The sequence below is a fragment of the Paraburkholderia kirstenboschensis genome (assembly GCF_904848585.1).
Lineage (GTDB): Bacteria > Pseudomonadota > Gammaproteobacteria > Burkholderiales > Burkholderiaceae > Paraburkholderia > Paraburkholderia kirstenboschensis.
The window spans coordinates 458,791-514,993 of the sequence record NZ_CAJHCR010000005.1 but is presented as its reverse complement, the minus strand read 5'-3'; the positions used below and the strand labels follow the sequence as shown (position 1 = coordinate 514,993).

Below are 56,203 nucleotides of genomic sequence, written 5' to 3'. Positions count from 1 at the left end.
TTATTTCCGCTACGTGCTGCTGCCCCTGCTCGTGCCCGGCATGCTGGCCGCGGCGCTTCTGGTGCTGGTGCGCACCATCGGCATGTTCGAACTGACATTCTTCACGGCAGGGCCCGCGACGCAGACGCTCGTGGTCGCGTTGTACTACGCGGTGTTTTCAACCGGCGTGCGCGCGCCGCAATCCATCGACGCCATGGCGATGATCTACATGGCGATCACGCTGGTCTGGGTGTTGATCGCGCTGCAGTTCGTGAGCCCCACACAGATCGTCTCGCGCGTGAAGGAACAGAAGCGTTGAGCGGCGCAATGCGTCTCGCGAAGTGGGGCGCTCAGTAGCCGACGCGATAGACGCGGCCCGTCTGCGCGCCTTCCACGCTGCGTAAATACGCTTGTGCGGCGCGTTGCGCGCTGACCGGCTCGAAGCCGCGAAAGTACGGCCCGTAGGCGCCCATTGATTCGGTCAGCACAGTCGGACTCACTACATTGATGCGGATACCGCGTGGCAATTCGATCGCCGCGCCGCGCACAAAACCTTCGAGAGCGAGATTGACGGTCGTCGCATTCGCGCCCTCGCGAATCGGCTCGTCGCCGACGATGCCGCTCGTCAGCGTGAACGAGCCGCCGTCGTTCACGTAGTTCTGCGCCGCCAGCACGACGTTGATCTGTCCCATGAGTTTGTCGCGCAGGCCGACCCAGAACTGTTCGCTGCTCATTTGCTCGAGCGGGCCGAAATGCAGTTTGCCTGTCGCGGTGACGACGCCATCCACCTTGCCGAGTTCGCGAAAGAGCCGCTCGACGCTCGCTGGATCGGTGCTGTCCACTTGATACTGGCCGCGCGTAGCGCCTACTTCAATGACTTCGTGGCGAGCCTTCAGCGCCTCACTGACTGCCTGGCCCAGCGTGCCCGTGGCGCCGATCACGACGATCTTTTTCATTTGCCGCTCCATTGAGTTTGATGTGCAACGATTGTGCGCCGCGTCGGACAGCACAAAAAGCCGTAGCGGGGAGCAGGTCTTGCAACCGTCGGTTTCTAATCAACGACAGGCGATAAAAAACGCGCATGTATTTAAACAATGCGCGCTTTGATATCCACCGACAAATCGGCCTTCGTCCAGATTCAAACGAAAGTGCAAATCGACAGATTATTTCACGCGCTCTATTTCGATCACGCGTGTGGGTCGCAAATGATTAAGGGCGTAATGAATGCGGCCGCGATGATGGCGGTTTTCGCTGGGGCGCGAATAGTCGAACAGTTCATCGGTCGAATGGAGCGCCTGCGGTTCGAACATCCCTTTGTCGATTACCGTGTAGCCCGGTTCGAGCGCGAGCAGCAGGTGATTGCCGCCCACGCGGCTATCGAATCCGGCCATGCCGTCGAGCGCTTCCGGCACGCTGTTGTCGAGCGACGCGTTGCTGGTGGTGATTTCGTCGACTGCGATGGGACTCTGGCCCGCAATGCGCGCGGCTTCGTGGTTCTTGCCGTCGGTGTCGACCGTGCTGTCGTGTGAGCGGTCATTGTGCGATTCGGCGGTACGCGGCCCGCTCGGGCCAGTTGGCTTGCTGGCGTCTGCTGCCTTGTCGATATGGGTGTTCATATGCATTCTCCTTTCAAGAAGTCGGGTTCAGAACTGCAAGCTCCGTTCCCTCACCTAGGCGATTGCGTGCGCGCGCCTTTCGTTTTTTTTAATGAACGCGCATTTTCTACAGAGTATGATCATACTCCGGCGAGCGGAGCGTGCTCTTCATGAGCGCTTAATTGGGTTCTCGCGGGTTCTCGCGAGATTCACATCGCTGTTTATCAACCGGTGCAACGAGCGCGGGCTTACTCAAAACATTCTACGGGGCCGTCAGGGCGGGTGACACATGCACTTCGATGCTGCATTCACACATCGCGGCTATTTGTTAAATTGCGCACCGGCGCGTGCCGGCGACGGCAGTTGGCAACCTTACGTAGTCATTTCGCGGTCGAGCGACGGTGAACTCGTCGCCAACCGCTTTTTCCCGACCGATCTGTGCTTTCGCGACGAAGCCGCCGCAATCGCCCATGCGCGCGACTGGGCGGTGCGCTGGATCGACGCGAGCAGTCTGACCATCTGAGCGCACCTCGCGTTTGCCTTGCGCGCAACGCTGCGCGAGCCACCGCAAAACGCGGTAATCTCTCGGGACAATCACTCGATACCGTGCTCCTCGCGCGGCGCTGTCCTTCTATGCCTAATGTGCCTTCCCACAACTGGGGCCTTGAACAGATCGTCGCGGACCTGCGTGCGTCGCGTGAAGAGTTGCACCGTACGCGGCATCCGCTCGGCATTCGTGAACTGCCGTCGCGCGAAGCGGTGGTCAACATCGTCGCGGGGCTGCGCGCCGCGCTGTTTCCCACGCACTATGGCGCGCCGGATCTGACCGACGAAACCGTCGACTACTACGTCGGACACACTCTCGAAAGCACATTGCGTTTGCTCGCGGAACAGATCCGCCGCGCGCTGCGGTTTCTGCCGGAACACGCGCAAACGCCGGAGACGGAATTGCGCGAGCGTGCCTTCGAAGTTGCGCGCCAGTTCGGCACGCAGTTGCCGGGCATTCGCGCGCTGCTCGTCAGCGACATTCAGGCGGCGTTCACGGGCGACCCGGCCGCGCAGCACATCACCGAAATTCTGCTCTGCTATCCCGGCGTATGGGCGATGACGCATCACCGTCTTGCTCATGCGCTGCATCGTCTCGGCGTGCCGTTGCTCGCGCGCTTCATCAACGAGATCGCGCACTCGGCAACCGGCATCGACATTCACCCCGGCGCGACGATCGGTCCGAGCTTTTTCATCGACCACGGCACGGGCGTCGTGATCGGCGAAACGGCGATCATCGGCGAACACGTGCGCGTGTATCAGGCGGTGACGCTCGGCGCGAAGAGCTTCGCCGCGGATATCGACGGCGCGCTGATCAAGGGCAATGCGCGGCATCCAATCGTCGAGGACGACGTGGTGATCTACGCCGGCGCGACGATCCTTGGACGAGTGACGATTGGGCGCGGCTCGGTGATCGGCGGCAATGTGTGGCTCACGCATAGCGTGCCGCCGGGCAGCAGCGTGTCGCAAGGCAAGGTCCGCGAAGGCGAGCGGGGCGAAGAAGGGCGGCGTTGATGCGCGAGCGCGACGCATCGCGTGGCCGTGTCCACATGCCTCGTTGCGCGATTGCAGGCGTCGAGGCGACGGTGGCCCAAACCGCGCATGCGTTTCCTCGCCATTCGCATGACCGCTTTGGCGTCGGTGTGATTCTAAGCGGCGGGCATAAATCGGCGAGCGGTCGCGGGCCGGTCGAAGCGCGCGCCAACGACGCGATCATGGTGAATCCCGGCGAAGTGCACGACGGCAGTCCGCTCGACGAGCGTGGCCGCGCGTGGCGAATGCTCTATTTCGAGCCGTCGATGCTGGTGAGCGCGGCGGCCGAACTGAGCGGCGCGGCGGCGCGCGAGATAGAACTCACGCAGCCCGTGGTGCACGACCCGCTACTCAAACATCTTTTCGAACGATTATTCGCCGTGGCGGTAGAGGCGCCGTGTGCGCCCGACGCCTTGGCGCGTGAGCAGGCGTTGCTCGAACTGCTTGCGCATCTGCTTGACGTTCATGCAACCAGGCAGGCAACCCGGCAGGCAAGCAATCAAACGCACGCTTTATCGTCGCGTCCCGCGGGACCGATTGCGCGTGCGAAAGCGCGCATCGACGACGATCCGTCAGCGCCGCTCACACTCGCCGATCTCGCCGGCGAAGCCCGCATGAGCCGCTTCCAGTTGCTGCGAGCGTTCGCGCATGAAATTGGCTTGCCGCCGCACGCATATCGGATGCAGCGGCGCGTGGTGCTGGCGCGGCAATGGATAGCGCGCGGCGCGTCGCTCGCCGACGCGGCCGCCGCTGCGGGCTTTGCCGATCAGAGTCACATGACGAGGGCTTTTGTGCGCCTGCTTGGCGTCACGCCCGCGAACTACGCTGCGGCGATGCGTTGACGCGAACTCACGCTGCGCCAAAATCAACGCGGGATTCACAAGCGCAGGTGCTGCCACACATCTAGTCCGTGCATGCCGGGCAATCCGACATGCCGACCGACAAACCAGGCCGCCGCCCACGAAGCCGCGACCACGATCAGGTCGCAATGTCCGCTATTCCATAGATTCAACGAATGCCGCCCGGCGATCCACGGCACACCGAGCGGGTTGGGCCAGTCGGCGAGCAGATGCATCAGGCCGCCGCATGCGAAGCCGAACGCGGGCGCTGCGTAGATCGAATGCCCGAGTTCCCAGTACGAAACCGCGAGCAGCGCGATCCAGCCAACGCCCCAATGCGTCAACGTGCGATGCGCGATCCACAACCGGCGTGCGCGCGACCACCACGCGACTTCGAGCCAGTCAGGCGCCGTGCTTCCCGCTACGCCCGCGATAAAGCTCATTAGTACGCCGATATAAAACGCGCCGTCGTGACTGCCGCCGATGCGCGCGACAACCGCCGCCGCAATGACGCCCGCCGCGAAACCGGTTGCGTGATGTGCTTTGCTGGATGCCATCGGAATTCACGACGCAGCGCGCCGCATGAAGAAGAGGGCGGCTATGTTCGCGGATAGACGCGCAAAAAATAGCCGGGACGTCGATAAAAACGTGTCCCGGCATCGTATGTCAGGCATTAATCAAAGGTGCATTCAACGCGAACCACTCGCGTGCCAGTTGCAACGATCAGGTCGCACAGCGTGCAATATTGAAGCGCATTTCTGGTTCCGGCGGATCGTCGGGCGCGTTGGCCGGATGCATCACCTTGATCACCGAGCCCGCGTTCGACGGCGTCAGCGTGACGAAGTATGAATTGTTCGAGTCTGAGCCGACCGCGATCTCGGTCGCGCTGCCCACTCGCGACAGGCGAACTCTCGACAAGCGGCTTTCCAGGCAACTGGCAATGTACGCGGGAGCGCGTTGCGACGACACGTAGATCATGGGCTGCGACGCGTCGCGTGCGGCAGGGCCGTTGGAGGAACCGCAAGCCGCGAGGGTGGCGATCGCCACGGCGGCAGGAGCAAGCAGGAAAGTTCGTTTCATGGTGAGGTCGTCGGCGCCCCCGGTCATTTCGGGAATCTTGTGCGGGCGAAGCATAGCGCGGTCAATGCACCGAGCCATAGAGCGATCGACGCAATGCGATGCTTCGCGACAAAGCCGCCTTCACTCGCGTTGCGCTCTCGCCGAAACCACACGCAGCGAACACGCTCCATCGCGAAGAAAAATGCGGACGCCCGAGTATACCGAGCACGCGCTCGCGCCGTCACTTTCGTTACAAGCTGAAACGTTGCGTCCATGAAAAAACCCGCGACGTGATCGTGTCACGGGCGGGTCGGAGGCAGCGCGAATCGGTAGGCTCGCGCTGCAAGCACTGCGTGGAGATTTAGAAACGGTGACGCAATCCGACAGCCGCCGCAACCTGATTACCAGTGGACGACGGCGCGAGCGTATTGATCGCCGCCACGTTCGAGCCAAAGTTGCCGAGTTCGCCCGATGCATGCTGATACACGCCTTCGACGTAGACGTCGGTACGCTTGCTCAGCGAGTAGTCGCCTTGCAGCGAGACCGTATGCCATTTCGGATCGCCCGAGCCGTTCGAGCCCGACATCTTGCCGTCCGTGAACGTGTACGAAGCCGCGAGGCTCATTGCCGGCGTCAGCGCGTAGCGGCCGTTCACTTCGTAGTTGTCCAGGTGCAGGTTGGTGCCGGCAATGCCTGGCAGCGTCGCGCCGCCGACGTCGATGCCGGTGATGCCGTCCAGTTGCGTATGCGTGTACACGAAGCCCGCCGTTGCCGGACCGTATGTGTAGTTGATGCCCGCACCATAGGTGCGCTGCAGGTTGGCCGCGATCTGCGCAGTGCCGTCGCCTTGCGAGACGGCGCCGCTCAGATTGGAGCTGCCCGACTTGTTCAGTTGCAGATAAGCCGCCGCGACGCTCAGCGGGCCATTGTCATACGAAGCGCCCGCGCTCCATGCGCGATTGTTCGAGAACTGGCCAGCCGAATTGCTGAAGCCGTACAGGCCGCCGAACTTCAGGCCCGCATAATTCGCGCTCGTGTACTTGACCGCGTTCTTGATCGAGAACGAGTTGTCCAGGTTGTCGTTGTCGAACGGGTGGGCCGCGAGATTGTTGCCGTAGCCCGCGCCCGCTTCGGACAGCGGCGCGAGATAGTCGACCACGGAATCGTATTGACGGCCGAGCGTCAGCGTACCGTACTGGTCGCTCTTCAAGCCGACGAAAGCCTGGCGGTTGAAAATCGTGTTGCCTTCGGAGAACTGGCCGTTGTTCAGATTGAAGCCGCTCTCCAACGTGAAGATGGCGTGCAGACCGCCGCCCAGGTCTTCGCTGCCGCGCAAGCCGAAGTACGTGTTCGACACCGAACCGCTACCTTGCTGCCAGTTGCTGTGGCCGCCCTGATTGTTCGAATACACGAGGCCGGCGTCGAGCATGCCGTACAACGTGACGCTACTTTGTGCGTGTGCGTTGAGCGCGAATGCGCCCATGAGACCTGCTGCGATGAGGGTTCTTTTCATTTCATGACTCCAGGGACAATGCATCGAGAATCGCATTCGGTTGACGCCGTGGACTGCGCAGATAGCGTCGGCCACGTGACGATCCGCTGCGAAGTGTATTCCCGCTATTCGCTTATTCAATTGAGCGAATGTCGCAACAGTCATTTCCAGAATTCGTAATGAAGATATTCGAATGGCGTAAGTGCGCACAAATAAAGAGGAATTGGCAACGCGCGCGAATAGGGCGACGCATTCCATGTTATCCCGTTGTTGCCGGCGCGCTACGGCTTTCAAAGTGCCTTATTGCAGAACCTTTGCTGAGGCTGCCGGCGTAAGGTCGAATTGCCTGCGATTCACGCAATAAAGCATTTGTCGTCTGGGACTCTATTCGGTTCGTCGCCAGATCTGATATCTGTTTGCCTTCATCAAAGGGCGCGTCTTATCAAATTTTTTACGCTGCTTTCAGGCTGTTTTTTCGCCATTTTTATAATGGCTTTATAAGTTCCGTTTAAACGGCGAAATGCACTATTTCCACGCGCGAAATGACCGCCAGGACTTGTCCGTTCGTCAGAGCGCGGCGTTCGGCGCGCCGGAGGCGGGTAGAATTGCATGCTCGATATGTGTTTCAAGCCCAGCGATAGTGAGTGAACCTGTAATGACCGACCCAACCCTTCCCTCGTCCGACCAAGCTGCTGAACCCACGACGGAAGGCGCGTCCGCACCCGATACCACGCAGATCGAAAGCGAGCCCGAAACGCTGCACGAAGCGCGTCTTTGGCGCGACGACGGCTGGACCGCGCGCGTCATCAAGAACGAAGACGACGAAGGCTGGGCTGTCGAAATGATCAAGGACGGCGAAGCGGAGCCCGCGCTTGTCGGCCCATGGACAATGGGTCGCAACAAGAAAGACCCGAAGCCGCTCGACACGGGCGCGTTCAATACGCTCGTGAAAACCGCGTCTGAAGTGCTGCGCCGGCATGAGCAGCAGTTGCGCGCGCAACTTCACAAGGAAGTGCGTGTGTCGAGCGCGGACGGCAACAACGAGCTCGACATCACGCTAGATATCGTGCCGGATGAGGATGAACCGTACGCGCTGTTGACCGCGCTCGACACATTCGGCGAGCAACTCGCGCAAGTGCAGGTCGCGCCTAATTTCAAGCTTAGCAAGGCGAGCGCTTCAGCATGGGTCGAGAATGACTTCCGGCGTCCCGGCTGAGTCCAGCTCTTAACGTGGTTGTGGTCGGAGTGAATATTACCAACTGCTGTCAATATACTTTCACATTCGCTTCATAGAATCCTCGCGTCATAGCGGCGCGAGCGCGAACCATGCGGTTTGAATCCGAGTCGTGCCGGCTGTGAGTTACCCACGCCACCCACAACCAGGATTACGACAACATGGCTGAGCCGTTCGACCCTTCCCGCCGCAAGGCCTTGAAACTGTTCGCCGGCGTGCCGATGTTGCCATTAGGCGGTCTCGCCACGGCTTCCATGCTGAGCGCGTGCGGCGGCAGCGACGATCTCGCGACGCCGGTCAAGCCGGTTGCCAATTTCGTGTCCGCGGCTTTCAGCGCAATGGCGGCGCCGACGCTGGCGGATCCTGCCGCAATGGCGAAAACCACGGTCGGCTCCTCGCTGACGGTGCAGTTGAGCGACGGCAGCAGCCGCACGTTCAAGCTCTCATACCAGCCGTTCTTCATTACCGGCGACATGGTCCCGAACATCAAGGGCGGGTCGATTCTTGCCGGCGGCTACGTGGACATCAACAATCAGCCGATCATCGACAAATCGGTTGCCGGCAAGGAGCGTCAGTTCTACTCCGATTGCCCGGACGGCAGTTCGCTGATCCGTCTCGACAGTCCGACCGTGAAGGGAATCAAAGGCAACGCCGTGTTCGCAGTCGTGCAGTTCGAGTACGCGACACGCGACCAGAGCCTGGTGTCGATGTACGGTCAGTTGCCGTCGCCGATCGCCGTGCTGACGCTCGACCAGGACCCGGCCACCGGCAAGCTCACGCTCGTCGGCTATCACAACGTCGATACGTCGAAAGTGCATGGCTTGTGGATTACCTGCGGCGCGAGCCTGTCGCCTTGGAACACGCATCTGTCGAGCGAAGAGTATGAGCCGGACGCTGCGACCATCTCTTCCAATAGCCAGTTCAAGGGGTTCAGCCGCAACCTGTTCGGTAGCGAGACGACGGCGAATCCGTATCACTACGGCCATTTGCCGGAGGTCACCGTCAATCCGGACGGCACCGGTACGATCAGGAAGCATTACTGCCTTGGCCGCATTTCGCACGAACTGGTTCAGGTGATGCCGGACAAGCGCACCGTGCTGATGGGCGACGACGCCACCAACGGCGGCCTCTTCATGTTCGTCGCCGACCGCGAGGCCGACCTGTCGGCGGGCACGCTGTATGTCGCGAAGTGGACGCAGGTGTCGTCGAGCGGCGCGGGCGCGGCGATGCTTTCATGGATCAACCTGGGCCACGCAACCAGCGACGAAATCGAGTCGCTCGCGAACACGCTGACCGCGGCCGACATCATGGACGTCAAGACCGCCGATCCGCTCGACACGTCGTACACGAAGATCAACTTCAACGGCACGTTCAACTGGATCCGCGTAAAGCCGGGCATGACCAAAGCCGCGACTTTCCTCGAGACGCATCGCTACGCGGCGCTCGTCGGCGGGAGCATGGGCTTCACGAAACTCGAAGGCACGACGGTCAATATCAAGGACAAGGTGCTGTATTCGGCGATGTCGCGTGTCGAGAAATCGATGGTGCGGGGCAACGCCGCGTCGACGGACGTGGCGGTCGACAAAGCAATCAGCGCCGGCGCGGTCTACGCGCTCAATATGAAAGGCGGCCAGCTCGACCGCAGCGGCGGCGCGATCAACAGCAACTGGGTGCCGGTCGATATGGCGGCGCCCGCGGCGCTCGTTGGCGAAGATCTGTCAACCGCCGACGCGCTCGGCAACACGGCGAACGCCGAGCGTATAGCGAACCCGGACAACCTCAAGTTTTCGGAGAAGCTGCGAACGCTCTTCATTGGCGAAGACAGCAGCATGCACGTGAACAACTTCCTGTGGGCGTACAACGTCGACACGAAGACGCTGTCGCGCGTGCTGTCGTGTCCAGCGGGCGCGGAGTCGACGGGCCTGCACGCCGTCGACGAAATCAACGGCTGGACCTACGTGATGAGCAACTTCCAGCACGTGGGCGATTGGGAAAGTCCGTTGCACGACAAGGTCAAGGCCACGCTCGATCCGCTCGTGCGGGCCAACTATAAGGACCGCTTCGGCGCGACGGTCGGCTATCTGACGGCCGATCCGACGTCGATCAAGTTGTAACGTGGCGGCAGGCGGCGCGGATCGTGAAGCGCCGCCTTAACTCCGCTTGCAGAAGATCGCCGTGATGAGCGGCGCCACGCGGTGCACGATTGCCGTGCCGCCGGTTGCCGTCACCGCGGCCCGTACCTTCGATTCGCTTCCGAACACCACCACGCCGTACGCCGAGCGTGCCACCGGCTCGCCTTCTCCAACGCGGAACATGGGATCGTCCTTCTCATAGCCGACCACCGCGAATATGTGAAATCCAAATGCGGTCAGGTCCGCCCCTTGCGCGGGAGAAAATGCGTTGATCGAGTTGCTTTCGACGCGGGTCGGCTTCGGGTCGATTAGCTGGTTTCCGGCAAGATCGGCGATGAATTGATGGCCGCTTTCATTGCAGGCAAGCGGCGCGTCCAGAGCGGTCGCATGAGCGGCGAACGGCAGCCCGAGCGCCACGGCAACAAGTGCGGCTGTGCAGAAGACACGCGAAGCGGCAGGCGAAAGAAAGCGTTTCATAGCGTGAAAGGCGACGTAGTCGAGGTACTGCGATGTACTGCGGATCTACTGCGATGTGGTGCGCTGTAGTGTGTCCGCAACGGGCTGCGCGGACAAATACAGAGCGGCGCAAACTGCGAACACTGTTTGCATCGAAATGATTCTGCGGGACAGGCGCAACAGGACTCGCACTTTATCGCGATTCGGCAAATCCTGCTTCATGTACAGGCAGTCGGCAATCCGTTCACGAGGCCGATTAACCGCAAACAAACTGACGGGAAGAAAGCAATCTTTCTCGATCCCGTATATATTTCCGGGTTATGAATTCGCGACCCCAGACTCCAATTAATGTTCCGCCGCCCCGAACCTGGGACGCGCGGCTAGCCCGCCGGCTCGTGACACCGCTTATTAACACGCGCGTCACGCCCAATCATCTGACTACGCTGCGTCTGCTGATCGGCGTTGCAGGCGCGCTGTGCCTCGCGCGTGGCGGTTTCGCGTGGGTCAATGCGGGCGCGGCTCTTATCGTCCTGTCTAACTTCGTCGACCATACCGACGGCGAGCTTGCGCGCATCAGCGGGAAGTCGAGCCGGATCGGTCATTTTTACGACCTCGCCTCCGATGCGCTTGTCACCGTCATGCTGTTTATCGGCATGGGTGTGGGCGCTGGAGCGTCGAATATCGGCGGGCTGACAGTCGCGCCGGGTTGGCTCGGCGCGGTCGCCGGCATTGCCGTCGCGGTGATTTTCTTCCTGCGCATGCGCATCGAGGAAATGGCCGGCAAGGCTGGCACAAAGCAGGCCGCCGTGGGCGGCTTCGAAACGGAAGACGTGTTGTATCTGCTGCCCATCGTCACGCTGACGAGCGTCGTGATGCCGTTCGTCGTGGCCGCTTCGATCGGTGCGCCGCTCTTCGCCGTGTGGGTGATGATCGACTACTGGCGCGTCGCGCGCCGTACCGCGCAGCCAGCTGAAGCTGGCGCGGGTGCTTCTGAAACCCATCAAGTATTGGCCGGTAAATGAGCACGCAAGCGAGTACACACGCCGAAGACGACGTGGCCGCGTCTACGCGCACAGAACATGCCGCGCCCGCAATGCAGCCGGCGCCCGCCGCGCCGGACGCCGACCGCGCGGTTGCGAGCCGCACGCGCACGTTCGACAATCCGCGCTTGCGCAAGGACTTCGCCGGGCAGGGCGCATTTCTCTATCTGGAAGATTTCCTCGCGCCGGAAGTTACCGCGCAACTCGTGCACAGCGCGCGTGCGCTGCTCGACGAAGTGAACCGCAACTACCTGCCGGGCCACAAGCAGGGCGGCAGCGTGAGCCGTCACACGATCGACCGTCTCGCGCCGTTCATCGCCGAACTGTATCGCTCGAAGGAACTGATCGCCTGGCTCGAACACCTGAGCGGCGACAAGCTGCAAGTGTCGCCGGCGGACGATCCGCACGCGTACGCGCTGTATTACTACACGCGGCCAGGCGATCACATTGGCTGGCACTACGACACTTCGTACTATGACGGCCGCCGTTACACACTGCTGCTTGGCGTGATCGACGAATCGTCGTGCCGTCTCGACTACGAATTGCACACGCGCAATCCGGATCTGCCGGATCAGCCCGGCTCGGTGCAGATTCCGCCTGGCGGCCTGGTGTTTTTCGACGGCGACAAGCTGCGTCATCGCATCACGCCGGCCGGCCCGAACGAGATGCGCGTGTCGCTCACTTTTGAATACGTCACCGACCCGAACATGCGTCCGTGGCGCCGCCTGATTTCCAACATGAAAGACGCCATCGCGTATTTCGGCTTCCGCCAGGTGTTTCGTCAAATGACTCAGGCGAAAACCCGCGACAAGGACCGCGCATGAGTCGCGCAGCCCTGATTTTGCTGTCGATCGGGACGGCGTTGTTTGTCGGCCTGCTCGCGTGGCAGGGTTTCGGCTCGGTAGTGTCGACGCTGCTTGCCGCCGGTTGGGGGCTCGCACTTGTCGCCGCGTTTCACGTGGTGCCGCTCGCGCTGGACGCCGGCGCGATCTCGGTGCTGTTGCCGCGCCACCGCGACGGCGGGCGTCACGATCTGTCGGTGCGGGACGCGCTGTTCGCGCGCTGGATCGGTGAATCCGTGAACAGTTTGCTGCCGGCCGGCCAGATCGGCGGACCGGTGGTGATGGTGCGGCGGCTGTCGCAGCGCGGCATGCCGATGCGCGACGCGGCTGCGGCCATCACCGTGAGCACGACCGCCCAGGCGCTCGCGCAAATCGTTTTCGCGCTCTTCGGGCTGCTGATGTTCGGCGCCTACGCGGCGCACGGCGCGCTGCACGACCTGCAAACCGCCACGCTGATTGCAACGGCGGTGCTTGGCGGCATGATCGTCGGCTTTTATTACGCGCAACGGCGCGGGCTGTTTGGCCGGCTGCTCGGCGTGGCGTCGAAACTGTTCGGCAAACGCGACTGGTCCGGGCTGATGACACGCGCCGAAGCCGTCGACGCAGCCGTGCAGGCCATGTACCGCGAGCGCGCCCGGGTCGCTGCGAGCTTTGCGCTGAGTCTTGCCGGCTGGATCGTCGGCACCGTGGAAGTGTGGCTCGCGCTGCGTTTTCTCGGCCATCCGGTCGACTGGGTCGACGCGCTGCTGCTCGAAAGCGTCGGCCAGGCAATTCGTGGCGCGGCCTTCATGATTCCCGGCTCGCTCGGCGTGCAGGAAGGCGGCTACTTGCTGCTTGCGCCGCTGGTGGGTCTGCCGCCCGACGCGGCGCTCGCGTTGTCGCTGACCAAGCGCGCGCGCGAAATCCTGCTAGGCTTGCCGGGTCTGCTGGTCTTGCACTTCAGCGAACGAAGCTGGCAAAGGCGGCGTGCCCTTGGGCGCGTTCCCGCTGTCGATTAAACTCCGTATCTTTTCAAAGGACCGCGCATGCGTGCCATCATCCTCGCTGCGGGCCTCGGCCTGCGTCTCCAGCAACCGCCGGAAGCCCAGTTCCCGAAGTGCCTGTTGCAGTTCGACGGTATGAGCCTGCTCGAACGGCATCTGCAGATGCTCGAAACCGCCGGCGTGACAGAAGTCGTGCTGGCGCTCGGTTTTCAGCCCGAGTCGGTGCAGGCGGAACTGGCGCGCATCAACTGGCCGCACAAGGTTGAAACCGTGCTGAACACGCGTTACGACCTGGGCAGCGTGCTGACGGTGCACACGGTGGCCGAGGCGCTCACGCGCGGCGGCGACGTGCTGCTGATGGACGCCGACGTGCTCTACGACGAGCGCATCCTGGCCGCGCTGGTCGCGGGCGAGACGGTCAACCGTCTGTTGATCGACCGCGATTTCGAAGCCGGCGACGAGCCCGTGAAGCTGTGCCTGAAAGACGGCGTGCCGGTCGAATTGCGCAAGCAGCTCGCTGTCAATCTGGAGTACGACACCATCGGCGAATCGGTCGGCTTTTTCCGCTTCCGTCAGGAAACGGCCGAGCGCTTTGCACAAATCGTGGCAGGCTACATCGACAGCGGCCGGGCCAATCTGCCGCACGAAGAAGCGGTGCGCGACCTGCTGCTCGAGCGCAGCCAGGTGTTCGATACCGCCGACGTCACCGGCGCGCCGTGGATCGAAATCGACTTCCCGAACGACGTCGCTCGCGCGACCGCTGAGATTCTGCCGCAGTTGCAGCCGCTCGTCAGCGCGTCGCGTTGACATCCCGCTGACGGCGAGACACTGCGCAAAGAGCCGGCTCCGTGCCGGCTCTTTGTCGTTCAAAGACTATCCAGGGCGCATCGCAACTTTCGTTGCCGCTGCAATGCCATAATCGACGCTTTATACCGGCGGCCTTGCCAACCGTCGCCCTGCCAATGCCTTTCGCTTTAGGCGCTTTCATTGTTCCGCTGATCGTCGCGTGTGCGATGTTCATGGAAAACGTGGACGGCACGGTCATCGTGACGTCGCTGCCCGTTCTGGCGCGCGATCTTGGTCAGGACCCCATCACCCTCAAGCTGGCCGTCACCGCGTATGTGATCGGCCTCGGTGTCTTCATTCCGATTTGCGGCTGGGTCGCCGACCGCTTCGGTTCGCGCACGGTGTTTCGCACGGCCATCGGCATCTTCATGGCCGGCTCGCTGATGTGCGCGGCATCGACCTCGCTTGGCATGTTCGTGGTCGCGCGCTTCGTGCAAGGCATTGGCGGCGCGATGATGGTGCCGGTGGGGCGCATCATCATTTTCCGTTCAGTGCCGAAATCGGACTTCATACGCGCGGTCAATTATCTAACGGTGCCGGCGCTGCTCGGGCCTGTGGTCGGGCCGCCGCTCGGTGGCTTCATCACCACGTATCTACATTGGCGCCTGATCTTCTTCGTCAATATTCCGATTGGTTTGATCGGCATCTGGCTCGCCAATAAACACATCGCCAACGTGCGCGAAGCGCATCCTGGCCGGCTCGACTGGACGGGCTTCCTGTTGTCCGCGAGCGGCGCTTCGCTGTTCATGCTCGGACTTTCGCTGGTGGGCGGCGAACTGGTGCCCGACATCGTGTCGTTCGGCATGTGCGCTGTGGGCGTCGTGCTGCTGGTGGGTTACGTGCTGTACGCGAATCGCGTGGAGTTGCCGGTGCTCGATCTGCGCCTTTTGCGTATTCCGAGTTTCCATGCGAGCGTGGCGGGCGGGTCGCTCTTTCGCATCGGTCTTGGCGCCGTGCCGTTTCTGTTGCCGCTAGCGTTGCAGGAAGGCCTCGGCATGACTCCGTTTCTGTCCGGTTCGATCACATGCGCGTCCGCATTCGGCTCGATCTTCATGAAGGCGGCGACCTCGCGCATACTCGGACGCTTTGGCTTTCGCACCGTGCTGATGGTCAACGCGGGCTGCGCGGGCATTGTCATCGCGATCTACGGCCTGTTCTTTCCCGGCACGCCGCACTGGTTGATCTGGTGCGTCGTGCTGGTCGGCGGCTTCTTTCCGTCGCTGCAGTTCACGTCGTTGAACACGTTGGCGTACGCCGATATTCCCAGCCGCGACGTGGGCCGCGCGACGAGCGTCGCAAGCGTGATCCAGCAGCTTTCGCTCGGGCTGGGCGTGACCATCGCGGGCATCGTGCTGCAGATTTCGCACAACGTGCAGGGTCATTCGCGCATCGTCTTCTCGGACTTCTGGCCGGCGTTCGTCGTGGTCGGTCTGTTCTCATTCCTGTCTATTCCGGTCACGGCACGTTTGCCGCACGACGCCGGCGATGAAATCGCCCGCGGCCGCCGCGGCACGGCGTGACGCCTGAAGACGACTCGCTGGTTTGGTGTGCCGCAGCAGTCTTCCTACGGGCTACCGCGGCTTCGCAAAGAGCCTGTTCACATGTTATAAGCCCCAAGGGAACTGAAGTTATCGTCTGGTGAAACAGTCGTCTTGGGGGATACCAATGAAGTTGTTCCGCAACGCCAAATCGTCCGCTAGCGGATTCGCGCTGGCCGCACTGCTGTCTGTTTCCGTCGGTTTTCTCGAGGCCACGCCGGCAGTCGCGAAGCCGCCCGCGAAACCTCAGCCGGCTGTACTGACCGCGTCCGCAATTGCGGTTGCCGACGAGTACAGCGCCGACGCCGCCGAGCAGATCTTCAAGGAAGGCGGGAACGCGGTCGACGCCGCGGTCGCCATCGCCTTCACGCTTGCCGTGACTTATCCGGAAGCGGGCAACATCGGCGGCGGCGGTTTCATGACGCTGTATGTGGGCGGTAAGCCGTACTTTCTCGACTATCGCGAGCGCGCGCCGCTGGCGGCCACGAAGAACATGTATCTCGACGACAAGGGCGAGGTCGTCAAGGGCATGAGCCTGTACGGCTACCGCGCCGTGGGCGTGCCCGGTACCGTCGACGGCATGTGGCAGGCGCAGCGCCGCTTCGGCAAGCTCAAATGGAAGCAGGTACTTGCACCGGCCATCCACTACGCGCGCGACGGCTTCACGGTCAGCGAGCAACTGCAGGAGCGTCGCGATGCGGCGGCGAAAGAATTTGCCGGCAAGACGAACTTCGACACCTACTTCGGCAACCTGAAGCAAGGCGTCAACTTCAAGCAACCCGATCTGGCCGCCGTGTTGCAGCGCATTTCGGACCAGGGCGCGAAAGACTTCTACTCGGGCAAGACAGCGGACCTGATCGCTGAATCCATGCGCGGTCACGGCCTCATTACGAAGGCGGATCTGCAGCAGTACAAGGCCGTGTGGCGCCAGCCGATCCAGGCCGACTGGAAAGGCTACCGCGTGTACACCGCGCCGCCTCCGAGCTCGGGCGGCATCGGTCTCGTGCAATTGCTGAAGATGAAGGCGGACCGCGAAGCGGACTTCAAGGACGTCCCGCTCAATTCGGCGCAATACATCCATCTGATCGCGGAAATCGAAAAGCGCGTGTTCGCCGACCGTGCGCAATATCTCGGCGACCCCGACTTCTACAAGGTGCCGGTCGCGCAATTGACCGACGACGCGTACCTCGCGAAGCGTGCCTCCGAGATCAATCCGGAAACCCCGTCGGACACGAAGAGCGTGCAGCCCGGACTCGGCACGTCGATGCCGGAGAAAGCGGAAACCACGCATTTCTCGGTAGTGGACAAGTGGGGTAACGCGGTGTCGAACACCTACACGGTGAACGGTTACTTCGGTTCGGGCGTGGTCGCGGATCGCACGGGCATTGTGCTGAACGACGAGATGGACGACTTCTCCGCGAAGCCGGGCGTGGCCAACATGTTCGGCGTGGTGGGCAGCGACGCGAATTCGATCGAACCGAAGAAGCGCCCGCTGTCGTCCATGAGCCCGACGATTCTCACCAAAGACGGCAAAGTCTCGCTCGTAATCGGCACGCCGGGCGGCTCGCGCATCTTCACGTCGATCTTCCAGGTGATCAACAACATCTACGACTTCAATATGCCGTTGCCGGCAGCGGTCGGCGCGATGCGTTTCCATCACCAGTTGCTGCCGCCGAACACGATTTTCTGGGAGCCGTACCAGCCGATCGACGGCGAACTCGCCAAGCAGGTCGAAGCGAAGGGCTATACGCTGAAGGCCCAGAACTTCAACGGCGATATTCAGGCCATCAAGATCAATGACGAAACGCCGGAGCCTGCAGCCGACCCTCGCGGCCGCGGCGTCACGCGGATCATTCAGTAAGCGTTTTTCGAATGGCGTGAACGGCGTGTCGATCATGACGCGCCGTTCACAAACAGAAGACCTCGCGCTCGAACGAGCCCGGGGTTTTTTTACGCGCGATCAGCTTGCCTGTTCCACTGGCGTCAGCGTCAATTCGAGCCGTTGCGCGCCGCGCAGCACGGTCACGTTGACGGGTTTGTCGATCCGCGACGCGTCGAGTGTGCGTTGCAGCCCATCCACGTCCTGCACCGGCAGCGAGTCGATTGCGACGATGGTGTCGTCGGTGCGCAGACCGCCTGCCGCGGCCGGACTACCTTTGACGATTTCCATCACATGCACGGCGCTTTGCGCGCTCAAACCGAAGTAGCGCTGTACGCGGCGCGACAGCGGCGTCGTCGTGCCCGCCACGCCGATATACGCTCGCCGCACGCGGCCATGCGCGAAAATCTGCATGATGACCCACTTCGCCGTGTCGATAGCGGTGGCGAAGCAGATGGCCTGCGCGCCGGGAATGATCGCGGTATTCACGCCGATCACCTGGCCCGTCGAATTGATCAACGGACCACCTGAATTGCCGGGATTGAGCGCGGCGTCCGTCTGAATGACGTCGTAAATCATGCGGCCAGAATTGGAGCGCAGCGAGCGGCCGAGCGCCGATACGACACCCGTCGTCACCGTTTGCGCGAGGCCGAGCGGATTGCCGACCGCGATGGCGATCTGCCCGACACGCAGCTTCGACGAGTCGCCGAGTTCCACATGTGGCAGCGGCTCGGGCGAACCGATTCGCAGCACGGCCAGATCGCTGCCGGGGTCGTCGCCGACCAGATCGGCGTCGAACCTGGAGCCGTCGGCGAGCGTGACCTGAATGTGGGTCGCGCCATGCACGACGTGGCTATTGGTCAGCAAGTAGCCGTCTGGCGTGAAGATGAAGCCTGAGCCCGTGCCGCCGCGAGCGCCGCGGTCGCGCGCGGCGGCGCCCGCCAGCCGGCGTTCGACGGAAATGAAGGCGACGGCCTGCTGCACGCGTTCCAGCGCGCCAATGACGGTGCGCGAATAGGCGTCGAGCAGGGCGTCGTCGGATAGAGAATTGAGGTGGTTCGGCCCGGGTGCGTCGGATGCGGCGCGCGACAGGTCATCAATGAAGCGTGGACGGCTTCCCATGGCGATGCTCCGGATAAACGGAATTGCAGATGCGGGGCGCGCTCGGGCTTTTCAAGTGCGGGTCCGGCCAGGCCCGCTTGGGTCGCTTGGCCCGCTCGGGCAGGGATTGACCGGTATGCACCACGGTCGGCCATCGCCGCCGTAAAGCGAGTTTCCGGCGTGTGAGACACTGTGATGCAACCACGAGCCGTCCGCGACCGCACGCGAAGGAGACCGCCGTCATGAACCAGCCCGCCCATCCGTCCGACGAGACCGATGCTTCGGCTTCGTCCGCATCATCCCCTGAGGCCGCGCCGGCCGAACCGCGGATCGAGTCGCTCAGCGCTATCACGCTCGCCACCGGCAATATGCAGGAAGCGGTGCGTTTCTACGAAGCCCTCGGTTTTCCGCTCAAATTCGGCGATGGGCAAGCCGCATTTACGTCGTTTGCGTTCGGCGGCACGTATCTGAATCTGATCGCCGATTCGCGTGCGCCGGTCAACTGGTGGGGCCGCGTGATCATCTACGTGTCAGATGTCGATGCGATTTATCGCAAGGCGCTGGCGGCCGGATTCAAGCCGTCGCTCGAGCCCTCCGATGCGCCGTGGGGCGAGCGCTATTTTCATATCGCCGATCCGGACGGCCACGAACTCAGCTTCGCAAAACCGTTGCGTTAGCGAGCGGCGTGGGCGTGAAACTCGCTATCATTAACCGGCTGCGGTAACACGGCTGACACCGGATGCACCGATAATCGGGCGCGCCCGCGTCGCTTTTGCCGCCGCGAGCCTGATCATTTTCGTCGCCAGGAGAGCCGCAATGAAAGAGCAGGATCCGAGACCTGAACCCGAGTTGCTCGTGGAGCGGCAACGCCGTTTCGAGGAAGACCTCATCGACGCGTACGACGAGGAACTCGAGATGGAGGTCGACGACCGCATCCTCGACGGCGCCGAGGGCTTCACGCCCGAGAACCGCGAAGCACGCAAGGTGTATTTTCGCGAACTGTTCCGCTTGCAGGGCGAGCTCGTCAAATTGCAGGACTGGATCGTGCAGACGGGGCACCGTCTCGTGGTGATTTTCGAAGGGCGCGATGCCGCGGGCAAGGGCGGCGCGATCAAGCGCATCACGCAGCGGCTCAATCCGCGCGTGTGCCGCGTTGCGGCATTGCCCGCACCGAACAACCGCGAGCGCACGCAATGGTATTTCCAGCGCTACGTCTCGCAACTGCCGGCCGGCGGCGAGATGGTGCTGTTCGACCGCAGCTGGTACAACCGGGCGGGCGTCGAGCGCGTGATGAATTTCTGCACCGACGAAGAATACGAAGAGTTCTTTCGCTCGGTGCCCGAGTTCGAAAAGATGCTCGTGCGCAGCGGCGTGCAGATCGTCAAATACTGGTTCTCTATCACCGACGAAGAGCAGGAGATCCGCTTCCAGAACCGCATTCACGACCCGCTGAAGCAGTGGAAGCTCAGTCCAATGGATCTGGAAAGCCGGCGCCGTTGGGAGGCATATACGCTCGCGAAAGAGGTGATGCTGCAGCGCTCGCACATTCCCGAGGCGCCGTGGTGGGTCGTGCAGGCAGTGGACAAGAAACGGGCGCGCCTGAACTGCATTCACCATCTGCTGAGCCAGGTGCCGTATCACGAGATCGAGCATCCGCGGGTCGAATTGCCGGCACGCGTTTATCACGACGAGTACAGCCGTCAGCCGGTGCCGGCTTCAATGATCGTGCCCGAGGTGTATTGAGCGGTTCGACCGGCCTTGTATTTGAAGTAGAAGAAACGAAAAAGCGCGGCACGTGCCGCGCTTTTTCGTTATGCCGGCTCCATGCTGCATGTGCATGGGCGGCCGCGAACGGACTGATTAGAACACGGCGCGGAACAGCCAGTACAGGCCCGCCGCGAGGGCGATGGAGGCCGGCAGCGTCAGCACCCACGCGAGCACGAGGCTGCGCACGGTCGCCCATTGCAAGCCCGAGCCGTTGGCCGCCATGGTGCCGGCCACGCCCGAAGACAGAACATGTGTCGTGGACACGGGCAGACCGTACATGTCGGCCGCGCCGATCGTCATCATCGCAACGAGTTCGGCCGACGCGCCCTGTCCATACGTCAGGTGTTGCTTGCCGATTTTTTCGCCGACGGTCACCACGATCCGCTTCCATCCGACCATCGTGCCCAAGCCCAGCGCAATCGCCACCGCGACCTTTACCCACGTCGGAATGAACTTGGTGGCGTGATCCGTCTGCGCCTTGAAGTTGTTGATCGCCTTGGCGTCTTCCGGAGCAAAGGCGGGTTGCTTCGCCTTGTCCATCAGACGAATCGCCTCCGATGCCACGTACATGTTGTTGCGCACGTTGTCGACGATGCTTTGCGGAACGGCCGCCATCGAACCGGATGTGCGCACCTGGTTGGCGATGATATCCGTGAGTTGCTTCAAGGCGGGCAACGTCGCGGGCGTCAGTTGATGCGTGCGCACATATGCTTCGACATCGGCGCGCGGATTGGCGGAAGGCGGCGCGCCATTCGTGTAGCGCGCAAGCGCGCCCGACGTTTGCTCCGCGACCGCGATGAACGTCTGCGTTTGAGCGGGCGTAACGGCCTTGTTCAGCGCATACGCCGTCGGCACGGTGCCGATCAGGATCAGCATGATGAGGCCCATGCCTTTCTGGCCGTCGTTCGAACCGTGCGCAAACGAAACGCCGGTGCAGGTCAGGATCAGCAGGCTGCGAATCCAGAACGGCGGCGGCTCCTTGCCCTTCGGCTCCGCATAGAGCGCGGGAATGCGCACGACGGCTTTGAGAATCATCAGCAGCAATCCGGCTGCGAGAAAACCTACGAGCGGCGAGAACAGCAACGACTTGCCCACACCAAGCGCCTGGTTCCAGTCCACGCCACTCGTGCCGTTCACGCCGTGCATCAACTGGTTCATCAGGCCGACGCCTATGATCGAGCCGATCAGCGTATGCGAGCTCGACGACGGCAAGCCGAAATACCAGGTCCCGAGGTTCCAGATGATTGCCGCGATCAGCAGCGCGAACACCATCGAAAAGCCCGCGCTGCTGCCCACTTGCAGGATCAGCTCAACCGGCAGCAGTTGCAGGATGCCGAACGCGACCGCTCCGCTCGAGCTCAGCACGCCCAGGAAATTCCATGCGCCGGACCAGACGACCGCGAGATTCGGCGCAAGCGAATGTGTATAGATGACGGTGGCCACGGCGTTCGCGGTGTCGTGAAAGCCGTTGACGAATTCGAATCCAAGTGCGATCAGCAGCGCGACGCCGAGCAGCAGATACGGCAGGATGGAACTCTCGCGCACGGGTTGCAGATCGCCCGCGAGTTGCACACTGCAATAGCCCACGCCGGCTACGATCACGGCGAGGAAAATCACGAGACCGAGATTGCGCCCCTTGCCACTTGCCGCGCTGGGTTGCGGGTAGGAAAGTTCCGGCATGACGTGTGCCCCTTGGAGGAATGTCGGTGAACTGCCGATCCTGCGGGGCATATGTGTCTGTACGATGACACCTGCATCGGGCGGATGCACAAGAGCGGGCATCCGCCTGCATTTGGCGGCCGGCGCCTTGACTGATGGCCCGAGGGCAGTGCCGCGTAGCATGCAGGAATCGATTTTGCTACGCTGGGGGAGGACCGGGCATACCTTCGAGGGAAATTCGATGAAGCGCGACAGTCGCAAGGAAAGCCGCAAGGCGGACGGAGGGGCGTCGGCCGCCGATTCGGCCGTGCAGGAGCCCACGGCGCACGCCGCGTTTGCGTCGTATGCGGCCCCGCTCGTTAGCGACGCGATAGGGTTCGCGAATGCAGTACGCGAAGATCCGTCGCCGGAAGCGCTGCACAAGCTGAGGGTTTCGCTACGCCGTTTGCGGTCGTTGTGGTGGGCCTTCGCGCCGCTCCTCGAGAAGGGCGAAAACACGCGGCAACGCGCGCTCTACAAGTATCTGGCCACTGCAGCCGGCAAAACCCGCGACTGGGACATCCTGATCGAACTCCTCGGGCAGGAAGATAGCGGTGCGCGCAACCTCGCGCCGAAGCTCGAGCAAGCGCGCGGCGATGCGCTCGCAACGAGCCGCGAGACGCTGTCGAACGCGGACGTCAAGCATCTGTTGCGCGAGGCGTTGACTAGCGCATCGACGGAGATCAACACGACGCACGAACGCGTGCCGTTGAGCAAGTTCGCGGGCAAGCGTGTGGCAGCCTCGGAGCGTTCGTTGTTAAAGCGCGCCAAGCGCGCGCGCCGCGCAAAAACGTCGAATTACGCCGCTTTTCACGACGTCAGGAAAGCCGGCAAGAAGCTTCGCTATCTGCTCGAATTTTTCCAGCCGGTTTTGAGAGGCAGCCACAAGCGCACGCTGAAGCGGCTCAAGCAGGTGCAAAAACGTTTCGGTACGCTAAACGATATCGTCGCGAGCGAAATGTTACTGCGCGACAATGCGAGCTTATTCGCCGGATCGGGCGACACCGACGCGGTGCTGCAGTGGTTGCACAAGGAGCGCAAACGCCGCATGCGTTCGGCGGCGGGACTGTTGCGCAAGCTATAACGCGAACGCGCCCTGACACGCGGCGGGCAATGCGCCCGCGCGTGATATTTGATGGCGGCCCGCACGCTCATGCGGCCCGCGTGCAATGGAGGCGACGCGCAGGTGGCAAATCGAGCGCATTTGCAAGGGCGGCGCTGGCGCAGGGCCGTCCGGCAAGGAGCAGGCAGCGTCGCGCGTTACGTGGGCAATCGTCCGGTATTGGCGGGCGTGGCCGGTACGGTGGTCGCGGTCGCGATGGCGGCGCTCACGTTGCTTACGCTCCTTAGCGGACGCACTGACGCGCTCGACCATGCGCGCGAAACGTCGCAGAACCTCGTGTCGATCATCTCCAGCGATGTGGAGAGGAACGTCGAAATTTATAACCTGTCGTTGCAGGCAATGGTGGACGGCGCGCAGCATCATCTGGCTGCGGGGCTGCCTCCCGACGCGCAGCGCGCAGTGCTGTTCGACCGTGCTACGACGGCCGCTTATCTCGGCGGCGCGTATATCCTGGGCGCGCATGGCGAGGTGATCGCTTCGCAAAGCGGCGACGTCAACCGGGAGGTTCGCTTTACCGACCGCGACTACTTTATGGTCCATCGGCGCAACGCGGCTGCGGGTCTTTATCTGTCGCATCCGTTCCGCTCCCGCTTGCGCGACGGCAAGATGTCGATAGGGCTCACCCGGCGGATCAACGACGCCAATGGCAGCTTTGCCGGCGTCGCGTTGCTTGCGATTCGCATCGAGTACTTCCAACGCCTGCTCGAGCGAATCAGCATTGGCAAGCAAGGCTCGGTATTCATCGCGATGGACGACGGCACGCTCATCGCGCGCAAGCCGTACTCGCCGCAAGATATCGGCGCGAGCATTGCAAGGTCGCCGAGCTTCGTCCGTATGGCCGCGCATGGCGCCGGTTCCTATATGGCGCCTTCCGCAGTCGACGGTGTGGAGCGCATGTTCACGTACACGCACGTGCCGGGCACCTCGCTGATTGCGGTCGTCGCGCCCGCTGTCGACGACGTGCTGGCGCCGTGGCGCCATCGCGCGACGATCAGCGGCGCGTTGACGCTCGCGTTCGGCGCAGTCTTCGTAGCGGTGTCCTGGCTGCTGGCGTTTGCGCTGCGCGGCAAGTTGCGCGCGCAGGCCGCGCTGACGCGTCTCGCCGGCACCGACCCGCTGACAGGGCTTAGCAATCGCCGTGTGCTCGACAACCGGCTCGACGAAGAGTGGCGCCGCGCGCGGCGCACGGGCCAGCCGCTGTCGGCGCTTTTCATCGACATCGATCATTTCAAACACTTCAACGACACGCACGGTCACGCAAGCGGCGACGAAGCACTGAGCGCGGTGGCCGAATGCATTTCGACCGCGGTGCGCCGTTCAGTCGACGTGGTCGCGCGCTATGGCGGCGAGGAGTTTGCCGTGATACTGCCGGACACGTCGGCCGACGGGGCACTCACGCTTGCGGAGAAGATTCGCCGGAGAGTGCAGGCGCAAGACATTCTGCAGGGCGGCGACGACACGGTGGCGGTCACGGTGAGCGTCGGTTGCGCGACCTGCGTGCCCGCGCAAGGTGCGAACGCGTTCGATCTGCTCGCCGCAGCCGACCGGCAGCTTTATGTGGCGAAAGCGGCGGGCCGCAATCGCGTTTCTGCCGCGCAGTCGCCCATGCGTTCGATGACTTAGCACCCGCCGTCGCAGGCGAGCGTGAAGCAAACAAGGCGAGGTCGACTTGGACAGGCCAGTCGTCATTCATGCGCTTGCGCGGCTTCGCGGCGCGAAGCCGCGCAGTGTCACGGCGTTTCCTGCGTCTCCATGGAATCCGCCGCGTAATGCGCCTACAGACTGCGTGAGCCGGCTCGTGCGCGGCTCGTCGGCAAGCAGCAAACCCACCGGAAAGCCGCGCCGCTGCCACGCATCCAGCCCTCCGCGCAGCGCGCGAATCCGCGTATAGCCATAGTTGCGCATCCGCACGCTGATCTCGGCAGCCGTTGCGCTGTCCGGGCACACGCAGTAAATCACCATGTCATAGGCGCGCAGCGCGAAGTCGATCTGTTCCGGCGAATGCGGGTCGAGTGCGTATGCGCCCGGAATAGGCGGCACTGCGTCGAGCGCTGCGCCCGGTGGGCGTGCGTCGAGCACCTTGGGTGTCGGCTTGCGGGCCGCCGCGCGGCTCGACGCTTGTGGTTGCGCGCCGTCATCGGCGAGCGCGGCTTGCCGGCGTGCCCGCCGCTGCAGAAAAAGGCGATAGGCGAGATACAGCAATGCGGCGCCCAGCAGCAGATCGATCACCGTGCCGCCTTGCGCTCTGACGAACTCGAACAGCATATGCAGTTGCCGTTCCGCTGCCGCGCCGCCGAGCAGCCAGAAAGCGGCCCACGCCATTGCGCCGGTAAGGTCCCAGACTGCGTAGATGCGGGCGTCGACGGCTGTGGTGCCCATCAGCGGCGGCGTGATCAGCGCAAGGCCGGGAACGAACTTCGAGATCGACACCAGCGGCACGCCGAAGCGCTCGAACATCGAGCGGGCCTGTTCGACGCGGGCATCGAGGGCGGGCAGCATCTGACCGAGCACGCCAATCAGCTTGCGGCCATAGAGGCGGCCGGCGGTGAACCACGCGCCGTCGCCGATCAACGCGCCGAGCACCGCGGCGCATAGCACCGGCCAGAACGACAGCGTGCCCGCCGCAATCGCGGAGCCGGCAAACAACAGCACGGGCACGGCGGGAATCGGCACGCCGAGTCGCGTCAACAGCACGTTGCCGAAGACGACCGCGCCGCCCCAAGCGGATACCGCCGACGACGGAAACTCTACCAATTGCGCGGCTCCTGAGTTCTTGTTGGGAAGTTGAAGGCGCCTATTGTTGCCCGGCTCGTCTACTGATGCAAAGACCGTTCCCGTCGCGCTCGGGCTTCTCCCTTCGAGCAGGATACTCGATGGATCGCCCGCAAGGGCCAAGCTGCAACGCGCTGCAATTTCGTTCAAGACTGCCTGCGGCCGCATGTTTAAGCTGCGTGCTCGTCCCTTTGCCTCGGAGTTGCACGATGAATTCACGGTACATCGGCTATATATGTTGCGCGTTGGCGATGGTCGGCGTCGGCAGCACGGTGGTGGTGAGCAAGTCGATTGCGGCGGGATTGCCGCCGTTCAGTGCAACCGCGCTGCGCTTCGCGATCGCGTTTCCGCTGTTTGTGCTGATCATGCGCTGGCGCGGCGTGCGCTGGCCGCGCCTCGACCGGCGCGACGCCGCGCTGGTCGTCGCGCAGGCCGCGGCGGGCAGCGTCGGTTATACGGTATTGCTCATCAGCGGGATGAAACTCGCCTCGGCCGGCGATGCGGGTGTGATCGCGGGCACGTTGCCCGCAGTGTCGGCGGTGGTCGCGATGCTGGCGCTGGGCGAGCGGCCGTCGCCCGCGCTGCTCGGTGCGATCGGTCTCGCCACGGCGGGCGTGCTTGCTTGCACCGTGCGTCCCGGCGAAAGCGCTGTGCCGCATGCCGGCAGTTCTTCTATCCTGGGCAATGCGCTGGTGTTCGCGGCGATTGTCTGCGAGGCGCTTTTCATTCTGCTTAATCGCAAGCTGCGCACACCGGTTGCGCCGCTGCCGTTGTCGGCGTTGATGTGCGGCGTCGGCTTCGCGGTCTCGATCGTGCCCGCGTGTTTTGAAAGACCCTGGAGCATGTCGCTCGACGGCGGCGCTCTGAGCGGCGTGCTGTATTACGCGCTCGTGCCGACCGTGGCCGGCTTCGTTCTCTGGTATGAGGGCGCCGCGCGCGTGAGCGGCGCGGAGGCCGGCTTGACGACCGCGCTCGTGCCGGTCAGTGCGTTGGCGTTGGCCGCGCTGCTGTTGCACGAGCCGGTCAGCGCGGCGCAACTTGCGGGCGTTGCCTGTGTACTCGGCGCCGTGATGCTCGCGACGTTCGGGCAAACGCGCAGCACGCGCAAGGCGGCGTGAGGCATGCGTTGTGTCGCGCGCGCCCGGCTAAAAATCTGCTCTTACGTGTTGGGCACCGCCACGGCGCCGGGATTGCCCACTATCGCCAGAAACTCGCGGCGCGTGGACGGGTCCGTGCGGAACGTGCCGAGCATGCGCGACGTGACCATTGTCACGCCCGCTTTGTGCACGCCGCGCGTCGACATGCACTGATGCGCGGCTTCGAGAATTACGCCGACGCCTGCCGGTTGCAGTACATCGTTCAACGTGTCGGCGATCTGCACGGTCATCTTTTCCTGGATCTGCAGGCGCTTTGCGAATGCGTCGACGAGACGAGCTAGCTTCGAGATGCCGACGACGCGATGCCCCGGCAGATACGCGACATGCGCGCGCCCGATAATTGGCACCATGTGATGTTCGCAATAGCTTTCGAAGCGGATGTCCTTCAGCACGATCATCTCGTCGTAGCCGTCCACCTCGGAAAACGTGCGAGCGAGGATTTCGCGCGGATCGACCTGATAGCCCGCATAGAACTCTTCATAAGAGCGCACCACGCGCGCCGGTGTGTCGATAAGGCCCTCGCGCTGCGGATCGTCGCCGGCCCAACGCAGCAGCACGCGCACGGCTGCTTCTGCTTCTTCACGGCTCGGACGGCCGTTCGTGGCCGCCGGTGTTGTTTGTTCTGTCTTGCTGCTGGTCATCCGTTGCTCCTCCGGGATCGCGCGTCGGGCCAGGATGGAGCGCGCGGGTTCATGAGTGTGGTTATTGTTCCATGTTTACGCTGGATCGTGCCGATGCCCCTTCCGACGTCGCGGGGCTGACGGTTTCATTTCGGCCATTCGTCCATGGCGTCGTTGAAGAGCTGCGCGACCACGCTGCGCAGCCAGCTTCCGCGCGGATCGTTATGAAACTTGCGATGCCAATGCTGCCGCAAATCGAAACGCGGCAGCGGCAGCGGCGGCTCGACGAGCGTGATCGACGCATGTTCCGACACATACGCGAAGCCGATCGCATGCGGCACGGTCGCGATCAGATCGGTGCGCGCGAGAATGAACGGCAGGCTCATGAAGTGCGGCGTCTCCAGCACCGCGCGCCGCTTGATGCGTTTTTTCACCAGATACTGTTCGAGGACTTCCTGGCTGCGTCCTTCGGCGCGCACCACGGCGTGCCCCGACGCGACGTACTGCGCGAGCGTGAGCGGCGCCTTCGAAAGCGGATGACCGGCGCGCATCAGGCAAATGAAGCGGTGCGTGAAGAGCCGCTGCTGGAAAAAGTTATTACCCGACAGGTCCGGAAAGTAGCCAACGGCGAGATCGACGTCGCCCGATTCGAGCCCGCGTTCGACATGCGCCGGCGACAGCGATACGGAGCGCAGATTCGCATGCGGCGCGCGCTCGGCGAAGAGTTGCAGAAGCCGTGGCAAAAAGACGATCTCACCGACGTCGGAAAGCGCAATCGAGAACGTATGCGTGCTGGTGTCCGGATCGAACTCCTGCGCGTCGAGCATGCCTTTCTCGATCCGCAGAAGCGCGTCGCGCGCGGCCGGCAGAATGGCGAGCGCGCGAGGCGTGGGCTCCATGCCTTTTGACGTGCGCACGAATAGCGGGTCGTCGAAATACTCGCGCAGCCGCCCGAGCGCCGTGCTCACGCGCGGCTGGCTCACGCCGAGTTGCTCGGCCGCGCGGCTGACGTTGCGGGTGTCCTCCATCGCGACGAGGTATGGGATCAGATTCAGATCGAGGTTGGTGTCCGACATGCTTTTCGACCGGCGGGCCGTGTGAGGCTATTCGATATGTCGATAGAGGGTAGCCGAATAATCGCCGTGCGGGATAGTGGGATTTTCGTTGACCTCCACGCGACAAGAGTGCGCACGAAGCCAACAGGTACGCACCGCATGCGGCGGCAACCTATGATTAAGGGAAAGTCCGTGCCTTGACAATGCAGCCAAAGCGCAACCATAATCGCCGGATCGTTCGCTAACCGAATCACTGTTCACTCTGCGAACAATGCGAGCGAGCTTGCGGGCAACTCGTCGCCAACCGGATCGGCGCACGGACCCCGGCAGACCCGACCGGCGAAGAACTGGCAGAAGCTGCCGGCACACCCGTTTGCCGCAGCCCGCATCGGCCCGGAGACCGCCCGCGAAGGCTGCCGTCATGGCGATGCGCGGCGTGCGTAGCGCCTCACAAGGAAATTCGACATGATCAATAAGATTTTCGAGTCACTTCAGTCGGCGGTCGCCGATGTCCATGACGGCGCGACTGTCATGATCGGCGGCTTCGGCACGGCCGGCATGCCGTCGGAGCTGATCGACGCGCTGATCGAGCAGGGCGCGCGCGAACTCACCATCGTCAATAACAACGCAGGTAACGGCGACATTGGCCTCGCGGCGCTGCTCAAGGCGAAGCGCGTGCGCAAGATCATCTGCTCGTTTCCGCGCCAGACGGATTCGTATGTATTCGACGCGCTGTATCGCGCCGGCGAAATCGAACTCGAACTCGTGCCGCAGGGCAATCTGGCCGAGCGCATTCGCGCGGCGGGCGCAGGCATCGGCGGATTCTTCACGCCGACCGGCTACGGCACGAAGCTCGCTGAAGGCAAGGAAACGCGTCTGATCGACGGCAGGCACTACGTGCTCGAGTCGCCGCTGCATGCGGATTTCGCACTCATCAAGGCGTATAAGGGCGACCGCTGGGGCAACCTCGTTTATCGCAAGACGGCTCGCAATTTCGGGCCGATCATGGCTAGCGCGGCGAAAACCGCAATCGTGCAGGTATCGCAAGTCGTGCCGCTCGGCGCGCTCGATCCGGAGAACATCGTGACGCCGGGCATTTTCGTGCAGCGCGTGATCGAAGTGCCGCAAGCGGCACATGCTCCGCTGCCCAATCCCCGCGACGCTGCCGCCTGAACCGGAGACCGACATGAAGAAACTGACCCGCGATGAAATGGCCAAGCGCGTTGCACTGGATATTCCGGAAGGCGCGTATGTGAACCTCGGTATCGGCGTGCCGACGCTGGTGGCGAACCACCTCGCAGCCGACAAGGAAATCTTCCTGCACAGCGAAAACGGCCTGCTCGGCATGGGCCCCGCGCCCGCGAAGGGCGAGGAAGACGACGAACTGATCAACGCCGGCAAGCAGCACGTCACGCTGCTGAAAGGCGGCGCGTTTTTCCACCACGCCGATTCGTTCGCGATGATGCGCGGCGGCCACCTCGACTTCTGCGTGCTCGGCGCGTTCCAGGTGTCGGCGAAGGGCGACCTCGCGAACTGGCACACCGGCGCGCCGGACGCGATTCCGGCTGTCGGCGGCGCGATGGATCTCGCGCTCGGCGCGAAACAGGTCTATGTGATGATGGAGCATCTGACCAAGCAGGGCGAAAGCAAGATCGCCGCTGAATGCACGTATCCGGTGACGGGCGTCGGTTGCGTCGGTCGCATTTACACCGACCTGGCCATGATCGACGTCACCGACCAGGGCCTCGTGGTGCGCGAGATTTTCTCGGACATCGACTTCGACGCGCTGCTCAAACTCACGGGTGTGCCGCTGATCGACGGAACGCAGGACGCGCGCGCTGCGTGAGCCTGGCGCGGCGTGCGTCGATGCAGGTTCATGCGGACGGATGCGGCTTGATTGATCGGCGCGTGGCGGCACGCATGCTGTCGCGCGCCCCGCGTTTCGCCGAGCAGTGCTACATTCAATAAAATCATTCCGATCATCGACGTCATCATGCTCGACTCCAGCGGTCGCCTCACCGGCCTTCTTTGCGGCACGCAGCCGATGAACGACGTCTGGGCGCCGCGTGCCACGCTGCAACGGATGCTCGACGTGGAAGCGGCGCTCGCACGCGCTTCGGCAGCGCACCATGTGATTCCTCAAACAGCGGTGCCGGCAATCGAAGCAGCCGGTCACGCCGATCAACTCGACGCCGACGCGCTTGCGCGCGACGCGGCGCTCGGCGGCAATCTCGCCATTCCTCTCGTCAAGCAACTCACCGCGCGCGTGAAAGCGGCTGACGCCGAAGCGTCGAAATACGTGCATTGGGGCGCGACGAGCCAGGACATCATCGACACCGCAACGGTGCTGCAACTGCGCGACACCTTCAATCTGCTCGACAGCGGCTTGCAATCCACTTGCGACGCAATCGCGACACTTGCAGCCACGCATCGCGCGACGCCGATGATCGGCCGCACATGGTTGCAGCAGGCGTTGCCGATCACGCTCGGCCTCAAATTCGCGCAATGGCTCGATGCGTTGTTGCGTCACCGCGAGCGGCTCGACGCGCTGCGTGCGCGCGTGCTCGTGCTGCAATTCGGTGGCGCAGCCGGCACGCTGGCGAGCCTGCGCGATGCGGCGCCGCAAGTCACGCAAGCGCTCGCGCAAGAACTCGGCCTCACCGTGCCTACCTTGCCGTGGCATACGCAGCGCGATCGGATCGCGGAGACAGCATCGTTCTTCGGCATGCTGATCGGCACGCTCGGCAAGATCGCGCGCGACATCTCGCTGCAAATGCAAACCGAGATCGACGAACTCGCCGAGCCTGCCGCTGCGGGCAAAGGCGGATCGTCGACGATGCCGCACAAGCGTAATCCGGTTGGCTGCGCGGCGGTGCTCACGGCGGCCACGCGTGCGCCGGGACTCGTCGCCACGGTGTTCGCGGGCATGGTGCAGGAACACGAGCGCGCGCTTGGCGGCTGGCAAGCCGAATGGGACGCGCTGCCCGATCTTGCACGGCTCGCTGGCGGCGCGCTTGCCAACGTCGAACAGATCGCGGCTGGACTGAACGTGAACGTGCCGCGCCTTGCCGCGAATCTCGACGTCACGCACGGCCTGATTCTGGGCGAAGCGGTGATGCTTGCGCTCGGCGACAGCATCGGCCGGATGGACGCGCATCATCTCGTGGAGCGCGCGTCGAAAGCCGCGATCCGCGACGGCCAGACGCTTTTCGATGTGCTGTCCGCGGACGCTGCCGTGACCCAGCATCTTTCGATCGAGCGCCTGAACCAACTGCTCGATCCCGCTCAATACGTCGGCCAGGCGCACGCATATGTGGACGCTGCGCTGGCGCTTCATACCGCGCGTTCACAGCGCGCCCCTTCGAAGGAGTAACCGGCATGCCTTACGCCGCAGTCAACGGCACGGAGCTTCACTATCGGATCGACGGCGACCGTCACGGCCACGCACCGTGGATCGTTCTGTCGAATTCGCTCGGCAGCGACCTGTCAATGTGGACGCCGCAAGTCGCGGCGCTGTCCAGGCACTTTCGCGTGTTGCGCTATGACACGCGCGGTCACGGCCATTCCGAATCGCCGAAAGGTCCGTACACGATCGAGCAACTGAGCGGCGACGTACTCGGCTTGATGGACACGCTGAAGATCGCGCGCGCAAATTTTTGCGGCGTGTCGATGGGCGGACTGACAGGCGTCGCGCTGGCCGCGCGTCATGCGAATCGTTTTGAGCGCGTCGTGCTCGCGAATACGGCGGCGCGAATCGGCTCGCCCGAAGTGTGGGTGCCGCGCGCCGCGCGGGCTCGCACGGAGGGCATGCTGGCGCTGTCAGAAGCGGTGTTGCCGCGCTGGTTCACCGCCGACTACATCGAGCGGGAGCCGGTGGTGCTCGCAATGATTCGCGACGTATTCGTGCATACGGACAAAGAAGGTTATGCATCGAATTGCGATGCGATCGACGCCACCGATCTTCGCCCCGAAACGCACGGCATCAAGCTGCCGGTGCTGGTGATCAGCGGCACGCACGACGTCGCGGCGACGCCCGCGCAAGGACGCGAACTCGCGCAGGCGATTCCAGGCGCACGTTATGTCGAACTGGACGCCTCGCATATTTCGAACATCGAGAAGGCCGATGCTTTCACGAAGACAGTCATCGACTTTTTGACGGAGCCCAAATGAACGACGAAGACCGCTACGAAGCCGGACTCGGCGTGCGCCGTGCAGTGTTGGGCGATGCGCACGTGGACCGCTCGCTTGCGAACCGCACCGAGTTGACTGAAGAGTTCCAGAATTTCATCACGCGTTATGCGTGGGGCGAAATCTGGACACGCGAGGGCTTGCCGCGGCACACACGCAGCCTGCTCACCATTGCAATGATGGTCGCGTTGAATCGCAGTGAAGAACTTGCGCTGCATTTGCGCGCCGCGAAAAACAATGGCGTGACGCGCGAACAGATCAAAGAAGTATTGCTGCAAACCGCAATTTATTGCGGTGTGCCGGCGGCCAACTCCGCGTTTCATCTCGCCGACAAACTGTTCCGCGAGGATGACGCCGCTGCAAAGCCGTGAGTTCGTTGGCTGCAGTCGTGCTTTAACCATAAGACGCGCGCCCGAATGCGGCGCGCGTTTTCACATGGCGCGCCGTACGGGCTGTGTTTCGCGACGCGCGTTGGCATCAGCGTCGGTCGCGGTACCGGCATTGGCGCGCGCCTCAGCCGGCAGGTCCAGCCGCACAGTGCGCAATACGGTGTCCTTGATGACTTCGCGCCAATGGGCGAGCGCAGCCTTGTCCATCAGCGGCTCGCCGAGAAACGCGCCTAACGTGTACTGGTTCGCGTTATAGAAATAGCCGAGCGATGCGATCAGCAGATACACGTCGCGCGCCTTCACGTCGGCGCGGAAAACGCGCTGCGCCGTGCCCGCATCCAGCAGCTTTTGCACCACTGAAATCGCATAGCCGGAAATCTCCTTTAGCTTCGAAGACTTCTTTGCGTGCTTGCCTTGATGCAGATTCTCGCTCGACAGCAGCGTAACGAACTCGGGGTGATCGAGGTAGTACTGCCAGACGAACTCGACCATCTGTTCGAGGCCGTGCACCGGATCGTCCAGATCGAGATCGAGCTTGCTCTCCGCTTCGTTGAACTGCGTGTAGATCGTTTCCAGTACTTCGATAAACAACTGTTCCTTGCTGCCGAAGTAGTAGTAGATCATTCGGTCGTGCGAGCGCGCCGCCTTCGAAATACTTTCGACGCGCCCGCTTGCATAGCCTTGCTTCGCGAAGACCTTGATTGCCGCTTTCAGTATCTTGGCGCGCGTATCTTGCGCCTGTTTCGCACGGATGCCGGTGGCTCCCGGCTTGCGAGCGGCAGTGGAACTCATGGCGGTCTGATATCTCTTTTGTTGGCGTCGTTAAACGGCTTGAAGCTTGCGGCTTTGCGTCCGCCGTTCGCCGGGGCAGATACGCGTCTTCATCATACAGCGGGCCTTGCATAATGCGAGCGCTGCGAGTGCTGTGAGTGCGACAGCTTCGGCGTAAATTGGAACACCGATCCAGCGTGCGCCCGTTTGAATGCCGCGTTGCACCATCCTCATGCGAACGGGAAACACATTGCGCAGTCTATTTTGATCGAGTAGATTTGCAACAAGTTTGGTGTAGCGGATACTACACGAACGGTAAGTGACCGCAACATGAAATTCGCGAGTCACACGAAAGTCCCTTGAAACAAGGGCTATTCGTCAACCGGGCAGGACCGATTGTAATGTCGTCGTATGGGAACCCCACCATGACAGAACATGCGAAGGTCGATTTCGGTGCGGAGCGCGTGGACGGCGACATCGCCTCTACGCCCGGTCCCACCGTGCTCGCGAAGGCGGCGCCGCGCAGCGAGCGAATGGCGTCGAACAAGATCGAATGCAATGCCTGCCCCGTGCTGTGCCAGATATCGGAAGGCCGCACCGGTGCGTGCGATCGCTATGCGAATGCGAGCGGACGGCTGATTCGCGTCGACCCGGTGGTGTTTTTGTCCCGCGCAACCAGCGCGGACTCCACGGTCGAATTCGGTGCATCGTCAGAAGCCCAGGATCATGCCGCCGAACAGGCGCTTTTCGTGACCGGCGTGGGCGCATCGTCCACTTATCCCGACTACAAACCCGCGCCTTTTATCGTTGCCTCGAAGCTCGACGACGTCGACATGATTACGGTCGTCACCGAAGGCATTTTCAGCTATTGCAGCTTCAAGGTAAAAATCGACACTGACCGCTTTCTCGGTCCAGAGCAGGCGAACGTGCGTTGCCAGGGTGAGATCGTCGGCCATGTGACCACGGCCGAATACGGTTCGCAAATGTTGAGTCTCGGCGGTGTCCATCATCTGACCGGCGGCAGCAAGAAAGAAGGCCGCGTGACGTGCGACATGATGCTCGCGCTCGGCAACAAGCAGGCGGTGGAGTTGAGCATAGACGGCGGCGCGAGCCTCGCGATTCGCGCTGGTGCCGCGCCGGTTGTCGATGGAGTCGAAGAGCGGCGCATGCGGGTGGGCTGCGGTTCGGCGACTATCGGCATCTTCGCTAAACAATGGTTCGGTCACGCGGACGAAGTCGTCGTAGTGGACGATCACATCACCGGCGTGCTCACCGAACATCAGGCTGGGCGCTGCCTCGGCATGACACGCTCGGGCATCAGGATTCGCGGACGCAAGTCGACGCCGGGCCGCTATTTTCAGGTGGCGAATCCCGGCATTGGCTGGGGCGGCACCGACATTCAGGACCCGCTTGCGATTATCGAAGGCTTCGATCCCACGGTCGCGAAACCCGGCATGCGTCTGCTGATGGTGTCGACCACCGGCGAACACGCGCAGTGGTACGAACTCGATCACGATCTCGTGCCGCGCATGGCCGAAATGCCGGATGCGGTGCGCAGAACGGTGGAGCGAATCGGCGAAAACTGCGAGCCGTCGCTTGCCACGGTGCTGTTTCTCGGCGGCGCGGGCGGCAGTCTGCGGGCGGGCGCGACCGAGAACCCGGTGCTGCTCACGCGCGCGATCAAGCAGAAGCTCGTCAACGTGACATGCGGCGGCGCGCCGGCTTATGTGTGGCCGGGCGGCGGCATCACCGTGATGGTCGACGTATCGCGCATGCCTGACCGATCGTTCGGTACGGTGCCGACGCCCGCCATCGTCGCGCCGATCGAATTCACCATGACGTACGACGCATATCGCGATCTCGGCGGCCACCTGGATGCAGTGCGTTCATTGGAGAGCGTGTTGGCCAACGGTCCGGAGCATAGCGAAGGCGCGCCGCTTGCGCGCCGCATGTTGGCTGCCAATCCGGACAATCCGTGGCCGCCCGCCATGCCGCCAATGCTCGGCTAACGCACTGTCACGACAACGCTATGACGCAGGCAAACACGCACACAACGATGCACGCAACAGCGCAATGAACCCGACCCGCATCCGTATCGACGCAACCCGCTGGCATTGGCAGCATGGGCCGATCGACCTGATCCTCAGCGCCGACGGAGAACCCGCCGCGCTGCAAGCGGCTTTTGATGCGTGCTGGGCACGTTTCGTCGGTGTATTGCCTGAACTGGTCGGTGAATTGAAAATGCTTCGGCGGCCCGTTAGCGCCGAGGCGTCGCCTGATGATTGCGCGCTGCAAGGCCATGTTGCGCGCCGCATGTGGTCCGCGTGCCATCCCCATCGCGCGCGTTTTATCACGTCAATGGCAGCCGTTGCGGGCAGCGTCGCCGACGAGTTGATAGGCGCATTCGCACGCGAAGGCATCTCTCGCGCGTTCATCAACAATGGCGGTGACATAGCGTTTTACCTGACCGAAGGCCGGCAATATCGCGTGGGTGTCTTTGCGGACCTTTCGCAATCGCTTGCGAAAGTGCGGCGCCCAGGCGGCGAGGCGCTCGACGCGAATCTCACGCTCGACGCGAGCATGCCCATTCGCGGCATTGCCACGAGCGGTTGGCGCGGCCGCAGTTTCAGTCTCGGCATTGCGGACAGTGTGACGGTGCTCGCACGCAATGCGGCAAGCGCGGACGCCGCCGCGACGATGATCGCCAACGCCGTGAACCTCGATCATGCAGGCATCGTACGTATGCCTGCTTCGTCGCTGAAGGACGACACCGATCTGGGCGACCAGCTTGTTACCGTCGATGTCCCTTCGCTGCCGCAGCCGCTCATCGATTTCGCGCTTGCCCGCGGCGTGGAAGCCGCGCGGCGTTTGCTCGATCGAGAGATGATCGAAGGCGCCGCATTGTTCTTGCAAGGGCGAGCGCGAATCGCCGGTATGCACGGCACAGGCGCGTTGCTTTCGCATCGCGCTCAAACAACAACGGAGGCCCCGTGTTCGAAATACGCCGCGTGCTGACGCACGTCGAAGACATCTTCCACGAGTTCGGCCCCGCGCCCGCACAGCCGTTGCGGCGCGGCGCGATTGCCGCTGTGATGACGAACCCGTTCGCCGGCCGCTACGAAGCCAACATCGAACACGCGATGGAAGTGCTCAAGCCCATCGGCTTCGACATGGCGCAACGACTGCTCGCGGCGATGGCGGTCCCGCATGCGTCGATAGAAAGTTATGGCAAGGGCGCGATTGTCGGCTCGCGTGGCGAACTCGAACATGGCGCGTTGTGGCATGTGCCCGGCGGCTATGCGATGCGCGAGTTGCTGGAGAATAACGGCGTACCCACCAACGCAATCGTGCCGTCGACAAAAAAGGTCGGCGCGCCTTCCACCGCGCTCGACGTCCCGCTCACGCATGTGAATGCGAGCTACGTGCGCAGTCATTTCGACGCCATCGAAGTACGTGTGCCCGGCGCACCCTCAGCCGACGAGGTGGTGTACATCCTCGCGATGAGCACCGGTCATCGCGTGCATGCGCGCGTCGGCGGGCTCGCGAAAGAAGCGATTGTGGGCAAAGACGGCCTGCGCTAAACCACGCTGAAGGTGGCAACGGGCGCACGGACAAGACAGAGCAACGCAGGCATAGAAACACGGAGAGCGAAATGGCAATCAAGCTTCGCAAGCTGATCGTGCAAGTGGACGAAACACGCATTGAAATGGGCCAGAACGTCGATCCGCCGGCACGTCGCGCGGTGGCGATCGCGGTGATCGACAATCCGTATGCGGGCCGCTACGAAGCGAAGCTCGACGCGCTGATCGAAGCCGGCGAGGAACTGGGCGCGCTGCTCGGCAACAGGTGCGTCGAAGCGCTAGGCATTGAACCGGGCGACGCGCAAAGCTATGGCAAGGCCGCGATTGTCGGCGAGGCGGGCGAACTCGAACACGCCGCCGCGATTCTGCATCCGAAGCTCGGCGCGCCGCTGCGCGCGGCTGTCGAAAAGGGCGCGGCGCTCGTGCCGTCGGCGAAAAAAATGGGCACGCTCGGCACCGCGATCGACGTACCTCTCGGCCATAAGGACGCCGCTTTCGTGCGCAGTCATTTCGACGCGATAGAGGCGCGCGTGTCGGACGCACCGCGCGCCAATGAGATCGTGGTCGCGGTGGCCGTGACTGCGTCGGGCCGGCCGTTGCCGCGTATCGGCGGTTTGCAGGCAAGCGAGATCAAGGGCGAGGATGGTTTGCGCTGAGTCTTGCACCGGAAATTGGATGCGATTATTTCGCGGCTCCCCACAAGGGCTTTCTTTCAGGTAGTGTGCTGCCGTTGATGCGTGCGAGCACGGTGCCGCACGCGCCGCAACGTCTGCTGTTCGAGCCTCATGCCCGGTTGGCGCGTGGATCGTCAGCAAGCTGCCGAGGGTCTCGATGCTTTCGAATTTGCTGGTACAACTGGTCAACGGACTCGCCGATGCATCGACGCTTTTTCTCGTCGCCGCCGGCTTGTCGTTGATCTTTGGCGTAACGCGTATCGTCAACTTTGCGCACGGCTCGTTCTACATGTTCGGCATCTACGTTGCCTACAGCATCGCGAGCCGCTTTGGACACACGGCGGGTGGCTTCTGGCTCTCCGTGCTGGCCGCCGCGCTGGTGGTGGCGGTGCTCGGCGCGCTCGTCGAGATGATCGTGCTGAGGCGCATTTATCAGGCGCCGGAGTTGTTCCATCTTCTTGCCACGTTTGCACTCGTATTGATCTTTCGCGACGCCGCGTTGTGGCTATGGGGACCGGAAGATCTGTTCGGCCCGCGCGCGCCGCATCTTGCGGGCGCGGTAGATTTTCTCGGCCATCCGTTGCCGACCTATGACATCGCGCTGATCGTAATCGGCCCTGTGGTTTTGCTGCTGCTGTGGTATGCGTTGACGCGCACGCGTTGGGGCACGCTCGTGCGCGCGGCGACGCAGGACCGCGAGATGCTTGGCGCGCTCGGCATCAATCAGGCGTGGCTGTTTACAGGCGTATTTTTCGTCGGCGCATTTCTCGCAGGGTTGGGCGGGGCGCTGCAAGGGCCGCGTATGTCGGCGAATCTCTCTCTCGATCTAGAGACGATCGGCAATGCGTTTGTGGTCGTCGTGGTCGGCGGCATGGGGTCTATTCCGGGCGCGTTCGTCGCGGCGCTGATCATTGCTGAGATCAAGGCGCTGTGCATCGGCATAGGACATGTGACGATATTCGGCGTCGGTCTCTCGTTGAGCCGCTTTACGCTGGTCGCGGAGTTCGTCGTGATGGCCGTCGTGCTGGTGGTGCGGCCGTGGGGTTTGCTCGGTCGCGCGAGTGCCGCGGTGCGGGGCATGGCAGCGCCCGAAGCGCCTCTGCGTCCTGCGGGAAAGCGGCTCAAGTGGTTCGCCGCGATTGCACTGCTAATCCTGTTGCTCGCGCCGCTCACGGCGAATGCGTTTCCGTATATGCCGGTGCTGCTCGTGGAAATTCTGATCGCGGTGCTGTTCGCGACGAGTCTCCATTTCATCATGGGGCCGGGCGGCATGCATTCGTTCGGTCATGCTGCTTATTTCGGGCTCGGCGCATATGGCGCTGCGCTGTTCCTCAAAGTGTTGAATCTGCCAATGGAAGCCGCATTGCTGCTCGGACCGCTTCTGGCCGTCGCCGGGGCGCTCGTGTTCGGCTGGTTTTGTGTGCGCCTTTCCGGCGTCTACCTCGCGATGCTGACACTCGCGTTCGCACAGATCGTGTGGTCCGTCGTGTTCCAATGGGACGATGTGACGGGCGGCAGCAACGGCATTCTGGGCTTGTGGCCGTCTAACTGGCTGTCGTCGCCGGTGGCGCTTTATTACCTGACGCTTGCGTGCGCGGTGATCGGCGTATGGCTCTTGCGCCGTATGTTGTTTTCGCCGCTCGGTTATGCAATGCGGGCGTCGCGCGATTCGGTGCTGCGCGCGGAGGCTATCGGCATCGACGTGAAGCGCGTGCAATGGGCGGCTTTCGTGATCGCGTCGCTGTTCTGCGGTCTCGCAGGATCGTTGTATGCGTTCTCCAAGGGCACGATCTCGCCGGAGGTGATCAGCGTGAGCCGTTCCGTCGACGGCCTCGTTATGGTGTTGCTCGGCGGCTTGCAGACGCTCACCGGGCCGATAGTCGGCGCGGCTGTTTTCACGTGGCTGCAGGACACCGTCGCGCGGCAGACCGATTACTGGCAAGCGCTGCTGGGCTTCACGATTCTGTTGCTGGTGATCGCGTTTCCGCAGGGCATCGTGGGCTTTATCCGCGATCGCTTCGGCGATGACACTGCCGATAACGCCGAGAACAACGGCCCACAACCGTCGCAACGTACTGCGATCAAGGAGGGGCTATGAGCTTGCTGCACGTATCCGGCCTCTGTAAATCGTTCGGCGGTCTGAAAGCAGTCGACAACGTTTCATTCACACTCGAAGCCGGCCAGCTTCTCGCATTGCTCGGGCCTAACGGCGCGGGCAAATCCACTTGCTTCAACATGGTCAACGGACAACTGCCGCCTTCGTCCGGCTCTATCCGTTTCGACGGACACGAACTCGTCGGCATGCGTCCGCGCGACATCTGGCGGCTCGGCGTGGGCCGGACATTCCAGATCGCGGCGACCTTCAATTCAATGACCGTGCTCGAAAACGTGCAGATGGCCCTCGTCTCACGCGAACGCAAAACTTTCGGCGTGTGGAAGCCCGCGGCCTCGCGCTATGCGGATGAAGCGTTCGCGCTGCTCGAACAGGTCGGCATGGCCGCCGACGCGAACCGCGCATGCGGCGTGCTCGCATATGGCGACGTGAAGCGTGTCGAGCTTGCCATTGCGCTCGCGAACCGGCCGAAGCTTCTGTTGATGGACGAGCCCACTGCAGGCATGGCGCCGAAGGAGCGCAACGAACTGATGGCGCTGACCAAGCGGCTCGTCACCGAGCAGAAAATCGGCGTGCTGTTCACCGAGCACAGCATGGACGTGGTGTTCGCCTACGCGGACCGGATGATCGTGCTCGCGCGCGGCAAGCTGATCGCCGAGGGCGACGGTGACACGATCCGCAACGACCCGCGCGTGCAGGAAGTGTACTTCGGCACCGGCAAGACGTTTCAGCCGCACGCGGCGCTGCACGACATGGCGGGTGGCCATGCAGCAGGAGGAGCGCTGCAATGAGCGAGCCGATGCTGAAAGTAGCGGGCCTCAATGCGTTTTATGGCCGCGCTCACATTCTGTTCGATGTCGGCCTGGAAGTCGGCCGCGGCGAAGTTGTCGCGTTGATGGGCCGCAACGGCGCGGGCAAGTCGACCACCATGAAAGCGGTAATGGGTCTGCTGCCGCGCCGCCAGGGAGAAGTGACCTTTCGCGGCCAGAACATTACTGCGCTGGCGCCCTACAAGATCGCGCGCATGGGCATGGGCTTCGTTCCAGAAGACCGGCGCGTTTTCGCCGATCTGACGGTGATGGAGAACCTCGACACTGGCCGCCAGCCGCCACGCGAAGGCGCGCCGCAATGGACGCCGGAAAAGCTGTTCCGCCTGTTCCCCAATCTCGGCGAAATGCCGAAACGTCCCGGCGGCCAGATGAGCGGCGGCGAGCAGCAGATGCTCACCGTATCGCGCACGTTGATGGGTAATCCGTATCTCGTGTTACTCGATGAACCGTCCGAGGGCGTGGCGCCCGTGATCGTCGAGCAGATGGCTAATATGATTCTCGAACTCAAGCGCGAAGGGCTATCCATTCTGTTATCCGAACAGAACCTGCACTTCGCGGAACTGGTCAGCGACCGCGCGTATGTCCTCGAAAAAGGGCAGATCCGTTTTAGCGGCACGATTGGCGAACTGGCAAGTAACGAAACAGTGAGGCGCGCTTATCTGAGCGTTTGATTCGGCGTGTAATTAGGACAGTCGTTGCGAAAGGAGAGGCAGATGGCAGCAGAGACGTTGACAGGCTTGTCGGGCAAGGTCGCGGTAACGAACATCGGGCTGCTGTTATCCGGCGACATCGATCTGCCGATTCTCGACGCCGACACGCTGGTGATCGACGACGGCGTGATCGTTGCTGTTGGCAAGGAGAAAGACTGCGACCTGGAAGGCGCGCGCACCACTGTCGATTGCAAAGGTACGACCGTCGCGCCCGGCCTGATCGATTCGCATGTGCATCCGGTATTCGGCGACTGGACGCCGCGGCAGAATCAGATGGGCTGGATCGAATCGAATCTGAACGGCGGCGTGACAACGATGATCTCCGCTGGGGAAGTACATTTACCTGGTCGTCCGAAAGATGTGCTCGGCGTGAAGGCGCTGGCGATCACCGCTCAGCGTTCGTTCGAAGGCATGCGCGGCGCGGGTGTCGGCGGCGGCGTCAAGGTGATGGCGGGCGCGCCGGTGATCGAGAAAGGCATGGTCGAGGAGGATTTCAAGGAGTTGTCCGAAGCGGGCGTGAAGCTGCTCGGCGAAGTCGGTCTCGGCAGCGTGAAGGCCGGCGAGGAAGCCGCGCAGATGGTCGCGTGGGCGCGCAAGTACGGCATTCAGAGCACGATTCATACGGGCGGCCCGTCGATTCCCGGCTCGGGCCTGATCGATCGCGACGTGGTGCTCGAGGCCGATGCGGACGTGATCGGCCACATCAACGGCGGGCATACGTCGCTGTCTTACCGGCATGTTTGCGATTTATGCGAGCAGTCGAGCCGCGCGCTCGAGATAGTCCATAACGGCAACGAACGCATCGCACTGCTGACGGCGCGTCATGCAATCGAATTGAAATGCCCGCACAGGATCATTCTCGGCACCGACAGTCCCGCCGGCTCCGGCGTCCAACCCTTGGGCATTTTGCGGATGATCGCGCTCATTTCCAGCCTCGCGGATGTGCCCGCCGAAATCGCGTTCTGCTTCGCGACCGGCAATACCGCGCGCCAGCGCAACTTGCGCCAGGGGTTGATTGAAGTGGGACGTCCCGCCGACCTCGTCTTCATGGACCGCGCGCAACATACGGCCGCGGACACGCTGCTCGAAAGCGTGCAGCTCGGCGACATTCCGGGCGTGGGCATGGTAATGATCGACGGTTTGATCCGTTGCAGGCGCAGTCGTAATACGCCGCCCGCGACCGAAGTGCCGGTCGTGCTGTGAGCACGCAACGTTTAGCGCCCACGGTGCGCTCGTGAACGGGCCGGCGCCGCTCGCACTGAAAGTCAACGGCGCGACGCATCTCGTCAGCGCCGCCGCCGACACGCCATTGCTTTACCTGCTGCGCAACGACCTCGCGCTCAACGGTCCGAAGTTCGGCTGCGGACTCGGCGAATGCGGCGCATGCACGGTGCTGCTCGACGGCGTGCCGACGCGTGCGTGCGTGACGACCGCGAGAGTGGCATCAGGCCACGAGATCACCACGCTCGAAGGATTGGGTACACGTGCCGCGCTGCATCCGGTGCAACAGGCGTTTATCGAAGAGCAGGCCGCGCAATGCGGCTATTGCCTGAGCGGCATGATCATGACGGCGAAGGCGTTGCTCGATCGCGATCCGCATCCCAGTGTGGAAACAATCCAGCGCGAGTTGTCGCGCAACCTGTGCCGCTGCGGCACGCATGTGGAAATCGTGCGTGCTGTGCAGCGCGCCGCTGAACTACTCGCGACGCAGAAGAATGCTTCCGAAGGGGCGCGCGCATGACGGGACCGGACTTCAGCGTCGATCGCCGGGCCGCGCCGCCGTCGCGCAAGCAGTTGTATGACGCGCAGAGCGTGCTGATCGTCATGCGTGCGCCGCAAGCGCCGGTCAAGCCGGCTGTGGGCCAGCCCGGCTCGCGGTCGTCGTTTGTTCCGAGCGAGCCCGATATGTTTCTCGCCGTGCGCGACGACGGCAGTGCGATCGCGTTCAACGGCCACGTCGATCTCGGCACCGGCATCGGCACCGCGCTTGCGCAGATCGTCGCAGAAGAACTGGATCTACCTTTGACGCGCGTGTCGATCGTGCTCGGCCACACGAACGAAACGCCCAATCAGGGGCCGACCATCGCAAGCGCGACGATGCAGATAACGGCAGTGCCGTTGCGGCATGCAGCGGCGCAGGCGCGTCAATGGCTTCTCGCGCAGGCGGCGGCGCGCTTCGGCGTCGGCGTGGAGAAGCTCGATGTACGAGACGGCATGGTGTTCGAACGCGACGGCGACGGCGCCGTAGAGAACGCAAAACGCATCGGCTACGGCGAATTGATCGCGGGGCAGCGAATCGAATTGCAACTGACGACCGACGCGCCTTTGAAGTCGCCGCACGCATACAAGATCGTCGGCAAGAGCGCGCCGCGCGTCGACATTCCCGCGAAGGCAACGGGCGAATTGAGCTTCGTGCACGACGTGCGCGTGCCCGGCATGCTGCACGGCCGCGTTGTGCGGCCGCCGTATGCGGGTATCGCGCAGGGCGATTTTGTCGGCAACAGCCTGCTGCATGTCGACGAAGAATCGATTCGCGACTTGCCTGGCGTCGTCAAAGTAGTCGTCATACGCGACTTTGTAGGCATCGTGGCCGAGCGCGAGGAAGTCGCGCAGCAGGCCGCGAAGCGGCTCGATGTGCAATGGAAAGCCTCGCAACCGTTGCCGCCGCTCGAAACCAGTGAAGAAATAGAAGCCGCATTGCGTGCGAACCCGGCGAACCGGCGCGACCTCGTGATCGACGGCGATGTCGACGCGGCGCTTTCGCACGACCCCAGCCGCACGCTGAATCGCACGTACGTATGGCCGTTTCAGATGCACGCGTCAATCGGCCCTTCATGCGCGGTCGCCGATTATCGTGAGGGCGCGTTGAAACTATGGTCGGGCACGCAGAATCCGCATTCGCTGCGCGCCGACCTTGCATTGCTGATGGCGATGGACGAAGCGCACATCGAAATCGTGCGGATGGATGCGGCCGGCTGCTACGGCCGCAATTGCGCGGACGATGTCGCCGCCGACGCCGCTCTGCTCTCGCGTGCGACCGGCGCCCCGGTGCGCGTGCAACTGTCGCGCGAGGACGAGCATGCGTGGGAGCCGAAGGGCGCGGCGCAATTGATGGACGTGCGCGGCGCATTGAGCGCCGAAGGCGAGTTGGCGGCTTACGACTTCGCGACGCGTTATCCGTCGAACGACGCGCCTACGTTGGCGCTGCTGCTGACCGGCGCGCTATCCGCCCAGCCCCAGGTGTTCGAAATGGGCGACCGCACGGCCGTGCCGCCGTACGATTACCGGTCGATGCGCGTGGTCTGCGACGACACGCCGCCAATCGTGCGGGCGTCGTGGCTGCGCGGCGTGTCCGCGTTGCCGAACACGTTCGCGCACGAGTCGTTCATCGACGAACTCGCCGCCGAAGCAGGCGCCGATCCGGTCGAATTCCGTCTGAAGCATTTGAGCGACCCCCGTGCGGTCGAACTCGTGAAGGCGGTCGCCGAGCGTGCCGGCTGGCAGCCGCGCGAGCCGCGAACCAACCAGCCTCAAGAAGAAGTAGAAGGCGACATCGCGCGCGGCCGCGGCATTGCTTACGCACGCTACGTGCACAGCAAGTTTCCCGGCTTCGGCGCGGCGTGGTGCGCGTGGGTTGCAGACGTCGAAGTGAACCGCCGAAGCGGCGAACTTGCGGTAACGCGCGTGGTGGTCGGCCAGGACACGGGCACCATGATCAACCCCGACGGCGTGCGTCATCAGATTCATGGCAACGTGATTCAGGCGACGAGCCGCGCACTGAAAGAGCGCGTGACGTTCGACCAGAACGCGGTGACGAGTCAGGAGTGGGGTGCGTACCCGATCCTCACGTTCCGTGAAGTGCCCGTGATCGACGTCGTGATGATGCCGCGCCACGGCGAGCCACCGATGGGCGCGGGCGAGTCCGCGTCGCTGCCCGGCGCGGCGGCGATTGCGAATGCGCTGTACGACGCGACCGGCGTGCGTTTTCGCAGGCCGCCGTTCACGCCCGAAACGATCCGCGCGGCGCTGGCCGATGCGCAGGCCGCAGACGCCGCGTCGCGCCGAAAGAAGCGTTGGCGCTTAGGTTTTCTCGGCGCATTTGCTGCGGGCGCTGCGGGCTGGCTCGGTGCGTTGGCGTTGGCGCCGCCGCCCATGGCGCCGATCGCGCCGCCGCTTGCTAGTGCGTTCGCGCCGGAGCTCGTCGCGCGCGGCAAACTGCTGGCCTCGCTCGGCAATTGTGCGGTGTGCCATACGGCGCACAACGGTGTGCCGAACGCGGGCGGCAAGCCGCTCGCAACGCCGTTCGGCACCGTCTACAGCACTAACATCACGCCCGATGCGCAGACGGGCATCGGCTCATGGTCGCTCGAAGCGTTCGTTCGCGCGATGCGCGAAGGCATTAGCCGCGACGGTCATCGGCTGTATCCGGCGTTTCCGTACACGTCGTTCAGGAACACTTCCGACGACGACCTCAAGGCGCTCTACGCTTACCTGATGTCGCAAACGCCGGTTCGCTTCCGGCCGCCGGAAACGAAGCTGGCGTTTCCGTTCAGCGCGCGTCCGCTGATGGCCGCATGGAACGGCCTCTTCCTCGGACGCAATGCGTTCGTTGCGAGCGCGACGCACAGCGCGCAGTGGAATCGCGGCGCGTATCTCGTCAACGGTCTCGGGCATTGCAGCGCATGCCACACGCCGCGCAACGCCTTCGGCGCCGAGAAAACAGGCGCGGCGTTCATGGGCGGGGGCAGCGCGGAAGGCTGGGAAGCGCCCGCGCTGTCGTCGCTCTCGAACTCTCCTGTGCCGTGGAGCGAAGACGAACTGTTCAGCTATCTGCGCTTCGGCCACGCGCCGCTGCATGGCGTCGCGGCTGGGCCGATGGCGCCTGTCGTCGCGGATCTCGCTGCGTTGCCCGACAGCGATATTCGCGCAATGGCACACTATCTTGCGTCGCTCAATCCGGTCGAAGCGAATGTCGATGCCGCCGCGATGGCGCGTCAATACGAACAAGCCAGCGCGATCACCGGCATGCCGGCCGGCGTCGGCGCACGGCTTTTCGACGGTGCATGTGCCGCCTGTCATCACACGGGCAGCGGGCCGCAGCTGTTCGGCGCGCATCCGTCGCTGGCGCTCAATACGAATTTGCACAGCGCGACGCCCGATAATCTGATCCGCGTGATACTCGACGGCATCGGCTCGCCTGCGCGGCCCGAACTCGGTACGATGCCGGCTTACCGCGACAGTTTCAACGACGCCCAGGTCGCCGAGCTTGTGTCGTATCTGCGCCAGCAGTTCGCGGGCGGCAAGCCGGCCTGGCAGGACGTCGCCGCAAGCGTCGCCCGGATTCGCGCGACTCCGCGCGCCGAGTGAGCGTGCAACGCTGCGGCCGGTCAACAGTTCGCTCGAGTGCCGCAGCAACGCCAGATAGAAAACCAACGCATTCCCGCAATCCCTTTGATACGGAGAAACGCATGACCACGCGCGCAAGATGGATCTCTCGCCTCACGCTATCGACGGTGCTGTCGTTCGCCGCCTTCGGCGCGAACGCACAGCAGACCATCAAGATCGGCGAAATCAACAGCTACAAGGCGCAGCCGGCCTTTCTCGGTCCTTACAAGAACGGCTGGAATCTTGCACTGGAACAGATCAACGCCGCCGGAGGCGTGCTCGGCAAAAAGCTCGAAGTCGTTTCACGCGACGACAACGGCAACCCCGGCGACACGATTCGCGTCGCGCAGGAACTGATCGCGCGGGAACAGGTGCAACTGCTGTTCGGTGGTTTCCTGTCGAACACGGGGCTCGCGCTCACCGACTTCGCGAAGCAGAAGAAAATCTTCTTCCTTGCCGCCGAACCGTTGACCGACAAGATCGTTTGGGCGGACGGCAACAAATACACGTATCGCCTGCGTCCTTCCACGTATATGCAGGTTGCGATGCTCGTGCCCGAAGCGGCCAAGCTGAAGAAGAAGCGCTGGGCGCTGGTCTATCCGAACTACGAGTACGGACAATCGGCGGTCGCGACTTTCAAGAAGCTGTTGAGCGCCGCGCAGCCTGACGTGCAGTTCGTTGCCGAGCAGGCCACGCCGCTCGGCAACGTGGATGCGGGCGCGGTCACGCAGGCAATCGCCGACGCCAAGCCCGACGCAATCTTCAACGTGCTGTTCGGCGCCGATCTCGGCAAGTTCGTGCGGGAGGGCAATACGCGTGGCTTGTTCAAGGACCGCAGCGTCGTTTCGCTGCTGACGGGCGAACCGGATTACCTCGATCCGCTGGGCGCCGAAGCGCCGGCCGGCTGGATCGTGACGGGCTACCCGTGGTATTCGATCGACACGCCGGCCAACAAGAAATTCGTGGACGCATATCAGGCGAAGTATCACGACTATCCGCGGCTCGGCTCGGTGGTCGGTTATTCGGCGCTGATGTCGATAGCGGCCGGCATCAAAAAGGCGGGTTCCGTCGATACCGACAAGCTCGCCGCGGCTTTCAAGGGCCTTGGCGTCGAAACGCCGTTCGGGCCGATCACTTATCGCGCGCAGGACAATCAGTCGACCATGGGTGCTTACGTCGGCGTGACCGGTCTGAAGGACGGCAAAGGCGTGATGACGTCGTATCGCTATGTCGACGGCGCGAGCGTTCAGCCGTCAGACGCCGAGGTGAAGAAGCTGCGGCCCGCCGAGTAAGCTTGTTCTCGCGGCGCCAGCGCGCCGCCACGCCTGCGGCGGCCCATGCCGCAGGCGTCCACCAAAGCCGGCGCCGATGCGAGGTGCCGGGCCGCCGGCCGATTTACCGGCCGGCGCGCATGAACTGAAGGCGCTATTCCTCGGCGTCGTGCTCGGCTACGAAGCGCCTCAGATACGCCAGTACGGCTGCTTCGCCCGCGCGATGATCCGCCGTGCTCTTCGAGCCGGCGTTCTCCTCGTCGCCGAACAGCGACGAAGGCGCGTCGTGCACGTCGATTTCCTGCCCCTCGCGGAAGATGCGAATCTCGTGGACGTCTTCCGCGTATTCGGCGATCCAATGCACGCCTTCAATATGCGCACCCGCGCGCACGGTGGGGATTTTCATGGATGTCTCCCGTTCGAGCCGGTCAAGCGCCGACTCTTGATGACACCATACGCCGTCGACGTGAACGGCGCGAGCCCCCGACAGCTTGAGTCAGGACCCCGGCACACGCATTGCTCAGCGAGTAGAGCCACAGTCAATCGGAGAACCGTCATGCCCGAAAAGAAAACCGTCAAGCGTGCCGAAGCCGACAAACGCGCCGGCAAGTCAGCGAGCACGCAAGCTGGAGAGTTCGTCAAGGAGCAGGTGGACAAGGTGCGCGCCGGCAAGCACGGCGTCAGGTCGCCGAAGCAGGCGATCGCCATTGGCCTGTCGGAAGCGCGTCGCGCGGGCGTCGATTTGAAGGCGCCGAAAAAGGGCGCCGCAAGCGAGGCCACGCGCAAGAAAGCCGAGAAGGACAGCGCTGCGGGACAGAAGAAGAGCGCCGCAAAAAAGACGGCCAGTAAGGAGTCGACGGCGAAGCGTTCCCGCGCCACCACCGATGCGCTGAAGCGCGAGAGCAAGGCCGGCGCATCGCATTCGGCGATGTCGAAGCAGGCGAAGACTGCCGCAGCGAAGCGTCCGGCGGCGAGCCGCTCGGCGGCAGCTAAGAAAGCGGCTGCGACCAAAGGTGCGGCGGGCCGTTCGGCTGCGGCAAAGAAGGCGGCTCAGACGCGCGCTTCTCGCGCGCATCATTGAGCCGGGGTGGATCTTACTGCACGGTGGCCAGCACGTCGCCGACAGTCTTGAAGATGTGCGCGATCTGCTCTTCATTGATGATGAGCGGCGGCGAGAACGCAAGAATGTCGCCGGTGAAGCGCACCAGCACGCCCGCTTCGAAGCATTTGACGAATGCTTCGTAAGCGCGTGCGCCCGGCGCGCCGTCGCGCGGTTCGAGTTCGATGCCCGCGATCATTCCGAGGTTGCGGATGTCCTTCACGTGCTTTGCGCCGCGCAGCGAGTGAGCCGCGGCTTCGAAAGTCGGCGCAAGCGACGCGGCGCGCTCGAAGAGTCCCTCGCGGCCGTACAGGTCGAGCGTGGCGATAGCCGCGGCGACGGCCGCCGGGTGCGCCGAATAGGTGTAGCCGTGAAATAGCTCGATCGCGCCTTGCGCGCCCGCGTTGACGATCGTGTCGTGCACCGTGCGGCTTGCCGCGACCGCGCCCATCGGAATGGACGCGTTGTTGATCGCCTTGGCCATCGTGATGAGGTCTGGCGTCACGCCGAAATATTCACTTGCCGTGGCCTTGCCGACGCGGCCGAAGCCCGTGATCACTTCGTCGAAAATCAGCAGGATGCCGTGCTTCGTGCAGATTTCGCGCAGCTTCTGCAGATAGCCTTGCGGCGGAATCAGCACGCCCGTCGAGCCGGCGACCGGTTCCACGATCACGGCGGCAATCGTCGATGCGTCGTGCAGCGTGACGATGCGCTCCAGTTCCTCTGCGAGGTGCGCGCCCCAAGCCGGCTGGCCTTTCGAGAAAGCGTTGTGTTCGAGGTTGTGCGTGTGCGGCAGGTGATCGACCGCCGGCAGCAATGCGCCGGAGAAAGTCTTGCGATTGGGCGCGATGCCGCCGACCGAAATGCCGCCGAAGCCCACGCCGTGATACCCGCGCTCGCGGCCGATCAGGCGCGTGCGCTGCGCCTCGCCGCGCGAGCGGTGGTAGGCGAGCGCGATCTTCAGCGCGGTGTCGACTGATTCGGAACCCGAGTTCGTGAAGAAGATGCGGTCGAGACCCTCGGGCATCAGCTCGGCGACCTTCGTGGCCGCTTCGAACGCGAGCGGGTGGCCCATCTGGAAAGTCGGCGCGAAGTCGAGCGTGGAAAGTTGCTGCGTGATCGCGGCGACGATCTCGTCGCGGCTGTGGCCCGCGTTCACACACCACAGACCCGCGCAGCCGTCGAGCACTTCGCGGCCGTCCGTGCTGCGGTAATACATGCCTTTCGCCGATTCCAGCAGGCGCGGCGCGGCCTTGAACTGGCGGTTGGCGGTGAAGGGCATCCAGAAAGACGACAGATCGTCGATGACGGGGCGCGAAGTCATGGGTTTCTCCTCGAAGTGGTTTCCCGATAGGGACTTCCGTTGGGGCGCCCCTGACGCATTTCCGTGGAGGCACCCCGAGGGCACTTCCCGTGGGCATAGCCAAAACTGTAGCGTTCGCGGTTTAATGGCGGCATAAACAGTTGACGCAGTGTCGCGCTAACTGTGTTGGTGGATTCGCAGCAACTGTGTCGACCGCATCGCCTGGATGACGCGTCGAACAGCAGGTTGCCGCGCGTCGTTTCCGCGTCATTCACTTAGGGCCGTCCGCCGCGGCCGGCTTTTTCGTCCCGACCATGATCGAATTGAACCTTGAGCGCGACAGGCGCGCCGCTCCGACGCTGGTCGACCAGGTCGTGCAAGGCTTCGCCCGGGCGATCGAGGCTCAGTCGCTGCGCGCCGGCGCGTTGCTGCCCTCGGTCCGGCAACTGGCCCAGAGTCACGAACTCAGTACATTCACGGTCACGGAAGCGTACAACCGTCTCGTGTCGATGGGGCTCGTGGTCGCCCGGCGCGGCTCCGGGTATCGCGTGGCGGCGCGCTCGTCGTCCGCGCGGCCCGCGGTGACCGACTGGCAGCCGCCGAGCCTCACCGCGACCTGGCTCCTGTCCGACGTGTTCGCCGATCATTCGGTGCCGATCAAATCGGGCGGCGGCTGGCTGCCGAACGAATGGATCAACGAAACAGGTTTACAGCATGCGCTGCGTGCGATGAGCCGCGTGCCTGCGGCGCGGTTCGGCGACTACGGCCATCCTTACGGGTTCGCGCCGTTGCGCGAGCGCATCGCCGAGCAACTCGACCGGCGCGGCTTGCCGGTCGACGTGTCGAACGTGTTGCTCACGCAAGGCGCGACGCAGGGGCTCGACCTGATCGTGCGGACTTTGCTGCGCGCGGGAGATTCCGTGATCGTCGAAGATCCGGGTTATTGCAACCTGCTGCAGATTCTCAAGCTCGCGGGACTCGTCGTGCATGGCGTGCCGCGCACGCCCGCAGGCGTGGATACCGATGTGCTGGAAGCGCTCGTCGCGCAGCACAAGCCCAAGGCCATTTTCGTCAACACGACGCTGCAGAATCCGACCGGCGCGACCTTCGGCATGTCGGCCGCGTTTCGCTTGCTGCAGATCGCCGAGCGTCAGCGCATGTGGGTGATCGAGGACGACGTGAGCCGCGAACTCGCGCCGTCCGGTGCGCCGCTTTTCGCCGCTATGGAAGGCTTGCAGCGCGTGCTGTATGTGAGCGGTTTTTCGAAGACGGTCACGCCGGGGCTGCGCTGCGGCTATGTGGTCGCGGAGCGCGCGGTGCTGCGTGAACTGGCGCGCACGAAGATGGCGGTGGGGCTGACGTCGTCGGAAGCGATTGAGCGGATCGTGGACAAAGTGCTGCTCGAGGGGCGCTACGCGCGTCACGTGGAAGCCGTGAACGAGCGGCTGAAGCTCGCGCATGCAACCGTCGAGGAGCGGCTCGATTCGCTCGGGCTCGAAGTGTTTCATCGCCCGCGAGCGGGTCTTTTTCTGTGGGCGCGTTTGCCGATCGACCCCGCGCGCGCCGGCGACGTGGCGACCGCCGCGCTCGCGCACGGCATCTGGCTTGCGCCCGGCTCCTACTTCCGTCCCGACGACGCGCCGAGCGCATGGTTCCGCTTCAACGCCCCGTATTCAACCGACGACGCGTTGTGGCGCTTCATCGAGCAGGTTGGGCGTGGCGTGATCTAGCCGCGTGCTGGTGCCCGGATGAACGGGCGCTGACGCATTTACGCGCGGATGGTGTCGATCAGCTTCAGTGCGATCGGATAAAGCGAGCACACCAGCAGCAGCGCCATGGCAATATTGAAAACGCGCAGGCGCTTCGGGTCGGACAGCACGCGGCGCATTGCGGTGCCGAAACCGGCCCACAGGCAGATGCACGGAAAGCCGATTACATAGAACAGCGCCGCCATGGCTATCGCGTTCATGCTATAGCTCTCGCTCAAATGGATCGTCGTGGCGGCGGTCAGTACCATCATCCATGCCTTCGGATTGACCCACTGGAAAGCGATGGCTTCATAGAATTTCATCGGCCTGCGCTCGCCCTGCTTCACTTTCAATTCGCCGGACGTGCCGATTTTCCACGCGAGGTAAAGCAGGTACGCGACGCTCGCGACTTCGAGCACCATGTAGAGCACCGGGAACTGAATAAAGGCTTCGCCGAGCCCGATCCCCACCGACAGCATCAACAGCACGACGCCCGCGCTAATGCCCGACAGATGCGGCAACGTGCGGCGAAAACCGAAGTTGACGCCCGAAGCCAGCAGCATTGTATTGTTCGGACCTGGCGTGATCGTGGTGACGAGCGCGAACAGGATGCCGGCCGGCAGCGCGCTGAGCGTGAAATAAGACATGGCGGACTCCAAGGACTGGCAGAGGACTTTGGAGCATTCTAGCGAGCGTTGCCGGTACAGTACCTGTACGGAGTTTAGGATGGTGTCCGGTACAGACGTCGGCGGAGGACGCTGGCGGTGAGTGGCGGCCGTAAAACGACACAATTAACGAAATCGGCGACAGTATTAGTGAGACTACCGACACAAAAAATGGCACTAATCGCGAGCGCGCGAGAAGTGAGCGCCGAGTCGCAAAGCCTTTCAATCGCCCGGCGATTTCTGTTTGCTGGCAAAGTGCCTTCGGGCATGCGTTAGGCGTCCAAAGGTCAGAGGACGAAAAGAGCGTCGTTTAGCGGTGAGAGCGTTATGCGCATAATGATTAATCCCTATCTGGGCGCAAGCGACAGCCACTCCAAACGTGGATCGCGTTGATACATTTCGGAGCAGCCCCTATTCGGCCAAAGCCGACGCTCGCCGCTCATCCTCCGTGCGGCTGCAGCTCGCCGCTTCGCTGTCGTTCGCAACGCGGCGCAGTCGAACGTCGGCTTCCGGGAGCGGCGAACGAGTCTTGATGACCCGTAGCTGTCGGCCGGATTAGCAAGACCGCAACGGCTGCTTTCCGGTTCCAAACGGGCACTCATTCCTGCCGCCACTAGCATGTTTGTGAGACGCGTCAGTGGTTCGCTTCAGACTTCGGTGCGCGAATCGCTCCTATTCGGACGGTGCCGTGCGCGGTCGCCGGCACCCGCCCGCAAACACGATCGTTTGGGTTGCAACGACGCTGCAGTGAACCGGAGCGTCTGCTGGCAATGACCGCTATGCCAGAAAATGGTGATGCTCTTGGATGAACTGTTCGGGCGTCGTCAATGGCTGGCCCACGATCTCGGCCGCGCTCCTGTCGACGCCGGCAAGCAGGCCTTCCTGTTGATCCACCTTTACTGCCTCGAAATGAGCCGCAAATGAAGGATCGCCATCTAGACCGATAGTCTTGACGAATTCGTCTGGCGACACCTGTTTGAACTGAAGCTCCTTGCCGAGCGTGCTCGCGAGAATACCCGTAAGTTCGATGTGGCTGACTTCAACCGAGCCGGTGAGCGGAATGATCTTGCCGCCGAACGCTTCCGGATTCTCAAGGACTTTTACGACCACACGTGCAATGTCGGCTGCAGAGATGGGCACAAAGCGACTCTCCGGATCGAACGGCGTCAGATAGCGGCCGGCGCGGATCTCAGCGGCCGTATATAACATCCATTCGGCGAAGAAGTTGACTCGCAGGTGCGTCACCGGAACGCCCGACCAGTCGAGAATCTGTTCCGAAAGCCAGTGGCTCATTGTTGCCGGACTGCGAGCATGTGGGCGCGACTGCCGTTGCGACATGTATGCGATCTGCTTCACGCCGTGCTCCCTTGCAGCCTGGGCGAGGATCGCCGTAGCCTCTATCGCGCCTTGTGTCAGTGGATAACAGAAGTAGACGCCGTCGACGCCTTCCGTTGCACGACGGACATCTTCGATCCTGAGCATGTCACCGGTCACGATCTCGGCGCCTAGCTCTTTCAGCACCGCGGAACGATCGTCCTCACGGCGAACGAGAGCCGCGACGTGGTGGCCATTTGCCAGCAAAAAACGAACGGTGGGAGCACCCGTAGCGCCAGTGGAACCTGTCACGAGGAACTTCTTCATATAGACCTCCAGAGACTAAGAAAACGCGGCCGGGCTTGCGCGCCGGGGCCGCACAGTTAAACAGTATGAGCATCATGTTTGGGAGCGCACCTACGCGTGCACTGCGCTGACGTCTGGTTATTCAAACATGATGATCATCATGCTTCCGTTTGTTAAGCATGATGCCTATACTGCTTCAAGTCAACCAATTTCATTTCATTTTTTCGGAGGACGTATGCGTTACCCGCCCGAAGAGACGGCAGAGAAGCATGCCCGTATCCTGGAGCAGGCATCCATTTTGTTTCGGGAGCGAGGATTTTCCGGGGTCAGCCTCAGCGAGATCATGAAGGCGACGGGTCTTACACACGGAGCGTTTTATCATCACTTTGCGTCAAAAGAAGATTTGATCGCGAAGAGCATCGAAGACACGTCGACCAAAGCGCTCGAGTTGATGCGAGAAGGTGCGGCCCGCGGTGAGTCGAGAGCTCGATACGTCGACGGGTATCTCACCGAGCAGCACCGTGACGACAGAGGCAACGGATGCATGATGGCGGGATTGGCAGGCGAGATTGCCCGTGAACCTGGGGCTCAGCCCGCGTTCACCCAGCATGTCGAAGGTATGATCAAAAGCTTCACTGAATCTCGCGCAAAGACCAACAGGAAGAATGCTCGCCGCGATGCGATTCATACGCTTTCAAGCATCGTCGGAGCCCTCATTTTGGCTCGTGCGGTTGATGACCCTGACCTCTCAGACGAGATTCTGCGTGAAACGCGAGCGGCCCTGGACTAACGTGCCTATCGCGTAACGCGCTCGCGGATTGTCGTTGTAGCGCTGTCATCACAGAAGCGCTACGAGGCTTTGAACGCGATAGATTGTCGATGTCCGCTGTCCGATGCAGAGCCGGCGTGCGAATGACGGTGGAAATGCAAGAGCCAGTGACCGCTCATGGCCGACTGCACTCATTCTCAGAAGGCGCCCGAAACCAGCCATCGAAGATTTCAACTGCTGCTCCACAGCACATTCCTTGAACTGGCGCTCTCGGCCAGTTCCGGACGTTCATCGTCGGGAGA

Annotated in this window: 52 protein-coding genes (1 of these 52 cut by a window edge); 36 read left to right on the top strand and 16 right to left on the bottom strand. The window is 62.9% G+C overall.

Annotated elements, in window-relative coordinates; genetic code table 11:
- Positions 1–298, top strand: partial view of an ABC transporter permease gene (locus JMY24_RS17635; protein ID WP_128586011.1) — the final stretch only. Its footprint begins 629 nt before the window's first position; only the last 298 of its 927 coding nucleotides appear in the window; its start codon lies off the left edge, out of view; it ends in the stop codon at positions 296–298.
- Between the two features lie 31 nt (positions 299–329).
- On the opposite strand, the gene JMY24_RS17630 is transcribed toward JMY24_RS17635, so the two are convergent.
- Together JMY24_RS17630 and JMY24_RS17625 are read right to left on the bottom strand one after the other, a co-directional pair.
- On the bottom strand, positions 330–935 hold the full coding sequence (locus tag JMY24_RS17630) for a short chain dehydrogenase (RefSeq protein ID WP_128596342.1): 606 nt from the start codon (positions 933–935) through the stop codon (positions 330–332).
- A gap of 207 nt (positions 936–1,142) precedes the next feature.
- The gene (locus tag JMY24_RS17625; protein WP_128586010.1) at positions 1,143–1,595 is read right to left on the bottom strand and encodes a DUF3005 domain-containing protein; all 453 of its coding nucleotides are present in this window, start codon (positions 1,593–1,595) and stop codon (positions 1,143–1,145) included.
- Positions 1,596–1,863: 268 nt separating this feature from the next.
- Between JMY24_RS17625 and JMY24_RS17620 the strand changes: the two genes are divergently transcribed.
- From JMY24_RS17620 to JMY24_RS17610, 3 genes are all read left to right on the top strand, one after another.
- The gene (locus JMY24_RS17620) at positions 1,864–2,097 is read left to right on the top strand and encodes a hypothetical protein (RefSeq protein ID WP_027776289.1); all 234 of its coding nucleotides are present in this window, start codon (positions 1,864–1,866) and stop codon (positions 2,095–2,097) included.
- A gap of 110 nt (positions 2,098–2,207) precedes the next feature.
- Complete coding sequence (gene epsC, locus JMY24_RS17615) at positions 2,208–3,134, top strand: serine O-acetyltransferase EpsC (protein WP_128596343.1); 927 nt, start codon at positions 2,208–2,210, stop codon at positions 3,132–3,134.
- A complete protein-coding gene (locus JMY24_RS17610) occupies positions 3,134–3,994 on the top strand; it encodes an AraC family transcriptional regulator (RefSeq protein WP_201702533.1) in 861 nt (286 codons plus the stop codon). Before epsC ends, JMY24_RS17610 begins: the two co-directional genes overlap by 1 nt.
- Before the next feature lie 35 nt (positions 3,995–4,029).
- On the opposite strand, the gene JMY24_RS17605 is transcribed toward JMY24_RS17610, so the two are convergent.
- From JMY24_RS17605 to JMY24_RS17595, 3 genes are all read right to left on the bottom strand, one after another.
- Positions 4,030–4,548, bottom strand: coding sequence for a metal-dependent hydrolase (locus tag JMY24_RS17605; protein WP_128596344.1), 519 nt, complete (start codon positions 4,546–4,548; stop codon positions 4,030–4,032).
- Positions 4,549–4,714: 166 nt separating this feature from the next.
- Positions 4,715–5,071 carry a sugar ABC transporter ATPase gene (locus tag JMY24_RS17600; RefSeq protein ID WP_128596345.1) on the bottom strand — a complete coding sequence of 119 codons (357 nt, stop codon included), beginning with the start codon at positions 5,069–5,071 and terminating at the stop codon, positions 4,715–4,717.
- Positions 5,072–5,411: 340 nt separating this feature from the next.
- Positions 5,412–6,563, bottom strand: coding sequence for a porin (locus JMY24_RS17595; RefSeq protein ID WP_128596346.1), 1,152 nt, complete (start codon positions 6,561–6,563; stop codon positions 5,412–5,414).
- 634 nt (positions 6,564–7,197) lie between these two features.
- Here JMY24_RS17595 and JMY24_RS17590 point away from each other — a divergent pair.
- On the top strand, positions 7,198–7,758 hold the full coding sequence (locus JMY24_RS17590; RefSeq protein WP_128596347.1) for a hypothetical protein: 561 nt from the start codon (positions 7,198–7,200) through the stop codon (positions 7,756–7,758).
- A gap of 179 nt (positions 7,759–7,937) precedes the next feature.
- Positions 7,938–9,890, top strand: coding sequence for a PhoX family protein (locus JMY24_RS17585; RefSeq protein ID WP_128596348.1), 1,953 nt, complete (start codon positions 7,938–7,940; stop codon positions 9,888–9,890).
- A 36-nt stretch (positions 9,891–9,926) separates the two neighbouring features.
- Here the strand turns inward: JMY24_RS17585 and JMY24_RS17580 are convergent, their stop codons facing one another.
- Positions 9,927–10,385, bottom strand: a complete 459-nt coding sequence (locus JMY24_RS17580; RefSeq protein WP_128596349.1) for a hypothetical protein — start codon at positions 10,383–10,385, stop codon at positions 9,927–9,929.
- 299 nt (positions 10,386–10,684) lie between these two features.
- Here JMY24_RS17580 and JMY24_RS17575 point away from each other — a divergent pair, with 299 nt between their 5' ends.
- The 6 genes from JMY24_RS17575 to ggt all read left to right on the top strand — a co-directional run bounded on the left by JMY24_RS17575 (position 10,685) and on the right by ggt (position 17,474).
- Positions 10,685–11,386: a CDP-alcohol phosphatidyltransferase family protein gene (locus JMY24_RS17575; protein WP_128596350.1), complete on the top strand. Its 702-nt coding sequence runs from the start codon at positions 10,685–10,687 to the stop codon at positions 11,384–11,386.
- Positions 11,383–12,228, top strand: a complete 846-nt coding sequence (locus JMY24_RS17570; protein ID WP_201702531.1) for a HalD/BesD family halogenase — start codon at positions 11,383–11,385, stop codon at positions 12,226–12,228. The genes JMY24_RS17575 and JMY24_RS17570 overlap by 4 nt, the downstream gene beginning before the upstream one ends.
- Positions 12,225–13,244, top strand: a complete 1,020-nt coding sequence (locus JMY24_RS17565) for a flippase-like domain-containing protein (RefSeq protein ID WP_201702529.1) — start codon at positions 12,225–12,227, stop codon at positions 13,242–13,244. Before JMY24_RS17570 ends, JMY24_RS17565 begins: the two co-directional genes overlap by 4 nt.
- A gap of 27 nt (positions 13,245–13,271) precedes the next feature.
- Positions 13,272–14,036, top strand: a complete 765-nt coding sequence (locus JMY24_RS17560; protein WP_128596354.1) for a phosphocholine cytidylyltransferase family protein — start codon at positions 13,272–13,274, stop codon at positions 14,034–14,036.
- 134 nt (positions 14,037–14,170) lie between these two features.
- Positions 14,171–15,595, top strand: a complete 1,425-nt coding sequence (locus JMY24_RS17555) for an MFS transporter (protein WP_268960787.1) — start codon at positions 14,171–14,173, stop codon at positions 15,593–15,595.
- A 145-nt stretch (positions 15,596–15,740) separates the two neighbouring features.
- Positions 15,741–17,474 carry a gamma-glutamyltransferase gene (gene ggt / locus JMY24_RS17550; RefSeq protein WP_128596355.1) on the top strand — a complete coding sequence of 578 codons (1,734 nt, stop codon included), beginning with the start codon at positions 15,741–15,743 and terminating at the stop codon, positions 17,472–17,474.
- 99 nt (positions 17,475–17,573) lie between these two features.
- On the opposite strand, the gene JMY24_RS17545 is transcribed toward ggt, so the two are convergent.
- A complete protein-coding gene (locus JMY24_RS17545; protein ID WP_201702527.1) occupies positions 17,574–18,614 on the bottom strand; it encodes a S1C family serine protease in 1,041 nt (346 codons plus the stop codon).
- A gap of 221 nt (positions 18,615–18,835) precedes the next feature.
- Here JMY24_RS17545 and JMY24_RS17540 point away from each other — a divergent pair, with 221 nt between their 5' ends.
- Positions 18,836–19,270 (top strand): VOC family protein, encoded by a 435-nt coding sequence (locus JMY24_RS17540; protein ID WP_128596357.1) that lies wholly within the window; start codon positions 18,836–18,838, stop codon positions 19,268–19,270.
- Positions 19,271–19,409: 139 nt separating this feature from the next.
- Positions 19,410–20,336 (top strand): polyphosphate kinase 2, encoded by a 927-nt coding sequence (ppk2, locus tag JMY24_RS17535; protein ID WP_128596358.1) that lies wholly within the window; start codon positions 19,410–19,412, stop codon positions 20,334–20,336.
- Positions 20,337–20,453: 117 nt separating this feature from the next.
- On the opposite strand, the gene JMY24_RS17530 is transcribed toward ppk2, so the two are convergent.
- The gene (locus JMY24_RS17530) at positions 20,454–22,040 is read right to left on the bottom strand and encodes an inorganic phosphate transporter (protein WP_201702525.1); all 1,587 of its coding nucleotides are present in this window, start codon (positions 22,038–22,040) and stop codon (positions 20,454–20,456) included.
- 220 nt (positions 22,041–22,260) lie between these two features.
- Here JMY24_RS17530 and JMY24_RS17525 point away from each other — a divergent pair, with 220 nt between their 5' ends.
- On the top strand, positions 22,261–23,142 hold the full coding sequence (locus JMY24_RS17525) for a CHAD domain-containing protein (RefSeq protein WP_128596360.1): 882 nt from the start codon (positions 22,261–22,263) through the stop codon (positions 23,140–23,142).
- Between the two features lie 102 nt (positions 23,143–23,244).
- Positions 23,245–24,804: a GGDEF domain-containing protein gene (locus JMY24_RS17520; protein ID WP_201702523.1), complete on the top strand. Its 1,560-nt coding sequence runs from the start codon at positions 23,245–23,247 to the stop codon at positions 24,802–24,804.
- Positions 24,805–24,870: 66 nt separating this feature from the next.
- Here JMY24_RS17520 and JMY24_RS17515 read toward each other — a convergent pair whose 3' ends face one another.
- Positions 24,871–25,935, bottom strand: a complete 1,065-nt coding sequence (locus tag JMY24_RS17515) for a VTT domain-containing protein (protein WP_128596361.1) — start codon at positions 25,933–25,935, stop codon at positions 24,871–24,873.
- A 227-nt stretch (positions 25,936–26,162) separates the two neighbouring features.
- Between JMY24_RS17515 and JMY24_RS17510 the strand changes: the two genes are divergently transcribed.
- Positions 26,163–27,071, top strand: coding sequence for a DMT family transporter (locus tag JMY24_RS17510; RefSeq protein ID WP_201702521.1), 909 nt, complete (start codon positions 26,163–26,165; stop codon positions 27,069–27,071).
- 41 nt (positions 27,072–27,112) lie between these two features.
- Here the strand turns inward: JMY24_RS17510 and folE are convergent, their stop codons facing one another.
- Together folE and JMY24_RS17500 are read right to left on the bottom strand one after the other, a co-directional pair.
- Entirely contained in the window at positions 27,113–27,751 is a 639-nt protein-coding gene (folE, locus tag JMY24_RS17505; protein ID WP_128586946.1) for a GTP cyclohydrolase I FolE, read from the bottom strand.
- A gap of 125 nt (positions 27,752–27,876) precedes the next feature.
- Positions 27,877–28,806: a LysR family transcriptional regulator gene (locus JMY24_RS17500; RefSeq protein WP_201702520.1), complete on the bottom strand. Its 930-nt coding sequence runs from the start codon at positions 28,804–28,806 to the stop codon at positions 27,877–27,879.
- A gap of 444 nt (positions 28,807–29,250) precedes the next feature.
- Between JMY24_RS17500 and JMY24_RS17495 the strand changes: the two genes are divergently transcribed.
- The 5 genes from JMY24_RS17495 (at position 29,251) to pcaC (ending at position 33,344) form a co-directional block, all read left to right on the top strand.
- A complete protein-coding gene (locus JMY24_RS17495) occupies positions 29,251–29,958 on the top strand; it encodes a 3-oxoacid CoA-transferase subunit A (protein WP_128586942.1) in 708 nt (235 codons plus the stop codon).
- A gap of 13 nt (positions 29,959–29,971) precedes the next feature.
- Positions 29,972–30,631 carry a 3-oxoacid CoA-transferase subunit B gene (locus tag JMY24_RS17490; protein WP_128596082.1) on the top strand — a complete coding sequence of 220 codons (660 nt, stop codon included), beginning with the start codon at positions 29,972–29,974 and terminating at the stop codon, positions 30,629–30,631.
- A gap of 147 nt (positions 30,632–30,778) precedes the next feature.
- Positions 30,779–32,158: a 3-carboxy-cis,cis-muconate cycloisomerase gene (locus JMY24_RS17485; protein WP_128596083.1), complete on the top strand. Its 1,380-nt coding sequence runs from the start codon at positions 30,779–30,781 to the stop codon at positions 32,156–32,158.
- A 5-nt stretch (positions 32,159–32,163) separates the two neighbouring features.
- Entirely contained in the window at positions 32,164–32,955 is a 792-nt protein-coding gene (gene pcaD, locus JMY24_RS17480) for a 3-oxoadipate enol-lactonase (RefSeq protein ID WP_201702519.1), read from the top strand.
- Positions 32,952–33,344, top strand: coding sequence for a 4-carboxymuconolactone decarboxylase (gene pcaC / locus JMY24_RS17475; RefSeq protein ID WP_128586935.1), 393 nt, complete (start codon positions 32,952–32,954; stop codon positions 33,342–33,344). Before pcaD ends, pcaC begins: the two co-directional genes overlap by 4 nt.
- Before the next feature lie 60 nt (positions 33,345–33,404).
- On the opposite strand, the gene JMY24_RS17470 is transcribed toward pcaC, so the two are convergent.
- Positions 33,405–34,154: a TetR family transcriptional regulator gene (locus JMY24_RS17470; protein WP_128586933.1), complete on the bottom strand. Its 750-nt coding sequence runs from the start codon at positions 34,152–34,154 to the stop codon at positions 33,405–33,407.
- 404 nt (positions 34,155–34,558) lie between these two features.
- Between JMY24_RS17470 and JMY24_RS17465 the strand changes: the two genes are divergently transcribed.
- From JMY24_RS17465 to JMY24_RS17415, 11 genes are all read left to right on the top strand, one after another.
- On the top strand, positions 34,559–36,142 hold the full coding sequence (locus tag JMY24_RS17465) for a 6-hydroxynicotinate reductase (RefSeq protein WP_128596084.1): 1,584 nt from the start codon (positions 34,559–34,561) through the stop codon (positions 36,140–36,142).
- Between the two features lie 64 nt (positions 36,143–36,206).
- Entirely contained in the window at positions 36,207–37,148 is a 942-nt protein-coding gene (locus tag JMY24_RS17460) for a UPF0280 family protein (protein ID WP_128596085.1), read from the top strand.
- Entirely contained in the window at positions 37,124–37,714 is a 591-nt protein-coding gene (locus JMY24_RS17455) for an amino acid synthesis family protein (RefSeq protein WP_128586929.1), read from the top strand. The genes JMY24_RS17460 and JMY24_RS17455 overlap by 25 nt, the downstream gene beginning before the upstream one ends.
- Before the next feature lie 71 nt (positions 37,715–37,785).
- Positions 37,786–38,370, top strand: a complete 585-nt coding sequence (locus tag JMY24_RS17450; protein WP_201702518.1) for an amino acid synthesis family protein — start codon at positions 37,786–37,788, stop codon at positions 38,368–38,370.
- A 175-nt stretch (positions 38,371–38,545) separates the two neighbouring features.
- Complete coding sequence (locus JMY24_RS17445; protein ID WP_128596086.1) at positions 38,546–40,486, top strand: ABC transporter permease; 1,941 nt, start codon at positions 38,546–38,548, stop codon at positions 40,484–40,486.
- On the top strand, positions 40,483–41,292 hold the full coding sequence (locus JMY24_RS17440) for an ABC transporter ATP-binding protein (RefSeq protein ID WP_128596087.1): 810 nt from the start codon (positions 40,483–40,485) through the stop codon (positions 41,290–41,292). Before JMY24_RS17445 ends, JMY24_RS17440 begins: the two co-directional genes overlap by 4 nt.
- Positions 41,289–42,002, top strand: coding sequence for an ABC transporter ATP-binding protein (locus JMY24_RS17435; protein WP_128591648.1), 714 nt, complete (start codon positions 41,289–41,291; stop codon positions 42,000–42,002). Before JMY24_RS17440 ends, JMY24_RS17435 begins: the two co-directional genes overlap by 4 nt.
- 42 nt (positions 42,003–42,044) lie before the next feature.
- Complete coding sequence (locus tag JMY24_RS17430) at positions 42,045–43,244, top strand: amidohydrolase family protein (protein ID WP_128591646.1); 1,200 nt, start codon at positions 42,045–42,047, stop codon at positions 43,242–43,244.
- Positions 43,245–43,275: 31 nt separating this feature from the next.
- Positions 43,276–43,782, top strand: coding sequence for a (2Fe-2S)-binding protein (locus JMY24_RS17425; RefSeq protein WP_128596088.1), 507 nt, complete (start codon positions 43,276–43,278; stop codon positions 43,780–43,782).
- Positions 43,779–47,408 (top strand): molybdopterin cofactor-binding domain-containing protein, encoded by a 3,630-nt coding sequence (locus JMY24_RS17420; protein WP_201702517.1) that lies wholly within the window; start codon positions 43,779–43,781, stop codon positions 47,406–47,408. Before JMY24_RS17425 ends, JMY24_RS17420 begins: the two co-directional genes overlap by 4 nt.
- A gap of 101 nt (positions 47,409–47,509) precedes the next feature.
- Positions 47,510–48,718, top strand: coding sequence for an ABC transporter substrate-binding protein (locus JMY24_RS17415; protein ID WP_201702512.1), 1,209 nt, complete (start codon positions 47,510–47,512; stop codon positions 48,716–48,718).
- Positions 48,719–48,851: 133 nt separating this feature from the next.
- Here JMY24_RS17415 and JMY24_RS17410 read toward each other — a convergent pair whose 3' ends face one another.
- On the bottom strand, positions 48,852–49,103 hold the full coding sequence (locus tag JMY24_RS17410; protein ID WP_128591741.1) for a hypothetical protein: 252 nt from the start codon (positions 49,101–49,103) through the stop codon (positions 48,852–48,854).
- A 150-nt stretch (positions 49,104–49,253) separates the two neighbouring features.
- Here JMY24_RS17410 and JMY24_RS17405 point away from each other — a divergent pair, with 150 nt between their 5' ends.
- Positions 49,254–49,778 (top strand): DUF6496 domain-containing protein, encoded by a 525-nt coding sequence (locus JMY24_RS17405; protein ID WP_201702510.1) that lies wholly within the window; start codon positions 49,254–49,256, stop codon positions 49,776–49,778.
- Between the two features lie 13 nt (positions 49,779–49,791).
- Here the strand turns inward: JMY24_RS17405 and aptA are convergent, their stop codons facing one another.
- Positions 49,792–51,120: an omega-aminotransferase AptA gene (gene aptA / locus JMY24_RS17400; protein WP_128596362.1), complete on the bottom strand. Its 1,329-nt coding sequence runs from the start codon at positions 51,118–51,120 to the stop codon at positions 49,792–49,794.
- 293 nt (positions 51,121–51,413) lie between these two features.
- Between aptA and JMY24_RS17395 the strand changes: the two genes are divergently transcribed.
- Positions 51,414–52,829 carry an aminotransferase-like domain-containing protein gene (locus JMY24_RS17395; RefSeq protein WP_201702508.1) on the top strand — a complete coding sequence of 472 codons (1,416 nt, stop codon included), beginning with the start codon at positions 51,414–51,416 and terminating at the stop codon, positions 52,827–52,829.
- Positions 52,830–52,867: 38 nt separating this feature from the next.
- Here JMY24_RS17395 and JMY24_RS17390 read toward each other — a convergent pair whose 3' ends face one another.
- Together JMY24_RS17390 and JMY24_RS17385 are read right to left on the bottom strand one after the other, a co-directional pair.
- The gene (locus tag JMY24_RS17390) at positions 52,868–53,494 is read right to left on the bottom strand and encodes a LysE family translocator (RefSeq protein ID WP_128598213.1); all 627 of its coding nucleotides are present in this window, start codon (positions 53,492–53,494) and stop codon (positions 52,868–52,870) included.
- Between the two features lie 795 nt (positions 53,495–54,289).
- On the bottom strand, positions 54,290–55,153 hold the full coding sequence (locus JMY24_RS17385; protein WP_128591245.1) for an NmrA family NAD(P)-binding protein: 864 nt from the start codon (positions 55,151–55,153) through the stop codon (positions 54,290–54,292).
- Between the two features lie 127 nt (positions 55,154–55,280).
- On the opposite strand from JMY24_RS17385, the gene JMY24_RS17380 reads away from it, so the two are divergent.
- Entirely contained in the window at positions 55,281–55,922 is a 642-nt protein-coding gene (locus tag JMY24_RS17380) for a TetR/AcrR family transcriptional regulator (RefSeq protein ID WP_201702507.1), read from the top strand.
- Positions 55,923–56,203 lie beyond the last annotated feature (281 nt).

What these genes read in the sequence shown, in the direction of transcription:
- JMY24_RS17405 (WP_201702510.1), top strand. Translation starts at nt 49,254, where the DNA reads ATGCCCGAAAAGAAAACCGTCAAGCGTGCCGAAGCCGACAAACGCGCC.
- JMY24_RS17630 (WP_128596342.1), bottom strand. Translation starts at nt 935, where the DNA reads ATGAAAAAGATCGTCGTGATCGGCGCCACGGGCACGCTGGGCCAGGCA.
- JMY24_RS17390 (WP_128598213.1), bottom strand. Translation starts at nt 53,494, where the DNA reads ATGTCTTATTTCACGCTCAGCGCGCTGCCGGCCGGCATCCTGTTCGCG.
- JMY24_RS17490 (WP_128596082.1), top strand. Translation starts at nt 29,972, where the DNA reads ATGAAGAAACTGACCCGCGATGAAATGGCCAAGCGCGTTGCACTGGAT.
- JMY24_RS17440 (WP_128596087.1), top strand. Translation starts at nt 40,483, where the DNA reads ATGAGCTTGCTGCACGTATCCGGCCTCTGTAAATCGTTCGGCGGTCTG.
- JMY24_RS17415 (WP_201702512.1), top strand. Translation starts at nt 47,510, where the DNA reads ATGACCACGCGCGCAAGATGGATCTCTCGCCTCACGCTATCGACGGTG.
- pcaC (WP_128586935.1), top strand. Translation starts at nt 32,952, where the DNA reads ATGAACGACGAAGACCGCTACGAAGCCGGACTCGGCGTGCGCCGTGCA.
- JMY24_RS17530 (WP_201702525.1), bottom strand. Translation starts at nt 22,040, where the DNA reads ATGCCGGAACTTTCCTACCCGCAACCCAGCGCGGCAAGTGGCAAGGGG.
- JMY24_RS17610 (WP_201702533.1), top strand. Translation starts at nt 3,134, where the DNA reads ATGCGCGAGCGCGACGCATCGCGTGGCCGTGTCCACATGCCTCGTTGC.
- JMY24_RS17570 (WP_201702531.1), top strand. Translation starts at nt 11,383, where the DNA reads ATGAGCACGCAAGCGAGTACACACGCCGAAGACGACGTGGCCGCGTCT.
- JMY24_RS17385 (WP_128591245.1), bottom strand. Translation starts at nt 55,153, where the DNA reads ATGAAGAAGTTCCTCGTGACAGGTTCCACTGGCGCTACGGGTGCTCCC.
- epsC (WP_128596343.1), top strand. Translation starts at nt 2,208, where the DNA reads ATGCCTAATGTGCCTTCCCACAACTGGGGCCTTGAACAGATCGTCGCG.
- JMY24_RS17580 (WP_128596349.1), bottom strand. Translation starts at nt 10,385, where the DNA reads ATGAAACGCTTTCTTTCGCCTGCCGCTTCGCGTGTCTTCTGCACAGCC.
- JMY24_RS17620 (WP_027776289.1), top strand. Translation starts at nt 1,864, where the DNA reads ATGCACTTCGATGCTGCATTCACACATCGCGGCTATTTGTTAAATTGC.
- JMY24_RS17575 (WP_128596350.1), top strand. Translation starts at nt 10,685, where the DNA reads ATGAATTCGCGACCCCAGACTCCAATTAATGTTCCGCCGCCCCGAACC.
- JMY24_RS17420 (WP_201702517.1), top strand. Translation starts at nt 43,779, where the DNA reads ATGACGGGACCGGACTTCAGCGTCGATCGCCGGGCCGCGCCGCCGTCG.
- JMY24_RS17450 (WP_201702518.1), top strand. Translation starts at nt 37,786, where the DNA reads ATGGCAATCAAGCTTCGCAAGCTGATCGTGCAAGTGGACGAAACACGC.
- JMY24_RS17605 (WP_128596344.1), bottom strand. Translation starts at nt 4,548, where the DNA reads ATGGCATCCAGCAAAGCACATCACGCAACCGGTTTCGCGGCGGGCGTC.
- JMY24_RS17380 (WP_201702507.1), top strand. Translation starts at nt 55,281, where the DNA reads ATGATGATCATCATGCTTCCGTTTGTTAAGCATGATGCCTATACTGCT.
- JMY24_RS17590 (WP_128596347.1), top strand. Translation starts at nt 7,198, where the DNA reads ATGACCGACCCAACCCTTCCCTCGTCCGACCAAGCTGCTGAACCCACG.
- JMY24_RS17525 (WP_128596360.1), top strand. Translation starts at nt 22,261, where the DNA reads ATGAAGCGCGACAGTCGCAAGGAAAGCCGCAAGGCGGACGGAGGGGCG.
- aptA (WP_128596362.1), bottom strand. Translation starts at nt 51,120, where the DNA reads ATGACTTCGCGCCCCGTCATCGACGATCTGTCGTCTTTCTGGATGCCC.
- folE (WP_128586946.1), bottom strand. Translation starts at nt 27,751, where the DNA reads ATGACCAGCAGCAAGACAGAACAAACAACACCGGCGGCCACGAACGGC.
- JMY24_RS17560 (WP_128596354.1), top strand. Translation starts at nt 13,272, where the DNA reads ATGCGTGCCATCATCCTCGCTGCGGGCCTCGGCCTGCGTCTCCAGCAA.
- JMY24_RS17565 (WP_201702529.1), top strand. Translation starts at nt 12,225, where the DNA reads ATGAGTCGCGCAGCCCTGATTTTGCTGTCGATCGGGACGGCGTTGTTT.
- JMY24_RS17495 (WP_128586942.1), top strand. Translation starts at nt 29,251, where the DNA reads ATGATCAATAAGATTTTCGAGTCACTTCAGTCGGCGGTCGCCGATGTC.
- JMY24_RS17395 (WP_201702508.1), top strand. Translation starts at nt 51,414, where the DNA reads ATGATCGAATTGAACCTTGAGCGCGACAGGCGCGCCGCTCCGACGCTG.
- JMY24_RS17595 (WP_128596346.1), bottom strand. Translation starts at nt 6,563, where the DNA reads ATGAAAAGAACCCTCATCGCAGCAGGTCTCATGGGCGCATTCGCGCTC.
- JMY24_RS17460 (WP_128596085.1), top strand. Translation starts at nt 36,207, where the DNA reads ATGAACCCGACCCGCATCCGTATCGACGCAACCCGCTGGCATTGGCAG.
- JMY24_RS17435 (WP_128591648.1), top strand. Translation starts at nt 41,289, where the DNA reads ATGAGCGAGCCGATGCTGAAAGTAGCGGGCCTCAATGCGTTTTATGGC.
- ppk2 (WP_128596358.1), top strand. Translation starts at nt 19,410, where the DNA reads ATGAAAGAGCAGGATCCGAGACCTGAACCCGAGTTGCTCGTGGAGCGG.
- JMY24_RS17510 (WP_201702521.1), top strand. Translation starts at nt 26,163, where the DNA reads ATGAATTCACGGTACATCGGCTATATATGTTGCGCGTTGGCGATGGTC.
- JMY24_RS17485 (WP_128596083.1), top strand. Translation starts at nt 30,779, where the DNA reads ATGCTCGACTCCAGCGGTCGCCTCACCGGCCTTCTTTGCGGCACGCAG.
- JMY24_RS17430 (WP_128591646.1), top strand. Translation starts at nt 42,045, where the DNA reads ATGGCAGCAGAGACGTTGACAGGCTTGTCGGGCAAGGTCGCGGTAACG.
- JMY24_RS17410 (WP_128591741.1), bottom strand. Translation starts at nt 49,103, where the DNA reads ATGAAAATCCCCACCGTGCGCGCGGGTGCGCATATTGAAGGCGTGCAT.
- ggt (WP_128596355.1), top strand. Translation starts at nt 15,741, where the DNA reads ATGAAGTTGTTCCGCAACGCCAAATCGTCCGCTAGCGGATTCGCGCTG.
- JMY24_RS17540 (WP_128596357.1), top strand. Translation starts at nt 18,836, where the DNA reads ATGAACCAGCCCGCCCATCCGTCCGACGAGACCGATGCTTCGGCTTCG.
- JMY24_RS17445 (WP_128596086.1), top strand. Translation starts at nt 38,546, where the DNA reads ATGCTTTCGAATTTGCTGGTACAACTGGTCAACGGACTCGCCGATGCA.
- JMY24_RS17585 (WP_128596348.1), top strand. Translation starts at nt 7,938, where the DNA reads ATGGCTGAGCCGTTCGACCCTTCCCGCCGCAAGGCCTTGAAACTGTTC.
- JMY24_RS17545 (WP_201702527.1), bottom strand. Translation starts at nt 18,614, where the DNA reads ATGGGAAGCCGTCCACGCTTCATTGATGACCTGTCGCGCGCCGCATCC.
- pcaD (WP_201702519.1), top strand. Translation starts at nt 32,164, where the DNA reads ATGCCTTACGCCGCAGTCAACGGCACGGAGCTTCACTATCGGATCGAC.
- JMY24_RS17500 (WP_201702520.1), bottom strand. Translation starts at nt 28,806, where the DNA reads ATGTCGGACACCAACCTCGATCTGAATCTGATCCCATACCTCGTCGCG.
- JMY24_RS17625 (WP_128586010.1), bottom strand. Translation starts at nt 1,595, where the DNA reads ATGAACACCCATATCGACAAGGCAGCAGACGCCAGCAAGCCAACTGGC.
- JMY24_RS17470 (WP_128586933.1), bottom strand. Translation starts at nt 34,154, where the DNA reads ATGAGTTCCACTGCCGCTCGCAAGCCGGGAGCCACCGGCATCCGTGCG.
- JMY24_RS17600 (WP_128596345.1), bottom strand. Translation starts at nt 5,071, where the DNA reads ATGAAACGAACTTTCCTGCTTGCTCCTGCCGCCGTGGCGATCGCCACC.
- JMY24_RS17465 (WP_128596084.1), top strand. Translation starts at nt 34,559, where the DNA reads ATGACAGAACATGCGAAGGTCGATTTCGGTGCGGAGCGCGTGGACGGC.